The following is a 53891-nucleotide window of genomic DNA, read 5'->3' as shown; positions in this document are numbered from 1 at the left end:
GGCACCGTCGCCATGCGAATGGGTGTGGAAGTGCACGCGGTCGCTCCACAGCCGCCACCAGACATGGGCGCCGAGGCCGACCAGCATGATGCCGACCGCGGTCTCGATCGGCGCCGCGACCGTTTCCGGAATCGCGCGCCCGAGCAGAATCGCCGCACCGGCAAAGATGAACAGCGTGAGCGTGTGGCCGAGACCCCAGGTCAGGCCGTGCTTGACGATGTCACCGACATGGGTGCGGCGCGCGGCGATGCTGGACACGGCTGCGATGTGATCCGGCTCCAGCGCATGCTGCATGCCGAGCAGAAAACCAAGACTCAAGATTCCGAACATCAACCCTCCGCGCCGGCGCGTGACGACAGATCAAACACCAGATCGCTGATCTTGTCAGGCCAGCGCATCCTCAGACAAGCACCTCGTCAAACAGGCCCTGCATCGCCGCCCAGGAGCGGCGATCGGCCCGCGCATCGTAGAGCGCCGACTTCATGATCGAGCCGTCCGCGGTCGGATTGGTGAAGCCATGCAGCGTGTTGCCGTAGCTGATCACCTGCCAGTCGGCAACCTTGCCGGCGCGCATCTCGCTCTCGAACGCGGTGACCTGATCGGGCGGCGCCAACGGATCGTCGGCGCCGGTCAATACCAGCACGCTCGCTTTCACCCGACCTTCCGCCGCAGGCTGCGTGGTCGAGAGCACGCCGTGGAAGCTGACGACGGCCTTGAGCTCGGCGCCATCGCGCGCGAGCTCGAGCGCAACGGTGCCGCCGAAGCAGAAGCCGATCGCCGCACATCTGGTGGCATCGACCTCGGGCAGTGCGGTAAGTGTCGCAAGCGCGGCGCGCGCCCGGGCGCGGAGTTTCGCCGCATCGGTGCGCAACTCGCCGATCAGCGCCATCGCCTGCGGCAGATCGGCAGCCTGTCGCCGATCGCCGAACATGTCGGCCGCGAACGCGACATAGCCGTGCGCGGCAAGCCTGCGCGCCCGCTCCATCGCGAAATCGCCGAGCCCGAGTCCCTCGTGGAACACCAGCACGCCCGGACGCTTTGCGCCGCGGTCGTTGAATGCGAGATAGCCGCGCAGATTGGCGTCGCCGCCGGCGTAGTCGATGTCACCTGTGTGCATGCAATTCTCGTCAAAAGCAGCATGATCCGGAAAAATGGGCACCGGTTTTCCGATACGGATCATGCTCAAACAAAATCGACCGTGATCCGGAACGCATCATGCGCGCGCGACCGGAACTTCACACTGGTTTGAACGCGGGGCAAGGCTGCGCCGGAACAGGCGCGGCACAGCGAGATTAGCTCACCACGATGACGAGAGGAGATCTTGCATGACACAACTGAAAATTCTTGGTGCGGCAGCCCTGCTCGCGACAGCCATGGCCGGCCCCGCGATGGCGCAACAGGCCATCGGCACCGCCGTGCGCTGCTCCAATGCCACACCGGACGCCCGATGCCAGACAATGACACCGGGCACCACCGCGACCGCGTATCATCACCGCGCCTACCGGCGCGATCGCGACTGGCAGAACCCGAGCTGGCAAGACAGCTACAATCGTTATGATCCCGGCCCGGCCGACGTCGCCGCCGGCGTGGTCGGCGGCGCGGTCGGCACCGCGGCTGCGATCGCCACCGCCCCGTTCGGCGGTCCCGACTATTATCGCGGCGCCCCGATGGGCAGCGAGGAATATGCGCGGCAGAACGGCCTTGCCTGCACCCCCGGCACCTGGTTCCGCGGCAGCGACGGCCTCCGGCACCCCTGCCAATAGCTCAGGCGAACGTGCAGCGATGCAAGGGGCGGCCTTCGGGCCGCCTTTTTGCCGTCCGGCCGGAGGCGAAATGCTCTGGCCGAGCCGAGCGGGCGCCACGCCTGAGCCAGCATCGAAAGCTGGTGCCGGCTGAGGGGATTGAACCCCCGACCTTCAGTTTACAAAACTGCTGCTCTACCGCTGAGCTAAGCCGGCGAAATGGCGTGATTTGCGCGCTCGCATAGCAGACTTGGTGCGGCAGAGCCAGAACCAAGGCCAAGCCTCGCCCCAAGCTTTGAGGCTTGCACTCACCGCAAAGGTTCCGCAAGATTGGGAACCGGGAGCCACAAACAGATTCGGGCGAACACCTGATGACGGAACAGCAGCTGCGGGCACGGACGTCTTTGCTGAAGGCAACGCTGTTGGTCTGCGCCCTGCTGATGGGTTACTCGGATCTCATCACCACCAATGAGATATTGCAGCGCGGAATGGGTGAGCTCAACCCGTTCATGCGGTTCACCCAGGAGTGGCTGGGCGAATGGTGGCTGATCGCCAAGCTGGGCCTGACCTATCTCGTGATGTGGATGCTTTGGCGCGGCAAGAGCGAACGCCAGATGGCCTATGTGGTCGCCTTCATCGCGACGCCGGTCTACAACAATCTGATCATCCTCGCGGGCACCCATTGAGCTGCCGCTAGCGCTGACCAGCGCGCTTCGCGTCGCATCGTTGTCACATCCCGTTGATGTTTCGAAACAATGTTCGGCAGGCGTGGCCGAGGATGGCGTTGGACAAGGCGCCGCAAACCGCCCTAAGCTTGCTTGATCCCGGCAACGAGGCCGCCAAGGCACGGTTCTGACGACGATGGACTGGTCCTACTATCTCGTGGGTGGTGCTGTTGTCCTGCTGCTGCTCGCCTATCGGCTGCACGGCGGGCTGTTCAGGAAGGACACGCTGCAGGACGAGCGGCTGAATCGACAGATCGACGAACGCATCGCGCGCATGGACTTCAAGCGCGAGAAGAAGCACGAGCCGTCCCAGCCATAAGACCGGCCAGCCGCGCCGCGCGGATTGTCAGTCAGCCGAGATCGACCGCCGGCCGCGGCAGCCGCGCCAGCTCGCAGGCGAATACGGCAGCTCCGAATCCGCCGAAGTGTGCTTTGACGCCGGCGCGACCTCCGGCACCAGATTCTTCGATGCCGCTGCCGACGCAGTCCGCTGCTGCAAATCCCCTGATGATCCCGTGAACGCCGACCGTCCTGCGGTCGATGTTGCCTTCAAACCGAAGTGCCTGGGCATCGAGTCCTCCATCCAGCTTCTTGTGGCTCACGCCGTGCGTCGTCCCCAGGTCCAATCCGAACACGTCGTTGCGATTCAATCAAAGCGCTTCGCTTGATTGCCCACAAGGACGGAGAGAGCCGTATTATTCCGGTCTTCAGCCGACGTTTCACGTCATCGATCGCGCGTGCCCGCAGTGCAGACTGTGCCACCTCGAGCGCGCAATCGATCACGGTCTGCGCCATGGTGAACTGTCCCGTTGCGCAACCTCCGGTCCAGGGTCGCGCCCGCCGCCCTCCCTTGGCAGGAATCGTGGGATCCTTCCCGTAGCATCACCCATGCCGTGCCTTGTTTCTGTTCTTGCAGCCCGAAACGCGGTATGCAGAATGTCGGATGGGACATCAGCCAATGACCTATTTGATCCTTGCCCGGGACGGCACCAGCCAGATCGTGCTGAAGCGCGACAGCGAAGACGCGGCCGAGAAGAAGGCGCGCGAGCTGAAGGAGATGGGATGGTTCGAGGTCGAGGTCCGCGAGGACCGGGCGGGCGCGGTCGGCGCCACGCCGACCGATCGGTCCCAGACCCTGCAATGAACCGCTTCCTCTGGTGAACCTTTTGCCGGACGGCCCTTACACATGTGTGAGGAGCCGACGATGTCCGACACAGCACATTACCGCTTCCAGTCCGATCAGGCGCGGCGGCTGGCCCGCCAGGTCACCGACGCCGCGGTGCGCGAGAAGCTGCTGGAAATGGCCGAGGAGTACGGCCGCTACGCCGACCTGATCGAGGCGCGCAGCACTGAACGCGCGCCCGCCGAGGCGACTGCTCACTAGGCGGCTCGCCGCTCCGACCCACTACTTTAGCGCGGGACCAAATCTGCGCGAAAATGCCTGAGGATTTGTTCGGAACATTATGCCCTCTCACGCGATTTTCTGCGCATGAGGGTCCGCGAAGCCAACCGCAATCTGCTGCTTCTGGGCAGTTTCACGCTGCTCAGCATGGCCGCGGCCGGCATCGTCGCCCTGCTCGATCCAGCGCCCGCGCCGGCAAACGCGGCACCACCGCCGGCGGCGAATCAGGCATCGGCTAGCGGGCAGACCCCAGTCCGGATCGTCGGTACCCCGTTCGTCCCGAACACCAATCCCCGCCAGCGCTGACTGCCCGACGTACCGCGCGATTGTCACAAATATGTCACCGCACCTGTGAAACAGGCGTCTTCGTCAACCATCACGATGGCGAGTGCTTGATTCCGCGCGGTTGCTTTGCTGGAATCCGCGCGCTCAAGGTGCGCCATGAAGTGGATGAAGGAACGCGATCTCCTGATCGCGCAGACAATGGCTTTCGTACAGTCGGTGAAGGGCAAGCTGCCCGACGCCGGGCTGCCGACGCCTGCCCCACGGACGGCCACGCCAGTGGCGCCTGCCCCGCCGCCCGCCGCCGCGGCGGCCACGGCCGAGGCCAAGCCCAGCCTGGATCACAAGCCGGCCGTGGACGAGACGACCCTTCTGGAGATGAAGGCCGCCCTGGAGATCAAGCCGGCGGCCGAGACCCGGATGGTGACGCCGTCCCCGCTTCCGGTGCCGACCGTGCTCGAGGGGCTGCCCGCTGCGCCGCCGCCTTTGGCAGTGACGGTCGTCGAGGTCCCGCCGCCCCCGGCGCAGCCGCCGCAATTCGCAAGACTCGACATCAGCGGCGACTTCGGATCCGAGGTGCGGGAGCGGGTTGCGAATTTCCGCGCCCAGCAGCAGCGCTTCCTCAGGGAGCGCGAGGAATATTGCACCACGACCATGGCCAAGGTCCGCGCTGCGATCCGCGACAACAGCGAGCTGCCGCGCTCCGGCAAGTAACCGGCATTCCTTCGTCCCTACCGTCTGCCGACCTCAGCCCTGCGCGCCCGATTTCACCGGCTCGGTCAGGAAGCGCCCGCTTGGTCGCGTCAGCGCCGGCTCCTCCAGGGCGTCGCCGGCAGGCTGCCTGCCTTCCGTCATCGATCGCAAGCTGGCGATCGCCTGGGTCATGCGTTCGGCGAATTTGGCCGCGGCGCCGTCGAGGAACGCCTTGTCCTTCGGCTTCGGCCTGGCGATCCGTAGCTCGAAACGCGACGTCCCGTCCGGGCGTTCCAGAACGGCCCGGGTCATGATGATGCGCGGCGCGCCGGGCACCGGCAGCGTGATCCCGACCGTGAAATAATCGACCGGACGCCAGTCGAGCGTTTCCTCGACATTGGTATGGTTGCCGTGGGCGCAATGATTTTTGGTGCCGACCCCGCGCCGCCCCTTGCCCGACTCCTCGACGATGTCGTCGGCGTCCCACCATTTCTGCCATTGCCCGGGCACGGTGATGAACTCCCACACCGTCTGCCGGGGCGCGGCGATGTCGAATTCGAGGATCGCGTAGGCATCGTCGCGCGTCACCTCCATCCGGACCTGCGCGTCGTCCTGCTGCCACGCCGCTTCGAGGTCGCGCGCCCACAGCGTCACGTCGCCGATGATGTCGATGGTCTCCTGATGCGGGATCAGCCCCTGCGCCGCCGGATCGACGCCCATGGCGCGGATCGCCGCATCGCTGTAGAGCACGTAGGCGCGGCCGCCGAGCTTCTCGCCGACGCTGTTCTTGAGCAGCCGGTGGACCAGGATGACGTCGCGGCCGGCAAGCTCCTCCCGGCCGCCCATCTTCTGCTTCACCATCTCGCCGTGATGGATCACGAATTTGAAATCGAGATCGCCCATCGCAACGCAGGCCTTGCACTCGCAGGTCGAGGCCTGGCGGACGTCGCGCAGGCGCCGGCGGAATTTGAAATAGGCGCCCTCGATCGCGTCCTGCAGCAGCGAGCCGTCGATGGTCCCGGTCGCGTAGACGAATGCGGCGTCGCCCTCGAACTTGGCGAGACGAAATGGCGGGCGCAGCCCCTTCACCACCACATCCATGAAATCGGCGATGATATCCTGCGCGTGGTCGAGCTCGACCGCTGCGAGGAAGTTGGTATAGCCGGAGATGTCGGCAATCGCGAAATATGCCGCTTCAGCTTTCGGAAGCATCGAGACCTCCAGCGCAATCGTTTCGTGACGATACGCAGTCTGTCATACCGAAGCGCCTGAGGTCGAGGGCGGTTTAGCGCCCGCCGATCTTCTCCAGCACCGGCAACAGGTATTTCAAGAACTCGCCGGGGTTTTCGCTCATCGGGAAATGGCCGAGGCCTTTCATGATCGTGGCCTCAGCTCCGGCGATGCTGTTCGCCACCGCCAGCGTCTCCTCCGGCGTGCAGGAATAATCGTATTCGCCCGACAGCAGGAACAGCGGGCAGCGTTTCGTGTCGATCTCGGCTATGCGGGCGCGGATGTCGCCGTCGATCTTGTAGAAATAGAGATCGCCCTTGAACACGCCGGGGCCGCCTTGCATGTAGTGCCACAGCGTCTCCCACCGCTCGCTGTCGGGCGCGTCGGGCCCGACCAGCCCAGAGACGATGGCAGCAGCCACCTCGCCGCCATGGACGTCCGGCCGGTGCAGGAAATTCAGATCGTAATAGGGATCGACATGCGCGCCGGCCTGCAGGCCGATGATGGCGCGGAAGCGCTCGGGATGCTCGAGCGCGAGATGCAGCGCGATCCGGCCGCCGATCGAGCAGCCGATCGCGATCGGCCTGTCGAGATCGAGCGCGTCGATCACGGCTAGGATCATCGCGGTGTATTGCGCCGAGGTCAGTTGGTACTCCTCGTCGTGCCAGCCTTGCGGCGGCGACGACTTGCCGTGCCAGGGCATGTCGAAGGCGATGACGCGATGATTGCGCGTCACGCGTGGGTCGTTCATCAGGCCGCGATATTGCCGCCCGTCGGCGCCCGCGGTGTGCAGGCAGAGCAGCGGCGTGCCTTCGCCCGCCTCCTCGACATAGACGCGGTGCAGACGGCCGGACAGCTCGAGCTGCATGTAGCGGCCGACGATCGGCTCGAATTTGGCGCTCATGCCGCCGCTCCCTCGCCGCGCAGCTTGCCGAGCGCCTCCTTGAAGTATCGCAGGTTCGCCATGAAGATCTGCAACTCGCCCTCGGCCCTCAGCACGCGGCGCTTGATCAGCGCCATCAGGTCGTTGGAGCCCGGCGGCGGCCGCTGTTCACAGAACTTGCCCCACTCCTCCTCCGAGGTGCGCAGCGCGAAGGACGACGACGGCATCACGAACGGCCCCTTGGTCACCGCGACGATCCGGCCCTCATGGATCGCGATCAGCCAGGCGGTCTTGCCGATCTCGAGCAGGAATGTCGTCGTGAGGAAGCGGCCCCGCCGCACCAGGCCGGCGTCGCCATTGACCCGTTGCTTCAGCGTTTCGATCATATCAGCTCCCTCCGACGGCCGCCGAGCGGGTCGTTCTCCGGCAATGATGGAAGGAATGCGGGAGCCGTCAATCGGCGCCGGCGTCGCGCGGCCACGGCATTTTCGCGCGGACCGCTACATACGGATTTTGGCTGGAGCCGGGAAAGCGAGAGTCAAAGCCACGACCAGACCAGCGCCACGTTCGCGGCGCAGGCTGCGAGCAGCACAACCGCAAGCGCGAGTTGCACGCGTTCGTAGGGGGGCTGGTGGATCGCTCTCATGGAAGGAAACATCCGGCGATTCTACCCGGAGAGTCCCGGGGATTCTTTTTTCCGGGGTTTACCGCTCATTAAGGACTCAGGGCCCTTCGCGAAAGGGCCGAAATGACTCAATATTTTCAGATGCTTGCCTGGAATCATCATTCACGGTTCCGTGATCGCAACGGCGAGCTCTGAGGAAACCCGGGGCCACCGGTGGCGTTGTCGTGGGTTGTTTGGGGAAACGACGAATGCCGTATGCGCTGTTCTATCAAGACGCCAAGCTGAGCAAGGCGTATCCGACCGAGGCCGACGTCTGGAAGCTTGCCAGGAAATCCGGGCTGGTGGTGGATACGGTCTCGGAAGAGGAAAAGTCCTCGCCCCGCCCGGTGCTGGATAATGACTACGAGATCCGGGCCTGCCAGCTCGAGCCGAACGAGGATCCGGTCAAGAACAAGGCCGATGCCGATCGCGAGGCGCGCCTGGAGCCGCGGTTGAACTGACGATGCTGCTCCGGCCGGTCCCGCATGGCGGGCCGGATGCCGAAAATGCGGTCCGCTTGCCTACGGCGTCGCCGTCGCCAGCGAAGCCTGCTCGGCGGCGAGCGACACGCAAATCTTCCGCCGATGCAGACCCCGGATCGCGCCCGTCACCTTGAGCACCTTGCCCGCCGTGCAGGACGCATCCTGCACCAGCACGACCTCATAGGGCGCGAGCGACAAAGGTTCGGATTTAAGGACAGTCTGGGCAACGCACGGTACAGCGACCGCAGAGAGGATCAGCCCTAACGCAAAACTACGCATGTTTGTTTGTCCACCAGCCCCGGCGTTCCCATAATAACGCATCACGATGAAAGTTCCGTGCAATGCAGGAATTATTTTTTGCATTGCACGATCAGGCGTGAATAGCGGCTGAACAAGCAAGCGTCAGGCCAAAAAAAATGCCAGGCCAACGAAAAAGGCCGGCCCGAAGGCCGGCCTTTCGATCTCGATGAGATACGATCAGTAGCGGGAACCCACCGGGCCGCCCCAGCCGAAGCGGTAGTTGACCCCGAGCTTGACGGTATGTTCGTCGTTCCGGAAGCTCGCGCCGACGATGTCGGCCGGACCGCTGGTGAAGGTGGTTTTGCCGAAATTGTAGTACTGGTACTCGGCCTTCGCCGACCAGTTCGGGGCGAACATGTATTCCAGGCCGGCACCGACCGTGTAGCCATCCTTGTGGCCGCCGTCGGTCGTGAAGGCCGTCGGCACGCCGCCGACCGAGGCCGTGATGTTGTTGTTGTCGCGCCAGGCGTAGCCGCCCTTAGCGTAGAGCAGCGCCGGACCCCAGGTATAGCCGAGCCGGCCGGTCACCGAACCGAGCTGGTCGGTGTTGCCGGTCACCACGGTTCCGGCGGGGAATGTCAGGCCGTTGTTCGAGGAGCTCGGCAGCCAGGAGTACTGCGCCTCGATGCCCATCACCCAGTTGGGGGCGAACTGATAGTCGAAGCCGCCCTGCACGCCACCCATGAAGCGCGCGTCGCTGCCCATCAGATTGTTGCCGTCGGTGAACGCGCCGCCGACATGGCCGCCGATGTAGAAGCCGGTCCAGTTGTAGACGAGCGCCGGTGCGGTATACGGCGGCGGTGCCTTGGTATAGGTGCGGGCCGGCATGTCAGCCGCAAACGCCGGGCCCGCAAGGGCGGCCAGCGCGACTGTGCCGAGCAAAAACTTCTTCATCTCTGATCCCCGTTACGAACGCTGCGCTGTTAAGCCAAACAACGTGACGCCAATTAGGTTGCTTTGGGGCAATGCCGGACCTGTGATGTTTCCAAGCTGTGACGGGGTCGCAACAACGCCCGTTTGTTCCCTGGCACAGAAGGTTTTTTCACCGGTTAAGCAGCCGCATTTCGGCTGCATGTAAGTCGCAAACGGCTAAGTTGAAGTTCAACGCTCCGCGAAAAGTGATCGGAGTTCGCTAACGTTTCGATCAGGCCGCCGGTCAGGGTTGCGACCAGCCACCGCGGTTTTAGCGCGCCATCTTCTCCAGTTCCGGAAATGCCGCGTAGGACGCGCCGGCGCACTGTTCGGCGGCATTGTCGAGGATGCGGTCGAGCCGGCCGTCGACGAACATGACGCCGTGCTCCCGGGCCGGCCGGTAATTGCCGTCGGCGTCCTTCGCGCTGTAGCGCAGGCACACCACGTAGCGCAGCCGGCCGCCGACCGTGCGCTGCGCCGGATCGGCAATCGCGGCCTCGCGGACTCCGACCGGGTTGTTCAGGTAGGTCCGCATGAAGGCGAGGATCTGCTCGCGGTAACGGTCCGGGAACGGCTGGTTGGCGACGCCGCGGTCATCGGTGAAGGTGGTCGGCCCGCCGCCATCGTCGCTGGTGAGGCAGCCGGCCAGCGGGATCGAGAGCAGCAGGATTGCCGCCAGTCGTGATGCAGTCCGCAAAGTCAGCTGTTTCATGTTGCCCCGGCCGCGTCTCATAGACCGGCGGGTGACGAAAGGGAATTCGCAACTCGGTTATTCCTGAACAGAAACGACCGGCGTCCGGGTCTCAGCCAATACCGAAACGCACTCCGGCCCGCCGCCATTGGGGAAGCAATGGACAAGCGGGCCGGTTCTGCATCCAAAGGAAGCAGCGGGGCAATGTGGATCGAACTACGTCCCTCGGATCAGGTTCAGTCGCGCTGATCAGCCGCGCTTGGCCGGCACGACGTGCTTGGTGGCGACCTTGGCCGGAATGTGCTTGGAGGCGTGCTTGGTCGCGTGCTTCGGCGACTTCACCTTCAGCATGCCCATGTGCTTGTGGTGGCGGTGATGGCGATAGTGCTTGTGGTGCATCCGGGCGTTGGCGTTGCGCACCTTCGCGGGCAGCTGCTCGCTCTTGACGACGGGGGCAGCCTTGGTCGCCGGGGCGGTCGTGGTCGCCGGCGCGGGGGTTGCGGTCTTGCCGGTCTCGGCGGCCAGCGCGGGCGCTGCGATCACGGACATGGCGAGCAGCGCGGCGGAAATCGTCTTCAACATGGTGGTCCTCCTCTGCGGGATCGAGAGGTCTCCGGCCGGATGGTCGGCCTCACCGATCAATGCATGCGAACTTAGGGGTCACGCACTGAACCCGTTCTGAAGGGCATGGACGGAATTCATTCATGTGAATGACATCTTGGTCATGTTGCCGCTGCGGCCGGCCGCTCGCCGACATCACGCAATCGTGGATTCGGCCGGGAATGTTCTGCACCCCTGGGTGTTCAAGTCATCAGGCTTCGGTGTAGGATTGCCGAGCACGATCAGGAACGATCAGGAGCAACCAGGAATGAGCAAGACGCCGCAGTTTCGTTGGAAAATTTTGGGCCTCGCAGTGCTCTCGATGACCCTCGCCGCCGCGCCGGTCGTCTCGGCCTATGCCGCGGGCAGCGACAATCCCTCGCCGCCGGCTTCCGACAGCGGCAGCAAGGGCAAGAAGGCGAAGAAGGACAAGAGCTCCGCGATCGACGATCAGAAGTTCCTGGCCGGCTATCGCGCAGCCTATACCACGATCTACGACAAGCACGATTACACCGCCGCGATCGAGCAGCTGAAGGCGCTCGGCCAGGACGACCGTGCCGACGTCGCCAACCTGATCGGCTACTCCTATCGCAAGCTCGGCGACTACAAGGTCTCGCAGATCTGGTACGAGCGCGCGCTGAAGGCCGACCCGGCCCATGTTCGCACCTGGCAGTATTACGGCCTCTGGCAGGTCGAACAGGGCAACCGCGACCAGGCGCAGTATCACCTGAACCGCATCGCCCAGCTCGCCGGCACCAACAGCGACGAATACCGCTCGCTCGCCGCAGCGCTGGAGAAGCCCCCGGGCACCGGCCTGGTTTACTGAACGGTCGACCGTCTCCCCAATCGAGCCGGCGTGGTCACAACGACCACGCCGGTTTTTTTGCAGCCGTTGCAGCGTAGGTGGAGCGACTTGTCCGCCGTAGCTCGAAGAGCGAAGGCGGAAGCGATACCCATCATGCCTCCGCGCTGATCGAAGGTGATGGGTTTCGCTGCGCTCTAGCCATCTTGGGAGCTAGTGGCCGCTCGCGCAGCATAGGCATCGAGCACATCGTCGGCGCTGTAAGACGGACGCGCCGCGAAATCGTCGCGCAGGCCGAGCCGCGCCGATGTCCTGAGCCGCGCGGCAGTCGCTTCGGTCATGATCGGTAGCAGGCCGATTTCCCGCAGCCCCTCCGCGACGCCGTCCATCTCCACGGCACGGCGCTCGGCGTGCAGCACATCGGTGCGCACGCACATGTCGACGAATTTGCTGTAGCGCGTCGCGTCCATCGGTTCGCAAATGCCGCGCAGCGCTTCGCTGCGAACCCCCGCGAGCGAGGCTGCGGTCAGCGCTTCCACGATCAGCGCCTCCATGCCCTTCGTCACGACGCTGCGCAGCATCTTCACCGCTGCCGCGGTGCCGGCCTCCGGGCCGGCAAGCTCGATCGTAAAGCCCAGCGGCGCGAACGCCTCGGCAAAGCGCGCGGCGCCGTTGCCCGAGCAGTACAGCGGCACTGCCGCGCCATAGATGCTGACCGCGCCCATCAGATTGGCATCGACATAGGCGCCACCATTCGCCGCCACGGCCTCGCCGACTGATCGCTTGATCCTCGGCGTGGACGCGTTGACGTCGACCACCAGCATGTCAGGCCGAACCAGGCTGGCGATGGCTTGGCCCACTGGCGCGGCCGTCGCGACCACGACCGCCGAGAACACGATGTCGGCGCGCGCCATCAGCGCTGGCAGGCTGTCGACCAGTTCGACCCCGCAGGCGGACGCCATGCCCCGGAACGCATCCGAATACGGCGGACGATTGGTGTTGCCCTCGCAAAACACCAACGGCGCCGCACCGTCCTTGCTTGCGAGGTGGGCGGCGAAGCACTGCGCTGCCTCGCCGAAGCCGACAAAGCCGATGCGCATGCGGGTCATCACAACCTCTTGCGTCATGCAACTCTCACGAAGCAAGAACCGTGCCCGGATGCGACGGTTTCTCACGATCCGGCGGCGATCCCGACCTCGCGCCGGCGGCCGAGAATGGCGACCATGACCAGCGCGCCGACCGAACAGGCGAAGGCGAGCTCCAGCACGGCGTTGCTGCCGAACCGGGTCAGCAGATAGGCGAGCGCCGGCGGCGAGGCCGCCGAGATCAGGTTGAGCGGCAACGCGATATGCGAGGTCGTCTTGGCGAACGCACTCTTGTCGTAGAACACCAGCGGGATCGTCGCCCGCGCCACTGCGCACCGATCGCACTCTTCGCGTTCCGCCCGGCCACTCGTTCAGCATGATGTAGGCGGCCGTGCTCAGCGCCGCGCTTCCGGCCATCCCAAGTATCGTCCAGGCGATGAAGTAACCCGCCGCGTCATGCGCGCAGGCGAGAGCGATGAACCCGAGCGCGGCGACCGCGCTGCCGGTCATCATCACCCGCCGCGCGCCGACCCGCCGGAACGGTTCCACCAGCAGCGGGCCGCACAGGCCCATGGTTACGTAGAGCGTCGAGGTGCCGCCGAACACCAGCGGCAGCGAAAGGTGGAGATCGGCCGCAATCCGGTGGCCGGCAATCGCCGGCAGGCCAAGCGTGCCCCAGCCGACGATCTGCGCAACCGCTAGGACGACCAGCACGCGGCCGATCTGCCGATCCATCCCAAGGAGCTGTCCAAGAACCTGTCCAAGAACCTGCGCCCGGCTCGCCCCGGCCATGACCAGCCCATCGCATTCAATCAGAACGCTGGGCTAACCGACCTGGCGTGACAGGATCAAGACAGTGGCGCGTCGCACCGCTTCGGGAGGTGTTTAATCAAGAAGAGTTCCAAAGAATACGAACGATTGCAGATAGTTACGGGTAGTGCTCGAGGCGCCGGTCCGGCTTCTGCGGAAGGCTCGTGCCGACCGTGCCGCCATCGGCGGTGTCCGCCGGCCTTGCCGGGCGCGCGGCCCGCTCGATCGGCGGCGCGCCCTCGCCCGTCTTCCCTGTGTCGTTCAGCGCCTGGCCGGTGGTGGTCAATTTGGTGGCCTGCCCGGTCCCGGCCGAAGGGCCGGAGCTCTGCGCCAACACGGTTCCCGACAGCACCAGAGCCGCCATCAGTATCGCCGCGTTGACTGTCATGGGGAGCCTTCTGCACATCGACAATGCACAGCAACGCGCCACGACCGATCGCGTTCCAACGCCGGCGCATCGCCGGCGCGGCAGAGTTAATATCAATCACCGGCGGCGGATCGCCCCGGCGGGGACGGCTCAACCGGAGTCCACGAAGCCAACATGCAACTGCTCTCCACCCTGACCTGCCCGGCCTGCGGCTTCGCCAAGGCCGAGACCATGCCGACCGACGCCTGCCAGTTCTTCTACGACTGCGCGGACTGCGGCATTCGCCTCAAGCCCAAGGCCGGCGATTGCTGCGTGTTCTGCTCCTACGGCTCGGTGCCGTGCCCTCCGGTCCAGGCGAACGGACAATGCTGCGGCGATGCCGCGTGTGGCGGCCGATGATCGGCTTGCGAACAGTGCGACCGGCATCGCGCGCCGAACGCCGCGACCCCGGTCATCGCCTCACTTCGTCTTCTGGATCGCCGTGACGGTGTAGCCGCCGTCGCCTTCCTGGGCTTCGAACTTGACCTTGTCGCCGACCTTCACCTGCTTGAGCAGCGCGGGATCCTTGACCCGGTAGACCATGGTCATCGGCTCATCCATGCCGAGGCTCCTGGCCGGGCCGTGCTTGAGCGTGATCTTGCCCGCGCCCTCGTCGATCTTCTTGACCTCGCCGTTGATCGCTGCGGCCTGCGCGAACGTCGCGCCCAGCGTCAGCGCCAGCGCGGCGGCGCCAGCGCCTGCAATCCGGATCATCCTGTTCATCATTGTCGTCCTTCTCGTTGCTGGTTTCATTTCACGATGACGCGGCCGGTCATCCCGTACTCGCGGTGATCGGGGATCAGGCAGGCATATTCGAACGTCCCGGCCTTGGTGAACTTCCAGACGATCTCCGCGCTCTTCTTCGGCGCCACGCGAACGCCGTTCGGATCGTCGTGCTCCATGTGCGGATGCTTCTTCATCACCTCCGCATGCTTCAAATTCTCCGCGGTGGTCGCCAGCAGGAATTCGTGATCCTCGGTGCCGGCATTCCTGATCACGAATCGGATCTGCTCGCCGCGCTTGACCTCGACGCGGAACGGCGTGAACTCCATCTCCTTCATCTCGATCTCGACCGTGCGCGACGGCTTGCCGGGATCGCCGGGCTCGCCCGCCGAATAGGATTGGTGATCGTGCTTTTCGTGGCCGCGCGACGGCACGGCGGTGAGCGACAGCGCAGCGAGCGCGATGCCGATCGTGGTGATGTTCTTCACTGGAGTCTCCATTTTTGATTTGCTGCGTGTTGTTCGTGGGCGATGGGCGTGATCCGCTACATCTTCATTCCCCTCATCGATGGCTTGGCGTTTCGCTCGGGCGCGGCCGGTGGCTGCCGCGCGGGCTCGGCGGCCGGCGCGTCGACCTCGTAGGCAACGGTGCCCGGCGGATAATTGTAGGGACCGGGATCGCTGTAATCGTCGCGGCCGAGCCCCTCGCGGATCTTCATCACCGTGAACATGCCGCCCATCTCGATCGACCCGAACGGCCCGATGCCGGTCATCATCGGCAGCGTGTTGTCGGGCGCGGGCATCTCCATGTTGCCCATCGCCATCCCGGTCGATCCCATCACCATGGCGTCAGGCGCGAGCTTGCCGACCACCTTCGCGAGATCCTGCCGCGACACGCCGATGAAATTCCTGACGTCGTGACCCATCGCGTTCATGGTGTGGTGCGACTTGTGGCAGTGGAACGCCCAGTCGCCCGGATTGTCGGCGAGCATGTCGAAGGCCCTGACCGCACCGACCGGCACGTCGGTCGTGGTCTCCGGATATTGCGCACTCTCCGGCACCCAGCCGCCGTCGGTGCAGGTCACCCTGAAATTGTGCCCGTGCACATGGATCGGATGGTTGGTCATGGTCAGGTTGCCGATCCGCACCCGGATCCTGTCGCCGAGCCGGATCGGCATCGGATCGATGCCGGGATAGACCCGGCTGTTCCAGGTCCACATGTTGAAGTCGGTCATCTCGTTGACCTTCGGCAGGTACGTGCCAGGGTCGATCAGGTAGCTGCTCATGATGAAGACGAAGTCGCGGTCGACCGGGCGGAATGCCGGGTCGCGCGGGTGCACGATGAACATCCCCATCATGCCCATCGCCATCTGCACCATCTCGTCGGAATGGGGATGGTACATGAAGGTCCCGCTGTGCTTGAGCTCGAACTCGTAGACGAAGGTCTTGCCCGGCTTGATGTGCGGCTGGTTGAGACCGCCGACACCGTCCATGCCTGCCGGCACGATCATGCCGTGCCAGTGCACCGTGGTGTGCTCCGGCAATTTGTTGGTGACGAAGATGCGCACCTTGTCGCCCTCGACCGCCTCGATGGTCGGGCCCGGCGCCTGGCCGTTATAGCCCCAGAGATTGGCCTTCATGCCGTCGGCGAATTCGCGCACCACGGGCTCGGCGACGAGATGGAATTCCTTCCAGTCGCCGTTCATCCGCCACGGCAGCGTCCAGCCGTTGAGCGTGACCACGGGCCGGTAGTCGGGCCCGCTGGTCGGATGCAGCGGCGGCTGCGTCACCGCCTTGTCCATGGTTGGTGCTTCCGGGATGGCAGCGGCCTGCACCCGGCCGGTGACTGCGCTCGCCGTCACCAGCGCCGCGCTGCCGAGAAATCCACGCCGTGAGAACATCGTGTTGTCTCCATTCAATGATCGCTGGCGGCGGGTGCGGCCGAAGCGACGGACGATGGTGCCGATGCTGCGCCGGCCGAACCGCCGCCGTTGATCGCGGTTTGCAGATCGGATTGCGCCAGCCAGAAGTCACGCCTGGCGTCGATCGCCGCGCGCAGCGAGGCGAGCCGCTGCCGCGCTTCGGTCAGCAGCGCGAACACGTCGACCTGCATGCTGGAGAAGCGCAGCTGCATCTCCTCGGTGATGATCTGCCGCAGCGGCAGCACCTCGCGCTGGTAGTGGCGCGCGATGTCGTAGGTCGAGCGGTAGACGCGGTAGGCGTCGCGCGCCTCGGAGCGGACGTTGATCGCCTTCTCGGTCAGGCGGTTCATCGCCTGCCGGTAGGTCTCGGCCGCCTGCCGGACCCGCACCTCGCCGCCATCGAAAATCGGGATCTGGAACTGGACGTCGAAGCCGCGTTCCCTGAACGGTGGGCCTTCGGGATCCTGCGTCCGCCTGTCGATGCCGGCGACGTCGAGCAGCGTGACGAAGCGGGTCGCCTCGGTGAGATCGAGCGCCTTGGCGAGGGCTATGATTTCCATCCGCGCGATCTGCAGATCGACGCGGTGACCGACCGCGGCGACCTCGATCGACGGCTGTTGCAGTGGCCGCTTCGGCAGCAACGGCAGCCGGTCCGCAATCCGGAAGCCGAGATCGCCGTCCCACAATCCGAGCAGGCGCGCCAGCCGCTCGCGCGCGCTCGCCGCGTTCTGCCGCGCGCTGGCGAGGTCAGCCGTGATCTCGGCGTAGAACACCTGCTCGCGGGTCTGGTCGAGCTTGTTCATGCCGCCGGTCTCGCCGAGCTTTTTTGCAAGTTGCGCAGTCGACTCCGCGGTCGCCTTCGCATCCGTCAGCAGCGCGACCGTCTCGTTGGCGGCGACCGCGGCAACGTGGCTGCGCCGGACCTCGGCGGCGAGCCGCAGGGTGGCGAGCGCGGCCTTGAGCTGCGCCTGCCGGAAACGCTCGCGTGCGATCTCGGAGCGGACCGGCAGCGTCGCCAGCGCCAGGATGTCGCCGACCACCTGCCGCTCGACCTCGCTGGCGCCGTTGCCGGTGATGCGCTGTAACGAGAAGGTCGGGTTCGGCGGCAGGCTGTCGGCGACCAGGTCGGTCTCCGCCAGCGCCAGCTCGTTATAGGCCGCCTGCAAACCCTTGTTGTTCAACAGCGCGACCTGCACGGCGGCATCCGCCGTCAAATTGCGCGCCAGCAGCCGCTTCACTAGGGCATCGGTGGTCGCGGCCTCGTCCGCGGAACGCACGAAGGCGACGTCCTTGCCGATCGCCCTCTCCGTCACTTCGGAGACCACGCCCATGCCGGTGTCGGGCGAGAACGACGCGCAGCCCGCGAGCGCGGATGTCAGCAGCAGGATCGGCGCAATGGCCAGATGTCGCATGGCGCCCTCCTACCGGTCCGATTTGGCCGGCGGCGTCACGCCGTCATTGCGCTCGCGCCAGGGTAGCGGCGTCGCCGGACGCAGGCTTTCGTAAGGCGCAATCGTCGAGCGGTAGCCGACACCGGCCGTGCGCGCCGACGGATTTGCCGGATCGCCCGCGACGGCGACCGGCCGTCCATCGGCGATGCAGCCGGCGAGCGGCGCGGCCGCGAGCATGACGGCGGCGATCCGCGGCACGAATGTGGGTAGCGCGCGCCGGCCACGCTGCGTGGCTACGGCGGCGAGCCTCGCCCCGAGATGCGAAAACATGGGTCTGTCCCGATCATCAGTGAATCACAGGCATGCGCACGCGAGCCCGCGGCGCAGCCACGATGTCAGCTCAGGATCAGGCGATGGGGGGACGATAGAGTAGCGCCGGCGCCTCGCTGCGCAGGCTCTGAATGGCCTCGGCGAGACGGGTCGCGATCGGGTGCAAGGGACCGGCGACCAGGGGAAGATCGGCCGGCAGCGCCGATACGCACATCAAGGCGCAGCACGGGCCCGGCATGTTCTTGCCGTCGTGGCTGTGCGTTGCGGGTTGAGCACCATCGTCCGCGTGATGCATGTGCATGCCGCCATGATCGTGGGCGGCATGATCATGCGCGACATGCTCGGCATGTGCCATCGGCATCGCGGCATCATGCATGTGCACCGCGACGGCCGGCTGGACCTCGTCGGTCAGGCATGGAAACGGCGCCCCGAATGCCAGCGCAAATGGCGGCGCGATCACGCAGAACAGATAGGCCAGGATGATGGAACATCCCGCCCGCACCCGCCCTCGCCTGTTCAACCGCACCAACACCCGCCCGATCGCTCCGATTCATCCGCGCCGCAAGCTACCGCAAATCAATACATACCCCCTAAGGGTATCGTTCATCCAGCCCAAATCGCAAGCAGGCTTCGTGTTCCGATCACAACCGTGCTTGCTGTCGCACGGCGGCCACAGCGGCCTCTGGTTCGGGAACCTTGGCCCGGATCTCGATCCCCTTCACCACGGCGAAGATCGCGGGAATCACGATCAGCGTCAGCAGGGTCGACGAGATCATGCCGCCGATGACAGGCACCGCGATGCGCTGCATGATCTCGGAACCGGTGCCGGTGCTCCACATGATCGGCAACAGCCCGGCCATGATGGCGACCACCGTCATCATCTTCGGCCGCACCCGCTCGACCGCGCCTTCGATGATCGCGCGATTGAGATCGTCGCGATCGACTGGCCGTCCCTCGGCGGCGCGACGCGCCGTGATCTCGGCCAGCGCGTGGTTGAGGTAGATCAGCATCACGACGCCGGTCTCGGCGGCGACGCCGGCGAGCGCGATGAAGCCGACCGCGACGGCGACCGACAGGTTGAAGCCGAGCACCCACATCAGCCAGAACCCGCCGACCAGCGCGAACGGCAGCGACAGCATCACGATCATGGTCTCCGCCACCGAGCGGAAGTTGAGATAGAGCAACAGGAAGATGATCAGAAGCGTCACCGGCACCACGATCCTGAGCCGCGCCGTGGCGCGTTCGAGATATTCGTATTGCCCGCTCCAGACCAGATAGGTGCCGGGCGGAAACTGCACGCCGGCCTGCACCGCGCGCTGCGCATCCGCGACATAGCCGCCGAGATCGCGATCGCGGATGTCGACATAGATGTAGGTCGCGAGTTGCCCGTTCTCGGTCCGGATCAGGGTCGGCCCGCGCGCCGGTTTGATATCGGCGACCTCGCCGAGCGGCACCGCGCCGCCGGCCGGCATCGGCACCAGGATGTCGCTGGCGATCGCGGTGGGATTGTCGCGCAGGTCGCGCGGATAGCGCATGTTGACGGTGAAGCGCTGGCGTCCCTCGACCGTCGTGGTCACGCTCTGGCCGCCGAGCGCGGTCGCAATGGTGTCCTGCACGTCCTGCACCGCGATGCCGTAGCGCGCCAGCGCCTCGCGGTTCGGCGTGATCTCGAGATAGTAGCCGCCGAGGCTGCGCTCGGCATAGGCCGACGAGGTGCCGGGCACGCCCTTCACGACCTGCTCGACCTGGCGGGCGAGCTTGTCGATCACAGTGAGATCGGGACCGATCACCTTGACGCCGACGGGGGTGCGGATGCCAGTCGACAGCATGTCGATGCGCGCCTTGATCGGCATGGTCCAGGCATTGGAGACGCCGGGGAATTGCAGCGCCTTGTCCATCGCGGCGATCAGGCCGTCGAGCGTGAGGCCCTTGCGCCATTGCTCCTTCGGCTTGAGGTTGACGACGGTCTCGAACATCTCCGACGGCGCCGGATCGGTCGCAGTCGCCGCGCGGCCGGCCTTGCCGTAGACCGAGCCGACCTCCGGAAAGCTCCGGATGATCCGATCCTGCATCTGCAACAACTCCGCCGCCTTGGTCACCGAAATGCCCGGCAGCGTGGTCGGCATATAGAGCAGCGTGCCCTCGTTGAGGTCGGGCATGAACTCGGTGCCGAGTTGCCGCGCCGGCCAGACCGAGACGGCGATGGCACCGAGCGCGAGCAGGATCACCAAGCTCTTGGCCCGCAGCACGCCGTTGATGACGGGACGGTAGATCCAGATCAGGAAGCGGTTGATCGGATTCCTATGCTCGGGGATGATCCTGCCGCGGACGAAGATCACCATCAGCGCCGGCACCAGCGTCACCGACAGCAGCGCCGCCGCCGCCATCGCGAACGTCTTGGTGAAGGCGAGCGGCGCGAACAGCCGCCCCTCCTGCGATTCCAGCGTGAAGATCGGCATGAACGACACGGTGATGATCAGCAGGCTGAAGAACAGCGCCGGTCCGACTTCCGCCGCGGCCTCGATCAGGATCGCGACCCGCGACCGGCCCGGCTCGGCCCGCTCCAGATGCTTGTGCGCGTTCTCGATCATCACGATCGCCGCATCGATCATGGCGCCGATCGCGATCGCGATGCCGCCGAGGCTCATGATGTTGGAGCCGATGCCGAAAAACTTCATCGCGCCGAACGCCATCAGCACGCCGACCGGCAGCATCAGGATCGCGACTAGCGCGCTGCGGACATGCAGCAGGAATACGATGCAGACCAGCGCGACCACGACGCTCTCCTCGAGCAGTGTGCGCTTCAGCGTCTCGATCGCCGCATAGATCAAATTGGAGCGGTCATAGACCGGCACGATCTCGACCGATGTCGGCAGGCTGGTTGCGATCTCCTTGAAGCGCTTCTTGACGTTCTCGATCACGTCGAGCGCGTTGACGCCGAAGCGTTGCAGCACGATGCCGCTGGCGACCTCGCCCTCGCCGTTGAGCTCGGCGATGCCGCGCCGCTCGTCGGGGCCGAGCTCGACGCGCGCGACGTCGCGCAGCAGCACCGGCGTGCCGTTGTCGGCCTTCAGCACGATATTGCCGAGGTCGTTGATGTCCTTCAAATAGCCCTTGCCGCGGATGACATATTCGAACTCGGAGAGCTCGACGGTGCGGCCGCCGACATCGGCATTGCTGGCGCGGATCGCATCGCGCATCCGCTGCATGGTGATGCCGCGGTCGCGCATCCGCTGCGGATCGAGGATCACGTTGTACTGCTTGACGAAGCCGCCGACGCTCGCGACCTCGGCGACGCCTTCCGCCCTGGCCAGCGCGAATTTCAAATTCCAGTCCTGGATGGTGCGCGTATCGGCCAAATTGAGCTGCTTCGACATGACAGCATATTGGTAGACCCAGCCGACCCCGGTCGCGTCGGGACCGATGGTCGGCGACACACCGGCCGGCAGCCGCGCCGCGGCGCCGTTGAGGAATTCGAGCACGCGTGAGCGCGCCCAGTAGATATCGGTGCCGTCCTCGAAGATGACATAGACGAAAGAGACGCCGAAGAACGAGAAGCCGCGCACGACCTTCGACTTCGGCACCGTCAGCATCGCCGTGGTCAGGGGATAGGTGACCTGGTCCTCGATCACCTGCGGCGCCTGGCCGGGATATTCGGTGTAGACGATGACCTGGGTATCGGAGAGATCTGGGATCGCATCGAGCGGCAGATGCACCAGCGCATAGAGGCCGGCGGCCGCCGCAAAGCCAGTGCCGAACAGCACCAGCAGCAGATTGCGCGCCGACCAGGCGATAACGCGGGCGATCATGGCTTGCCTCCAGCCGTCATCCCGCCCTCGCTTGCCGCCTGCTTCGTGCCGGCTTCGGCAAAGCCCTTGATCGCCGCCTTCAAATTGCTTTCGGCATCGATCAGGAAGGTCGCCGACGTGACCACCGCGTCGCCCTCCGCGATCCCGTCGCGGATTTCGACATAGCCCTCGCCGCGCCGCCCGAGCTTGACTTCGCGCGGCTCGAAGCGGCCGTTGCCGCGGTCGAGCAGCACAGTCTGCCGGCTCCCGGTGTCGAGGATGGAGTTGTCGGCCACGGTGAGCACCGGCGCCGCACTGCCGGTGTCGATCTCGGCGTCGACATACATGTCCGGAAGCAGCGCGAGATCGGCATTCTGCAACTCGATCCGCACCCGCGCGGTGCGCGTCTCCTTGTTGACCAGCGGATAGATCACGCTGATCCGGCCGGTGTAGCTGCGGCCCGGATAGCTGCGCGCGCGGACTGTGACCTGCTGCCCGACCACGATGCTGCCGAGGTCGCGCTCGGCGACATCGACAAGCGCCCACACCACCGACACGTCGGCGATCCGGAACAGCACGTCGCCGGGCTGCGCCCGCATGCCCTCGACCGCCGCACGCTGCAACACGACGCCGTCGCGCGGCGACAGCCACTGGATCGCGAGCGGAACGGTGCGGTTCTTCTCCATCTCGGCGATGACAGGTTCGGGGACGTCGAGGTTGGTCAGCCGCTGCTTGGAGCCGCGCCCATAGGGCTCGACGCCGGCGGTCGCCTTCGAGCTGATGGTCGCGACATATTCGGCCGCGGCGGACGAGATCGCCGGGCTGTAGATCTCCATCAGCGGCTGGCCCTTCGCCACCCGACTGCCGGTGGTGACGTCGGCGACCTTCTGCACATAACTCTCGGCGCGCATCGCGATGACGGAGACGCGACGCTCGTCGAGCTGGATCGTGCCGGGCGCCCGGACCAGCGTGCGGATGCGGCGCATCTGCGCGGCTTCCGACGCGACGCCGGTGCGCTGGATCTTGCCCGGCGACAGCGTGATCGAACCATCGTCGCTGTCCTCGCCGTCGTAGGCGGGGATGTAGTCCATCCCCATGGAATCCTTCTTCGGCACCGGCGAGGTATCGGGAAGGCCCATCGGGTTACGGTAATATTTGACCTTGCGCTCGGCCTTCGCGGCCTTCACCTCCGCCGGCTGCGCAGGCTCACCGGCCTCGCTGTCGGCATCCGGATAGACCGGCAGATAGTCACGCCCGTCGGACGTCTGTTTTGGCGTCGCCGAATAAAACGGCTTGCCGTCGGGATCGCGGTAATAGCTCGGCGCGGCGCTCTCCGCCGCATGCGCGGCGGAGACGATGACAGCGGTCGCCGGCCGCGGCGGCAGGCCGTGGCCGACCCATGCGGCGCCTGCCGCTGCAACGATCGCAGCGGCAGCGCCGGACCAGATGAGGCGGCTCATTTCTCGGCCGTGACGACGAGCTTGTTCTCGACCGAGCCAGTCTCGCCCTGCACCTTGGCGCCGAGCGACAATTGCCAGCGGCCGGCCATGCCGAAGGTCGCCTTGAACCGGTAGGTGCCGGGCTCAGTGCCCGGCATCGGCGTCACCTTGGTGGCCATCTCCTGCATGCCGTCCGGCGCCATGTCGAGCCGGGTCGAGAAGATGACCGCGTCGGGCACGGCCTTCCCGGTGGTCTTGTCGACCAGCCGCACCGTCACGATGCGATCGGCGCCGGCCTTGACGGTCGGCTGCACGAGCTGGAATTCGTAGTTCTTGATCTCGGCGTGGGCAGGTGCGCCGGCCAGGGCAACGCCGATCAGCGCGGCCGCAGCGGCGCGCGCGAGCTGGAAAAACTTCATTGGTGTGATCCTCGATAGGTCTGATGAACCGCGTCGGCGGCATGCGACGCCACGCGCGCCATCGGCGCACGCGTCAGCGATCTGGCGCTTGCGCGCCCCTCAGACCAGGGTTCGAGGTGGATGATCGGGAGGCTTGGCGCCGAGATCGTCGAGCAAACGATCGTCACGCGCGGCGAACCGGCTCAGCTGCGGATCACGCTTGACCAGCGACGCCGTGCCGGCTGGCACAGGCAGCGGAACGCTCAGCATGCAGAGCGCGAGAAACGGACAATCTCCGCAGCCCTTGCTCCTGGTTTGGTCCGGACAGCACGGCATGTTGTCGGCCATTGCCGGCCCGGACATGTCATGATCTGACATGGCATGATCGGCCGGCATCGCGGCGGCCGAGGCATCCGGCATCATCCGGGCAAACGCTGGCGCCACGGGCGCGAGCAACAGCCCGGCCGCGACTAGCAACAGAATCCAGAGATTGGCGAGCCGCCTCAGATGCATGCCCGCTTGTCGCACGGATCAGCGGAACCTGCAAATCCGTGCGACTTCACGATCGCGCCACTGCTGCGCCTCAGGCCTGCTTCAACACCGCCGGATCGACCGGCATCTTGCGCAGCCGCTTGCCGGTGGCTGCGAAGATCGCGTTGCTGATGGCGGGCACGATGCCCGATGTCCCGGTCTCGCCCATGCCGCCGGGCGGCTCGGTGCTCGGCACGATATGGACCTCGATGGCCGGGGCCTGATCGATGCGCAGCATCTGGTAGCTGTCGAAATTGCTCTGCTCGACGCGACCGTCCTTCAGCGTGATGTCGCCATAGAGCGCGGCGGTGACGCCGAAATTGATGCCGCTCTGCAGCTGCGCCTGCACCGTGTCGGGATTGACCACGGTGCCGCAGTCCATCGCGCAGACGACGCGGTGGACGCGGACCGAGCCGTCCTTGGCCACCTCGACCTCGGCAACCTGCGCGAGGTAGCTGCCGAACACGAATTGCAGCGACACCCCGCGTCCCCGGCCGGCCGGCAGCGCGCCGCCCCAGCCGGCCTTGGCCGCCGCCAGTTCGAGTGCTGCCCTGGCGCGCGGCGACTTGCCGAGCAACGCCTTGCGGTAGTCGACCGGATCCTGCTTGGCCGCCGCCGCCATTTCGTCGATCACGCTCTCGGTGACGAACACGTTGTGCGACGGCCCGACGCTGCGCCAGAACGCAGTCGGAATGCCGGGTGGTTCGACCCGGACATATTCGACGTGGAAGTTCGGGATGTCGTAGACGAGATCGATCGCGCCTTCCGTCGTGTCGGGATCGAGACCGTTGCGGAACGCCGGCGGCGCCCAGCGCGCCAGCACGGACGAGCCGGCAAAGCGATTGTTCCACGCGACCGGCTTGCCGGATGCATCGAGCCCGACCGAAATCCGGTCACACCAGTACGGCCGGTACATGTCGTGCTGAATGTCCTCCTCGCGGGTCCACACCAGCTTGACCGGCGCATCGACCTGCTTGGCGACCTGCACGGCGCGAATGACGCCATCGACCTCGAGCCTGCGGCCAAAGCCGCCGCCCAGCAAATGATTGTGCACCACCACCTTCTCCGGCGGCAGGTCCAGCATCTTCGCGGCCACCGCCTGCACCCGCGAAAGCGCCTGGTTGCCGACCCAGATCTCGCACCCATCGGCACGAACATGCACGGTGCAGTTCATCGGCTCCATCGTGGCATGGGCGAGGAACGGCAGCTGATAGGTGGCCTCGACCTTGGTCGCGGCAGCTGCCATCGCCTTGTCGGCATCGCCGATATTTTGCGCGACCGCGCCCGGCTTCGTGGTGGCGGCTTCGAGCTCGCGCGCGATATCCGCCGTGGCGAGCCTGGCGTGGGGTCCCTCGTCCCACTCGACCGTGAGCGCCGCTAGACCTTTCTTCGCCGCGCCCATGTGATCGGCCACCACGGCGACTGCGTCATCGAGCTTCACGATCTGGCGCACGCCGTTGACGGCTTTTGCCGCCGCGTCGTCCACGCGCTTCACCCGTCCGCCGAACACCGGCGACTGTGCCAGCGTCGCGATCTTCACGCCGGGTGGACGCGCGTCGATGCCGTAGACCGCCGTGCCGTTGATCTTCGAGGGCGTATCGAGCCGCTTGGCCGGCGTGCCGATCAGCCTGAACTCGGCCGGGCGCTTCAGCGTCACGTTCTCCGGCACCGGCATCTGCGCCGCATCGGCCGCGAGCTCGCCATAACTCAACTTGCGTCCCGAGGCCGCGTGATGCACCTCGCCGTTCTCGGCGCGGCAGGAGGCGGGCTCGACGTTCCAGCGCTTCGCCGCGGCTGCGACCAGCATCGCCTTCGCGGTGGCGCCGGCTTTCCGCATCGGCTGCCAGGCGCCGCGCATCGCGTTGGAGTTGCCGGTAGCCTGCACGCCGAGCAACGGGTTGGCGTAGAGCTTGTCGCTCGGCGGCGCGTGCTCGAGCTGCACCTGCGTCAGTCCGATCTCGAGCTCCTCGGCGATCAGCATCGGGATCGAGGTGTAGGTGCCCTGCCCCATCTCGACATAGGGCATGGTCAACACGACCTTGCCGTCGCCGCCGATCCGAATGAAGGCGTTCGGCGCGAAGCCGTCGGCGGCCGCGGCCTCGCTCTCACGGCCCGCGAACGGCAGGCTCACGCTGAGCAGCAGGCCGCCGCCGGCGATCGCGCCGGCGCGAAGGAAGTTGCGCCGCGACAGGTCGGTGGCGCGCTCTGACAAATTGTCCATCAGCGTCATGGCTCAACCTCCCGACTGCGCGGCCTGCTTGATGGCTTCGCGAATGCGCACATAGGTGCCGCAGCGGCAGATGTTGCCCGACATCGCATCGTCGATATCCGCATCGGTCGGCTTCGGCTTGCCGGCCAGCAAGGCCGCCGCCGACATGATCTGCCCTGACTGGCAGTAGCCGCATTGCGGCACCTCATGCGCGAGCCATGCGTCCTGGATCTTCCTGCCGGCCGGCGTGCCGCCGACCGCCTCGATGGTCGTGATCTTGGAGTCGCCGATGCTGTCGATCGTCGTGATGCAGGAGCGCACCGCGGCGTCATCGAGATGCACCGTGCAGGCACCGCACAGCGCCATGCCGCAGCCGAACTTGGTGCCGGTCATGCCGAGCACGTCGCGCAGCACCCACAGCAGCGGCGTGTCGCCGTCGGCATCGACCTGATGACTGGTCCCGTTGATCGTGATCTGGAAAGGCATCCTGACACTCCTGTCCTGGTTCGAGCCCTCGCGCGGGATCGCGTCCCTCGGGGCGAATTCGGCGGTATTTCGAAGCAGTCGAATGCATCATCGCGCCGATTGCTCACTTATGGTAATAAATAGAAATCTTACGCCTCATAAGCGGCGCTTTGGTCCACAATGAAATAACCATTGGTTTATAATCATGGATCGACTGACCAGCATGTCCGTGTTCGCCCGCGTCGCGGATCTCGGCTCCTTCACCGCGGCTGCCAAGGAATTGCGGATGTCGCCGACCATGATCGGCAAGCATATCCGTTTTCTCGAGGACCGGCTCGGTTCGCAATTGATCAACCGGTCGACGCGACGACAGGGCCTCACCGAGCTCGGCCGCAGCTATCTCGATCATTGCAAGCAGCTGCTGGAGCAGGCCGAGGCCGGCGATGCGCTGGTCGAGGAGGCTCTGAGCGCGCCGCGCGGCAAGCTGCGCGTGGCGACCTCGGTCGCCTTCGGATCGTACAGCCTGGCGCCCGCGCTGGTCCGCTTCATGAAGCGATATCCGGAAGTGTCGGTCGACCTCATCCTCAGCGACAGGATGGTCGACCTGCTCGAGGAAGGGCTCGATGCCGCGATCCGCGTCGGCACGCTGACCGACTCCAGCATGATGTCGCGCTCGCTGTCGCCCTACACGGCCGTGGTGTGCGCCGCGCCCGGCTATCTCGCCGAACGCGGCACGCCGATCCATCCGGCTGACCTCGCGCACCATGAATGCCTGCGTTATCCCGGGTGGTCCGACGGGCAGCGATGGAGCTTCCTCGGGCCGCAAGGCGAAGTGCATGTCGATGTCACGAGCCGCCTGTTCATCAACAGCGCGTTCGGCATCCGCTACGCGGCGCTCGCCGGCGCCGGCATCGTGCTGATGCGCGACGAGCTGCTGGCCGACGACATCGCCGCGGGCCGGCTCCAGGTGCTGCTGCCGAACTACACGACACAGGCCCGCGCGCGCCAGATCCTGTGGCCGAAGCACCGCAAGATGACGCCAAAGCTGCGGGCACTGATCGACTTCATCGTGGAGACCTATGGCTAATCATGTCGCGAGAACGCGAAGCTGTCCTCGTCTTCAGCTGTCATCGCCCGGCTCGCCGCCTCCGCTGAAGCTTCGGCGAGCCCAAGACCGCAAGCCCGTCGAAGCCTTGGCGAAGACGGGACCGGGCGATCCAGTACGCCGCGGCCCCTCGGCTCAAGCACGACCTTTCGCGGGTGATGACACCGGCGGTGGTGGCCATGCAATCGAGAACCATCCTCGCTAACTCGCCAGACCCCTCTCACCGCATCAGCGCCTCGACCTCCTTGCGGAATGCCTGGCGGGAGCCGTCGCGGGAGTAGAACATGTGGCCTCCGGGATAGACCACGAGCCGGGTGCGGCTCGGACCCGCGAAGGCGGGCAATTGATCGAGGATGATCTTCGAGGCGAAGTATGGCGTTGCGAGATCGAACAGGCCGTGGCCGATCAAGAGTTTCAGCTTCGGATCTAGCGCCAGCATCTGGCGCAGCTGCGTCACCGACTCCGCCGGATTGATGCCATGGCCGAACTCCCATGCCTTGTTCACGCTTTCGCTGAGCAGCTGATAGGAGCCGTCCGGCCGCCAGTTCAGTTTGCGCGTGGTGAGGTCGACCGCGGCGCTGGTCAGCGGCGCCATCAGGGGATCGCCGGAGGGGTCGTTGAAATGGAAGTAGCTCGAATCCGGATAGGGATCGAAACCCTCGACCGAGGCGTCGTAGCGACCGGTCACCTTGCCGTTCTTGCGATCGAACTCGCGGCGGAATTCGCCGATGTCGAACCGGCCGGCGAGCCGGCGGCTCACCGCCTGATCGATCCCGGTCAAGCTTGCGACCTTGTCGGCGAGCCGCGTGGTGGCCTCGGTGTCGGCCTGCCCCTTGATGAGATCGAGCAGGAAATCGCCTTGCGCATAGCGTTCGACGTCGGCGAGATCCTCGCGCGTCACCGGTCCATTGGCCTGGCGTGCGACCGCCGTCATGGTCGGCAGGCTCGCGACATATTGCAGGATGCTCGATCCGGTGTATTCGCGGAAATCCAGCACCGGCGAGATCAACACCAGGCCGCGCGGGCCGACGCCCTGCTGCATTTGCAGATTGCGCACCACCTTGGGCCCGCGAATGCCGCCATAGCTCTCGCCGGTGACATATTTCGGCGAGGTCAGCCGGTCGTATTTCTCCAGCCAGCGGCGGATCACCAGCGCGACCGAATTGGCATCGCCATCGACGCTGAAGAAACGCTTGCGCGCCTCCTCGGACGTGGTGACGAAGCGGCTGTAGCCGGTGCCGACCGGATCGATGAAGACGAGATCGGTGAAATCGAGCCAGGTGTCGGCATTGGGTTGCAGATCGGGCGAGGCCGAGGACACCGCGCCATCGCCATCGAACGACAGCCGCCACGGCCCGACATTGCCGAATTGCAGCCAGGCCGACGCGGAGCCCGGACCGCCGTTGAACAGGAACGTCACCGGGCGGTTCGCCTTGTCGGCGCCGTCGAGCTGGTAGGAGGTGTAGGCGATGTCGGCGAGCGGTTCGCCCTTGTCGTCGAACACGCGGATCGAGCCCGCGGTCGCGCTGAAGGTCAGCGTACGACCAGGCAGCGCCACCGATTGCTTCGTGGTGGAATCCGGCGGCAGGCGGTGTTGCTCGGCGGTCGATGCGTTGGCCGGCGCGTTGGCGCCAGCCCCCGTCTCGCCGCGCCCGGCCCGCCCCTTCTGGCCGCCTGGGTTCTGGCTGCTCGGGTTCTGACCGTTTGGCATCTGCACACTCGGCGACGGCGATGGCTGCGGGGCCTCGTCCTCGGCCCTCACAGCGGTTGCGAGGCAGGCCACCAACAACGCCGCGGCGAGCCGTGTCGCAAAACTGTTAGCCATGCTGTTCACTCCCTGGGCCGGCGTTTACGCATTCCACCCTTAAACTGCGGTAGCTTGGCGACACCGGTATGGCATGTGGTTCGTTCCCGGACCATCTCGACAAGGTCGCCGGGGATGTATAGACGAGCGCGGCGTATTCCGGGCCAAACGAGTTCGTGAGCGATGGCTAGCCCCAAGCGGTATGACAAGATCGCCTTTGTCGCCAGTGCGAGCGCGGAAGCGCAGACCGCGCTGGTTGAGCTGACCGCAATGTACGGCAACCATCTCCCGGCCGATGCCGATGTCGTGGTTGCGCTCGGCGGCGACGGCTTGATGCTGCAGACGCTGCACGCCAACATGCGCAGCAACAAGCCGATCTACGGCATGCATCGCGGCACCGTCGGCTTCCTGATGAACGAATATTCGACGCATGATCTGCGCACCCGGCTTGCCGCCGCGCGGGAGTCGCTGATCAATCCGCTTCTGATGCGCGCGACCGACATCCACGGCGCCGTGCATCTGCATCACGCCATCAACGAGGTGGCGCTGTTCCGGCAGACCTACCAGGTCGCCAAGCTGCGCATCCTGATCGACGAGCACGAGCGGATGCCCGAGCTGATGGCCGACGGCATCCTGGTGGCGACGCCGGCCGGATCGACCGCCTATAACCTCTCGGCCCAGGGCCCGATCCTGCCGATCAATGCGGCGCTCCTGGCGATGACCCCGATCAGCGCGTTCCGGCCGCGGCGTTGGCGCGGCGCGCTGCTGCCGAACTCCGCCTTCGTGGTGATCGAGGTGATCGAGGGCGAGAAGCGCCCGGTCGCCGCGGTCGCCGACCATGACGAGGTGCGCGACGTCCGCCGGGTCGAGATCCTCTCCGACAAGACGATCGCGATGCGGATGCTGTTCGATCCCGGCCACTCGCTGGAAGAGCGCATCCTGCGCGAGCAGTTCGGCTACTGACGGTGCCGCGCGCCGCTCCTGCTCCCTTGCGGCAACCAATCATTAACTCCGGGCGGGATATGGTTAACGTCGGGTAATACCGCGTTTGGCCCGGTATGCCCCTTCGGGACCGGACCATGTATCGCATTGATTTCAACAAGCTGCGGTTCTTGATTTGCGACGACAATCCGCACATGCGCCGCATCCTGCGGACGCTCCTGCATTCGTTCGGCGCGCGCGAAGTCTATGAGGCCGAGGACGGCGCCACCGCGCTCGAGATGTACACGCACTATGTGCCCGACATCGTGATCACCGACTGGTCGATGCCGATCTTCGACGGGCTCGAGCTCGCGCAGATGATCCGGCAGCCGGAATCCAAGGGCAATCCCTACGCGCCGATCATCATGCTGACCGGCCATTCCGAGAAGCGCCGCGTCACCGTGGCGCGCGATGCCGGCGTCACCGAATTCCTGGCCAAGCCGATCTCGGCCAAGGGCCTCTACCAGCGCATCATGAACGTGGTCGCCAATCCGCGCCCGTTCATCAAGACCAAGACCTATTTCGGCCCCGACCGCCGCCGCAACACCACCAACACTTACATTGGCCCCGAGCGCCGCGGCAGCGGCGAGGTCGAGGTGCTGCAACAGCCGTCGCTGCTCGAAAAGGCGCGCTCGTCTATTTAGGATATCGCCATGGCGAAAGACAAACCTGGGACGATCGAGGTCAAGAGCTTCGGCACGCACCACGTGATCACGCAGCCGAACCCGCTGCGCAAGATGCTGCTGCGCGTCCCCGAAAGCGATCTCGACGATCCCGTGGGCCGCGCCGAAAAGGCGCTCGCCGGGCTGTCGGGCGAGTTCAAGGAATGGATGACGATCGAGGCCGACCGCCTCTCCGCCGCCCATGCCACCGTGCTGCGCGAGGGCTTCAACGACAAGACCCGCGAGGAACTGTTCCGCGCCGCGCACGACATCAAGGGCGATGCCGCGACGTTCGGCTATCCCTCCGCTGCGGCGGCGGCCGAGAGCCTGTGCCGCATCATCGAGCACGCGCCGGATCTTTCCGCGGTGCCGTCTCAATTGATTGCCCATCACATCAACGCCGTGCAGGCGATCGTGCGCAACCGCACCAAGCTCGACACTGCTGTTGTCGCCGGCGTGCTGAGCAAGCAGCTCCGCGGCATCGCCGATGAATTCCTGACCCACGCCAACCGCGACCGGCCCGAGCATCTCGAGGCCATCCTCGCGCCGAGCATCGTGCCCGGCGAATAGCGCTGCTGCCGGCTGCCCGCGTTACGGCAGCCTCTCAAACATCTATCATTTGCTGGAAACGCGGCCCTCTCAGGCCGCGATGAGATCGTCGTCGTGGGGCAGCACTGCGATCGCGTCTTCGGCGGCGAGCTCCTCGCAGAACATCCGCGCGTCCTCGCGAGCCGATTCCGTCGCGAAGCGGCGCAGCAGGATCAACAGCGGCTCGGCCGCCGAATGATCGGTCTCGCAACGGGTCAGCACGCGCTCGACCATGCGGCGATGCAGTCGCGCCGCGCCGTCGCCGCTGTCGACATAGCCGACCTCATGGCTGGCCTCGAGTGCGACGCGGAACGCGGCGTAAGTGGATTCCGGCAGGCCGGCGCGGCGCAGCAGCGCCTGCAAGCCGTTGCCGCCGCGGTCGTTCAGCAGCGCGGAGACGCGGCCATAGGGCAGCCCGGACAGTTCGGCGAGCGCAGCTCCGAACAGATCGAGATTGCCGGAGAGCAGCGCGCGCAGGATCAGCCCGGCGGTGAGTTGACCGGTGGCGCGCAGATGCGTGATCAGATTCTGCATGTCGTCGCCGAAGGCGCGCGCGGCGATGTTCACCGTCGAGCGCTCCTTGGCCTCGCCGGCAATGCGGTCGGCGCGATCGGCGCCGAGCCAGTTTCGCGCCACGACGAATTGCGCCAGCGTATCGGAGAGCTTTGCGACCAGCGCCAGCCGCGTCGCGGACGGCAGGTCTTCCAGCGCCAGCATCGATTCCCTGATGGCCGCGAGATGGCCGTGGCGTTCGACGATGCGGTCCCAGGAGAACGGCGCCAGGCCCGCATGGGGATTCTCGATCAGCTCGAGCGCGGCCGCGGCCGAACCGACCTCGGCGATCGCCGCTGCAACCGAGGCCGGCAGATTGATCCGGCGCGCGATCGCGCATTGCATCTCGTCGGAGCCAGTCGCGACGATGTCGACCAGGTCGGCATCGATCAGGAGCGGCGAATGCTCCAGCACCGGCAGCGCGATCGCCGGCTGATCGGCCGACAGCGCCTGCACGATCGCGGCCGGCGCCTCCGTGCTGTGGGCGAACACCTCGGCCATCGCCTGGCGCACCAGCGGCGACGGGTCGTCGAGCAGCATCAGCAGCGCGCCTTCGGCCGCGATGCGGTCGTCCTCGGTGAGATCTGAAATGAGCCAGGCCCGGGCCAACGCCCGCGTCGCCTCTGCCCGCTCGCCTGCCGGAGCGGTCCTAATCCAACTAATGAACTGCCGAACGATCATGGTCCTGCCGGCTTACGCAACGAAACGGCATCGACATACGACGCCACTACAAGGAAAAATAAACCATGACGCTTAACAAAGGGTTCACCATAAACGTTTGGGATTATTGACGTTTCGTTAAGACGGCTCGCCCCCGGGGCTCGGCGCCAACGGTAGGACGTTTGCACAATTTCGGAATAATGGAAGTGTGGCGCTGATTTGCCCGACATGTCAAGTCGTCATTCGGCCGACGACGACCCGCGCCGGCTCCTTTGCATGGGGTTGTTCTTCGGTATTTTGGAATCGGTTGATAGCGGGGCTGATCCGATCAGCTAACTGCTGCTGTAGCTGCCGCTGGGATCGCTGAACAGATCGAGCCGCCCGGGCGCGCGGACCTTTGGCGTCGCCGACGCCGTCAGCGAGCCGGAATTGCCCCACAGTTCCTGCACCGCGGGCGAGATCGGCTCCGAGCGGTCGCCGACCTGGTAGAGCGAGCGGAAGGCCGGCGCCGACTGCGTCGATGCGGAAGTCGCGCCCGCACCGGTCGGCGTGACCGTTCGGGCACTCGGGAAGCTCGAGAGGAACGACGCGGTGTCGGTGGCCGGCGCCTGTGTCGGCGCCGCGCTTGCGATCGCGTACGGGCTCATGGTATCGCCGCCGCCCGCCGCGGCGTAGGCGGTGCGGGTGTCGGTCGAATTCGCCGCCGCGGCGTAGCGCGTGGTCAGCACCGAATAGACCTGGCTGACGCTGCGCGCGCTGCCCGACTTGTCGTAGAAGATCGACTGGTTCGCCGCCGCCGCCTTCGGGAACATCGTCGCCGCATTGGCGCTCGGGCTGTCCTCGGCGCTCGAGATCAGCTTGCCGGCACCGCCGACGCCCATGAAATGCGCCATGTACAGCTCGGCATCGGTCGGACGACGGCCGAGCGTGCCGGTGAGCTTGAAGCTGTTGGATTGCGTCAGCACCGCCGCCATCGACGACGCCGCATCCGGATCGTCGCGCAGCTTCATCACCGCGCTCCGTGCGGAGGGATCGCTGACCGAATAACTGCCGTCGGAATTCCTGGTGATGGCGTCGGCATATTGGCCGTAGCCGAGCTGGCTCCCGGCTTCCTTGACGGTGCCGAGCCAGGTCTGGTCGATGAACTGATAAAGCCCATGCGCCGACGAGGTGGTGGCGCCGGCCCGCGGATTGAAATTGGATTCCATCTTCGCGGTGGTGAGCAGGTATTCGAAGCTCGTGCCGGTGGTCGCGGCCGCCTGCTTGATCGAGCTCGCGACCTTCAGGCGCGACGGATCGACACCTGCCGAAGCCGTCGCAATGGAGAGGTCGACCGCCATCTGTCCGGGTGCCTTGCCGGGTGCCGGCAATCGGCACCCACATCCCGTTAACCTGCCGTAATTATGGTTAACGCGGCGTTAAGAACGGCTATCCCGAGCAAGTCGGCGGCCGCTGTTACGTCCGATAGACCTGCGCCGGATCGAACAGCCGATCGGCATCGACAAAGGACAGGCTGATCTCGCCGCCCTCGCCCTTCACCGCGCGATAGAAGCAGGAGCGCCGTCCGGTGTGGCAGGCGGCGCCGATCTGCTCGACCTTGATCCACACCGCATCCTGATCGCAATCCATCCGGATCTCGACCACGCGCTGTGTCTGGCCCGAGCTTTCGCCCTTGCGCCACAGCGCATTGCGCGAACGGCTGAAGTACCAGCCTTCGCCGGTCGCGATGGTCTTGCGCAGGGCTTCGTCGTTCATGTGCGCGACCATCAGCACCTCGCCGGTCGCGGCATCGGTCGCGACGCAGGTCACAAGACCGGTCGCGTCGAATTTGGGCTGGAACGCCAGCCCCTCTTCGCGATCGTGATCGTGGGTCGATGCGGACACGGAGAACCTCGCTCAGGACAGTGCGAGGTTACCGGTTCGGTCCTCGCACCAGGGACAGGAAACGCTGCTGCTCCGCTGGATTGTCGCGAAACATGCCGGTGAACCGGCTGGTGAAGGTCGACGCGCCATGCTTGGCGACTCCGCGCACCGACATGCAGGTATGCTCCGCCTCGATCAGCACCGCAACGCCGCGCGGCTTCAGCACCTCGTCGATCACCGCGGCAATCTGCGCGGTGAGATGCTCCTGGGTCTGCAGACGACGCGCGAAGATGTCGGTCAGCCGCGCCAGCTTGGACAAGCCCACGACGCGCTCCACCGGCGTATAGGCGATATGCGCCTTGCCATAGAACGGCATCATGTGATGTTCGCATTGCGAGGTGAACTCGATGTCGCGCACCAGCACGAAATCGTCGTAGCCGGCGGTCTCGCCGAAGGTGCGGTTGAGCACCTCGGCCGGGCACTGATGGTAGCCCTGATAGAGCTCGTCATAGGCCTCGACGACGCGGCGGGGCGTGTCGAGCAGGCCCTCGCGGCCGGTGTTCTCGCCGATATAGGCGAGCAGCGTCTTGACGGCGTCCTCGGCTTCCGCCCGCGACGGGCGCGGCTGGTCGGCACGGACGGCCGCCGCCATGAATTCTGAAGGGTCGAGCTCGCTGGACTTAACGTCAGATGTCTTGGCGTCAGCCGGCTTGTTGGGGCGAATCGGTTTGATCAAGGCGTCCATGTCTTCTCCGTTCGACCGGCCCTGGCATCTGCCGCAGGTCCGGATGTGTCACCGGGCAGACGGGGCGGATCATTGAACCCGCCGGGCGCCTGAGTCCCATTCTTGTCGCACCATCGTGGCGTATGTGGGCCGCGGTGGTTGCATGGCCGGGCTATGTTTCCGGCGCTGCCGTCCATATATAGGACGGTGAAACCCAGCCGCCAAGAGCGCCCGGCTCGGCCGGAACCAGGCTTCTGTCCCCATGCTGAACGACATTTACAACAAGCGGATCATCGAGTTGGCCGGCAATATTCCGCGCCTCGGACGGCTCGCCGACCCCGACGCCAGCGCCACCGCGCACTCGAAATTGTGCGGTTCGACCGTCAAGGTCGACCTCAAGATGGACGGTCCAGTGGTGACCGACTTCGCCCATGACGTGAAGGCCTGCGCGCTCGGCCAGGCCTCCTCCTCGATCATGGCGAGCCACGTGGTGGGCTCCACCGCCGACGAGTTGCGCGACTTGCGCGAGACCGTTCGCAAGATGCTGAAGGAAAATGGCCAGCCCCCGCAGGGCGGCAAATGGGCCGACATCGCGCTGCTCGAGCCGGTACGCGACTACAAGGCTCGTCATGCCTCGACGCTGTTGACCTTCGATGCTGTGGTCGACGCGATCGGCCAGATCGAGGCCAAGGCAAAGCAGCCGGCGTAAGCCCGTCGCCAGACTGAATTTACTGAGACGGCTGGGCCGGCGCCGGCGCTGCGGTGCCGCCGGTCCGCGCGACGGCCTCCGCGGTCTTGGTCGCCTTTGCGGTCTGCGGCAACGCCTCACCCTCCATCGCGCTGCTCACGAAGCGATCGTTGTTCTTCGGCTTCGCTTCGGCAACGGGGGTTGCATTGTCCTGCCGCGGCAGCACGTCGGCAACCGCATCCGTGGTGACGAGATTGGTCAGCCGCAATTCGGCCGCCGACAATTCGTGCAGGTCTTCCCATGGCGGTACGCTGAGCGCGAGCGACAGCAGCTCGCCGGCTCCGCCCATGTCGAAGGTGTATTTGGCAAGGCGCCCGATATCGCGCTCGACGATCATCAGGTCCTGTGCGGTGTAGCTTGCGGCCTTGGCGTCGTCGGCGCGGTCGCCCATCCAGATCTGATGCACGCGGACATGGGCAGCCGGTGGCACGTAGCGGGTCTTGCCGGACAACAGCAGGAACACGCACATCGACTCGCAATAGGCATCCGGCAGCACGCTGGCGCGGTCGCCCTGCGCGGCCTGATTGACGACGCTGGTGCCGACGGTGGTCAGCGCACCGAGACCGCGGAAGCGGCGGCCGAGCGCGATCGCGTCGTTGACCGAGCCGCCGCTGGAGTCGAGCACGATGGTGGCGCCGTTGAGCTGGCGGCTGCGCGCGAACTCGTCGAAGTCCTTGGGGCTGTCGGCGGTGATGATACCGACCGCCGATACCCAGCCCCGGCAATTCGGCTGGCACGCGACCCAGCTGAACTTCATCGGCAGCTTGCGCTCTTCGAGGGTGGAGCTCGCCCGTGCGGAACTTCCCGCCGTCGTGACGGCGCCTGATACTGCGAAGCAAAGAGCTACGGCGCCGGTGAGCGCCCAACTGCGCAACGAGAGCGACTTAACGAGCCTCAATTTGGTTCCTTCCCCCGAGCCCTGGTGATGCGAGCGGTGGCAATGGCCCCATGGCACTGCGCCACGATTCCGTCATCGGCGCGTTATGGGAACGGTAGCGCTGCTGACCTGGACCGTCCATAGGCCCCTCGCTGCAGCGCCATTTGCGCTGTGCAATAATCACGAACTGTGGCGTAAATATCTGCAATTGAACAGTTCCTTCGCTTGGAACCCCCGCAAGATTACGTACATACTTGCGTATGCCGTCGACAGATCATTCAACTTCCCCCCATCCGCGAAGCATGGACTGTGCCACTAGCGCGCGCCGCTTGCCGCGCAATTTCGGCCGCGCCCTGATCTGGATTTACCGGCACACACTGTCGCCGCTGATCGGCTACAACTGCCGGCATCTGCCGACCTGCTCGGTCTATGCCGACGAGGCGATCGAGCGCTTCGGATTGTGGGGCGGCGGATGGATGACGCTGGCGCGGCTGCTGCGCTGCCAGCCGTGGGGCACGTCGGGGATCGATAACGTACCGGCGGCCAAGCCACCGGGCGCGCACTGGTATCTGCCCTGGCGCTACGGCCGCTGGCGTGGCGTCAACGACGCCTGATCGATTGCTGCGGCGCTTCCAAGCGCAGCGCGCATTGCTGGTCCGGCGGAACTGTGGCGATACCTTGCACATTGTTGCTCTGCCCTCGGGGTCCCCTTTGGGGAGGAAACAACAATGCGCTGGAAAATCAGCCACAATGGTCATGATCCTCGGCAGATCGATTTGCTGGCGGTGCTAGCCCTGCTCGTCTTGATCGTCGGTGCCTACGGCTACTTCACCCACAATTCGAGCAAGCCGAGCACGACTGCATTCATCGTGCCGAGCCAGAGCGTGAAGTGGTGAGGCACATGCTCACTCGGCCGCGGCAGTGCGCACCGCGCGCGGCCGTGTGATGACCACCACCACCAGGGCCGCCGCAACGAAGGCCGTGGCCACGTAGCCCGCCCCATACAGCCATTCGCGCGCGAACAGCAATCCGCCGATCGCAGATCCGATAGCCTGGCCGATATACAGCACCGAGGTATTGAGCGAGACCGATGCCGAGGCGAGCGACGGAGCGGCACCGACCAAGCGCACCTGCTGCATCGAATTGGTCGACGCGAAGCCGAGCCCCCACACCGCAACCGAGGCCGCCATCAGTGCATAGGCGCCGGCGCTCAGCGCCCAGCCGGCGACGCCGGCGAGCAGCATCGCGGTGAACAGCACCGACGTCTTCCATGCGCCCCAGGAATCCACGATGCGGGTTGCGATCGCGATGCCGACGAAGCCGAAGATGCCGTAGAGCGCGAACACGATGCTGATGGCGTCCGCATTGGCGCCGGTCAGCTTGGCGAGCAGCGGCCCCATGAAGGTGAACACCACGAACTGGCCGGACATCTGCAACGTCGTCACCGACAGCAGCAGGATGACGGTCGGATTGCGACCGAGCTCGGCCCAGGTCCGCAAGTCGACTGGCGCGCCTTGCAACTTGCCGGGCAGCCGCCACCACAGCAGCAGCGAGCTCACGAGCCCGGTCAATGCGATCGCGCCATAGGTCGTGCGAAAGCCGTAACGGCTGGCGATGAAGGTGATCAACGGCAGCCCGATCGCAGCCGCAAGCGACCAGCCGAGGAAGATGTAGGCGATCGTGCTGCCGCGCTTCTCCACCGGCACGATCAGCGCCGCAGTGCCGGCCGCCTGCGGCGTGTAGAGCACGCCGACCGCGAGCATGACCAGGCGAATGATCAGGAGACTATTGTAATCAGGCGCGAAGGCCGATGCCGCATTGGTCAGCATCAGCACCAAGAGCGTCGCCGTCAGCAACGCGCGCCGTTCGAGCCGGCTGGTCAGCCACGCGGTCACCGGCGAGCCCACGCACAGCACGATGGCGCCGAAGGTGATCAGAAGACCCGCGGTGTGGATCGTGACGCCGAGCCCGTCCGACAACTCCGCCAGCATGCCTGCCGGCGCCAGCACCGAGCAGCCGGTGACGATGTTGCCGAGCATCAATGCGGTGGGAGCGAAGCGTTTCACGCCGCGGTGTTAGCAGACTCCGAGATCAATGCAACTGCATCTAAATGCATGGCACGTGATCACTTGGCGCCTCTTGCGCCTATGGCGAGGGCGACGCGACCGGCGCCGCATTGACGCTCGGCGACACAACAACCGGCGGAAACGGGCCGGCAGGCTTCGGGCGGACGACCGCCGCCGGACACGACGCCAGCAGTTGCGTCCATCCTTGCTCCAGCCCGGTGGTGTCGATATCAAATTTCGCGAAGCTCGGCTGCGGGTCGGACTTGGTATCGGACTTAGCGTCCGACTTGCCGTCCGACTTGGCATCCGACACCAGCGTACTTTCGCCGACCTGCAGATGCGGGGCCGCCAGCATCGCCTTGACGGCGTCCGAGGATACCGAATCGCTCCACACCTCATATTTGCCAAACCGCGCCGGCACTCTGCCGAATGCCACGGTCTTGGCGGCGCCGGCCATCATCACCACCGTGCTCTTGCCCGCAGTGCCCTCGTCGAACTCGCGCACGAACATCAACCGCCCGCGATCCCCGTTCTCGCAGAACAGCCGCCACTCCATCATGCGGAATGCGCTGCCGTCGCCCTTCTTCTCCTGCGCGATCTTGCGGACATAGGGCCGCGCTTCCTTCTCCACCGCCCAGAGCGTTTCCGGCAGCGGCCGCGTATCGATGCCAAATCGATAGAGCTCCGGCCGCGTCAGCACGTGCAGGTTCTCGAACTTCACGCTCCGGATCAGTTCGCTGAGCTCATGACTGATTCCCATCGCAGCCAGGAACTGGTCGCGATCGCGATCGGCGCTCACCATCTCGCGCCGCCTGAAGTCCGCGACGACCTGCGCAGATGGATGCCCGTGGACGACGAACATCAGCTTGGAATTGTGGACGCCGACCACCGAATCTGGCGCCACCTCGCGGTTGGTCGCACCCAGGAACAGATAGGCGCAGGCTGACACGCACATCGCGTTGCGCGTGGTGAGTTCGGCCTCGACCTCGCCCTTCGCAGCCTTGATCTTCAGGCAGGCGGCATCGACCTGCGTGCCCTTGGAGCAGGCCGGCACGGTGGTCCGGCCGATCCGGGCGATCGCCTTGTGTGCGCGCAGAAACCGCGCGATCCCATAGGACTGCTCGACGTTTCCGCCCGGCGAATGCAGATAGATCGGAAGCTGCCTGTCCTTGATGGGAAAAAGGAAGCTGCGAATCCGCTGCGCGGCTTCCCGATCGATCTCGCCTTCGATCGCGATCCAGCGATCGCAACCGGCGCCGCAAGCATTCGGCGGTCCCTTGGCGAGATAGACGGTCAGCTTCTTCGCAAATCCGGCCTTCTCGACCGGGGTGTCTTCCGCCCGCAAGGTCCCCGGGATCAGAAGCAACGCCACGAAAAACAGGAGACGGGAAAACATGAACCTTGCGGATCGCGCGATGGCGGAAAATGGACGCCGGACGTTAGACGATGATCGGCAGCGTCGCAACGCTCGCCGGCCCCGGATGCAGGCGAGCCTGCCTCGATTCCGCGCGGCCGGCGGCCCATTTTCTTGATATTGCCGGATTGCAGGCGTCAAATCCCCTGCTATACCGCTGCTTTCCGCTTACCTGCGCTCGTTCGCAGGAGTGAGCTACAGGAGACATCATGGCCGATACGCCACCCAAATCCGAATCCGGATTCCAATACAGCCTCTCTAACCTCAAGCCCGCAGAACCTGTGAACAAGATCGCCCTCACCTTCCCTGATGGAGCGAGGCGCGATTTCCCGAAAGGGACCACCGGCCTCGACATCGCCAAGGGCATTTCGCCCTCGCTCGCCAAGCGCACCGTCGCGATGGCGCTCGACGGCACGCTCGCCGACCTCAACGACCCGATCGAAGCCGACGCCAAAATCGAACTGATCGGCCGCGAAGACCCGCGCGCGCTGGAACTGATCCGGCACGATGCCGCGCATGTGCTGGCGGAGGCCGTGCAGTCGCTGTGGCCGGGCACCCAGGTCACGATCGGTCCGGTGATCGAGAACGGCTTCTACTACGACTTCTACCGCAACGAGCCGTTCACTCCGGAAGATTTCGCCGCGATCGAGAAGCGGATGCGCGAGATCATCGCACGCGACAAGCCCTTTACGAAAGAGGTTTGGGATCGCGAAAAAACAAAACAGGTGTTCCGCGACAAGGGCGAGGCCTTCAAGGTCGAGCTGGTCGACGCGATTCCCGGCAACGAGCCGATCAAGATCTACTTCCAGGGAGACTGGTTCGATCTCTGCCGCGGGCCGCACATGACCTCGACCGGCAAGGTCGGCAACGCCTTCAAGCTGATGAAGGTGGCCGGCGCCTACTGGCGCGGCGATTCCAACAATCCGATGCTGACCCGCATCTACGGCACGGCGTTCGCCAAGCAGGAAGACCTCGACGCCTATCTCAGGCAGATCGAGGAGGCCGAGAAGCGCGACCACCGCAAGCTCGGCCGCGAGCTCGACCTGTTCCACTTCCAGGAGGAAGGCCCCGGCGTGGTGTTCTGGCATCCGAAGGGCTGGACCATCTTCCAGCAGCTGATCGCCTATATGCGGCGCCGGCTGCTCGGCGACTACAACGAGGTCAACGCCCCGCAGATCCTCGACAAGGTGCTGTGGGAGACCTCGGGCCACTGGGACTGGTACCGCGAGAACATGTTCGCGGCGCAATCCGCCGGCGACGAGGCCGAGGACAAGCGCTGGTTCGCGCTGAAACCGATGAACTGCCCGGGCCATGTCCAGATCTTCAAGCACGGGCTGAAAAGCTACCGCGATCTGCCGCTGCGGCTCGCCGAGTTCGGCGTCGTGCATCGCTACGAGCCGTCGGGCGCGATGCACGGTCTGATGCGGGTGCGCGGCTTCACCCAGGACGACGCCCATGTGTTCTGCACCGAACAGCAGCTCGCCGAGGAGTGTCTCAAGATCAACGATCTGATCCTGTCGACCTACGCCGATTTCGGCTTCGATGGCGAGCTCACGGTCAAGCTCTCGACGCGTCCGGAGAAGCGGGTCGGCACCGACGAGATGTGGGATCACGCCGAGCGAGTGATGGCCACCGTGCTGTCGGAGATCAAGGCCAAGGGCAGCAACCGGATCCGGACCGAGATCAATCCCGGCGAAGGCGCGTTCTACGGGCCGAAGTTCGAATATGTGCTGCGCGACGCGATCGGCCGCGACTGGCAGTGCGGCACCACCCAGGTCGACTTCAACCTGCCGGAGCGGTTCGGCGCGTTCTACATCGATCACGACGGCTCGAAGAAGGCACCGGTCATGGTGCATCGCGCGATTTGCGGCTCGATGGAGCGCTTCATCGGCATCCTGATCGAGCACTATGCCGGCAACTTCCCGCTCTGGCTGGCGCCGACGCAGGTCGTGGTCACGACCATCACCTCCGAAGGCGACGAGTACGCCAAGGTGGTGGCGGCGGCGGCGCGCCGCGCGGGCTTGCGGGTCGAGATCGACCTGCGCAACGAGAAGATCAACTACAAGGTCCGCGAGCATTCGCTGGCCAAGATCCCGGCCCTGCTCGTCGTCGGCAAGAAGGAAGCCGAGACCCATTCGGTCTCGGTCCGCCGCCTCGGCAGCGAGCGCCAGACCGTGATGCCGACCAGTGAGGCGATCGCCGCGCTGGTGGATGAAGCGACGCCGCCGGACGTGAAGCAGGCGCGATCCGCCGCCTGATCTTCATAATCGGTCTAAACTGGCTTTCGCAGGCTTGGTCGTGCCCCCATCTTGGGGGCACGACTCCCCTTGAAGGACATTTCCGTGCCCGATGCCATTGAACTCCTGAAGACACGCCGCTCGATGAAACCGCGCGAGATGACCGGCCCGGGCCCGTCCGCGGCCGAGCTCGAAACCATCCTGACGATCGGCGCGCGCGTGCCCGATCACGGCAAGCTCGCCCCCTGGCGCTTCATCGTGTTCGAGGGCGATGCCCGCGCACGCGCCGGCGACGTGATCGCAAGAGTCTTCGCCCGCAAGAACCCGGGCGCGCCGGCCTCCGATATCGAGGTCGAGAAGAAACGGCTGACCGACGCGCCGCTGGTGATCGGCGTGGTCTCCTTCACCAAGCCGCACCCCAAGGTGCCGCCGTGGGAGCAGGAATTGTCGGCCGGTGCGAGCGCGATGAACATCGTCACCGCAGCCACCGCGCTCGGCTACGGCGCCTGCTGGCTGACCGGCTGGTTCGCCTTCGACCGCGACGTGCTCGACGGCCTCGGCCTCAAGCCGGACGAGAAGCTCGCCGGGCTGATCCACATCGGCCGGCCGACCAAGCCGAGCGAGGACCGCCCGCGCCCGGCGCTGTCGGATATCGTGACGCGGTTTTAGACTGGGCGCGACCTTGTAGCGGGACCCTCGTTCCCGGGTGTCGCTTCGCTCACCCGGGCTACGAAGCCGTCATCGCGCAGCTATGCCGCCTTCGACGCGCGCTCCGCAAATCGGGTCAACAAGGCCGCGATCTCGTGTCCGGGCCTTGCGGCGCTGAACAGGAAGCCCTGCACCTCATTGCAGCCTTCGGCGCGCAGCCAGTCGAGCTGGTCGGTCGTCTCGACGCCTTCCGCGGTCGTGGTGATCTTGAGGCTGCGGCCGAGGCCGGAGATCGCGCGCACGATCGCGACGCAGTCGGAGCGCTGCGCCAGGTCCTTGACGAAGGAGCGGTCGATCTTGATCTTGTCGAACGGGAAGCTGCGCAGATAGCTCAGCGAGGAATAGCCGGTGCCGAAATCGTCCATCGAGATGCTGACGCCGAGCTCGCGCAGCTGATGCAGGATCGCGAGGTTGGCTTCGGTCTCGGCGAGAAAAACCGACTCGGTGATCTCGAGCTCGAGCCGGCGCGCCGGCAGACCGGAATGCGCCAGTGCCGAGATCACGGCCTGGACCAGATTGCGGCTGCGGAACTGGACCGGCGACAGGTTGACTGCGACCTTGACGTCGGCCGGCCACTTCATCGCCTCGGCGCAGGCCTCGCGCAGCACCCACTCGCCGAGGGCTACGATCAGGCCGATGTCTTCGGCAACCGGGATGAACTCCGCGGGCGAGACCATGCCCTTCTGCGGATGCCGCCAGCGCAGCAATGACTCGAAGCCCGAGATGCGGTCGGCTGCGATGTCCACCAGCGGCTGGTAGTGCAGCTCGAATTCGCCGTTGTTGAACGCCGCGCGCAGGTCGCGCTCCATGTCGCGGCGCTTCTGCGCCTGCTGATCCATCTCCGGCTCGAAGAAGTGGTGCACGCCGCCGCCCTCGGCCTTGGCGCGGTACAGTGCCATATCGGCATTGCGCATCAGTTCTTCCGAGCTCGTGCCGTCGCCCGGCGACAGTGCGATCCCGATGCTGGCGCCGACCACGACTTCGAGCCCGTCGATATTGTAGGGTGCGCTCAGGGCATCGATCAGCCGTTCGGCGAAGGCGCTGGCCTCGTTCGGCGAAACGTCGTCGGCCAGCACGATCGCGAACTCGTCGCCGCCGAGCCGCGCCGCCACATTGTCGTCGCGAACCGCCTCGCGCAGCCGCTCCGCCACCAGCTTGAGCAGCCGGTCGCCCATCGGATGCCCGAAGGAGTCGTTGACGTTCTTGAACAGGTCGAGGTCGACGCACATCACAGCGACGCGCTTGTTGCCGGAGCGGCCGCGCTCCAGCGCCTCGCCGAGGCGCTGCTGGTAGAAGTCGCGGTTCGGCAAATTGGTGAGGCCGTCATGGTGCGCCATATGCGCGATCCGCGCTTCGGCGGCGCGGCGCTCGGTGATGTCGACCACCGCGACCAGATAGCCGTCGCGCCCCTCGAACGCCACCTTGCGTCCGAAGGTCAGCACATGGATCTCGGTACCGTCGGCCCTGATGTGCCGCCAATCGCGGCTCGATTGATAGACGTCGCCGATTTCGCGCAGCGCGGCGCTGTGCACGCTCCACTCGTCCACGGGCCAAATCTCGCGCAGCGTCATGCCGAGAAATCTCTCCCGGCTGTAGCCATAGTGCTGGACGGCCGCGTCGTTGACGCTGAGGAATTCCATCGTGCCGGCGTCGAACACCCACATCGGCATCGGGTTGTTCTCGAACAGCAGGCGGAACGACACCTCGCGCTGCTTCAGCGCGGTGACGTCGGAGACCGTGAGCGACAGCATGTCGCCGAACGCCGTGACGCCGAGCCGCAGGCAGCGATCGCCGCTGTCGATCTCGAACTGCCCGCCGGGCCCGCTGCCGACAAATCCGCGCAGACGGTCCATCACCACAGGCGCCGCCAGCGGATTGCCGCCGGCGCTGAGTCTGCGCCACAGCAATTCGGTCGCCGGCTGCATCAGCAGCCTTGCGGCGCCCTGGTTGAGATGCACGACCTGAAAATCGGCCGGCTCGCCCTGCGCGTCGCGGACCGCGGCGAGCGACAGCACGCCTTCGTCGGTGGCCGAGAAGATCGTATCGAGAAGATTGTACTGCGCATTGCGCTCGTTGACGTAGACGCCGACCAGGATACCGCCCCAGCGCGACCGCGTCGGCAGCGCCAGCACGTCGAAGGTCCGCACCAGGCCATCGCGCACGCAATGCGCCGAGGCAAGATAGGGCCGGCAGTTCGCGCGCGCGTTTGCGGCGGCTTCGCTCAGCGCGGTGGCGCAGTCCGGCGGCAGCGCGCTGAGCGGAATGTCCCAGCGTTCGTCGTTCAGCCAGCTCTGGACGTAGCGGCCGGTATGGGACGCGCACAGCACGCCATCGACGTCGCGCAGCAACACGATGTGATCCGCGAGCCGGCCGAGGCTGCCGAGCATCACGTCCTCATAGTGCGGCAGCTTCTCGCCGGGACGAACCGCGGCCTGCCACTTGCGTTGCAGCACCGGAACGTCGGCGAACATCTCTGAATTGAACTTGGCCGATGTCTTTGATTTCTTGTTGGCCATGACCATGGCGCGCCCCACGCAAACGTAGTCCCCGTGGCATCCAAGTCATGCCGCCGCTTAATGCCATGTAAAAATAGTGCGGCCGCGCGTCATCGCGAGCGATTATGACGGCTCAACTTTGCGCGATGGTTAGTTGGCGTTAGAGACTATGACGGTTGCATGAAATGCAACCCGGCCGGACCTCAGCGCGCCACGACCTCGACTTCGCCATCGACGCCGTTGACGACGTTGAACGGACGCTCGAACACCTTGCCCTCGTTCTTGGCGATCGCACGATACTCGCCTTCGGACAGCACGACGCGCGGGAACGCGCCGATCGATTCCTTGATCACGTCGCCGCCCGGCGTGATCACCGACCACGCGGTGTTGGCGAGCGCCTCGCCGCCCTTCTCGCTGACCAGCTTGAGCGTGATGACCGCGGCGCGATGGGTGACGGTGACGTCGGTCAGCTTGCCCGCCGCGACGCGGATGTCGGAGCGCACCACCGAGTTGGCATCGCCATAGTTGGAGACGATGTAGTAGGTGCCCTCCGGCAGCAGCGCGACGTCGCCGGCGGACACGTTGGGCACCAATGGGCCGCGGTCCGAGCCGTCGAACTGGCTGCCCTTGTAGATCGCGAACGAAATCTGGTTGGCCGGGATCTTGCTCGAGCCGACCCGGCCTTCGATCCGCAGGCCTCCGGCCGGCAGCACAAAGGACTCGCGATCGGTCTCCGACTTCAGGCTGACGGCGCGCACCGCGCTGACGAGGCCGAGCGCGACATGGACCACGTAGTTGCCGGGCGGCAGCACGAGGTTGGGCGTCGCCCCGCGCTCCTCGCGGATCAGCTTGTAGGTGCCGTTGTCGTCAGGCTTGTCGGCGAACACCCGCCAGACCAACCCGGCATTGATGACCGGCAGGTCCTTGCCGTACCGCGCCGTCAGCGCCAGCACCGCCTGGCCTGCGGTCGGGGATCCGGCCGGCGAGGTCACCGGCGGCACGGTCGCAATCGAGGGCTGGACGATGGTCGGCTGGCTCAGCGGACCGGGCAGAACCGGCCCCGAACCGGCCCCGGACGGCGGCGCCAGGTTGAGCGCCGGGCCGGTCGGTACCTCCGGCACCGAAGCCGGCGGGATCGGGGGCGGCCGGTCGCTGAAGAACTGCGCCGATACGGAAGCAGGGATCATGGCGAGCAAAAATGCCGCAAGCGCCAATAGCGGACGAAGCCGCATGCCCCGCCCGCATCCGCCGATGCCGTTGCCCCTCGAAGTCATCACCATGCTTTTCAACGAAAACGCGGCAAATTCAAGCCTTCGTCCGGGGAGCGTCCAAGGGTTTGTCACGGTCCTGCCGGCGCACGCCCTGGTTTGGAACCGCCCGATCAAGCCAATGTTAGCCTTGGGCCAGCCTTGGCGTCGCGGTCCAGTCACATTCCCTGCCTACCGCGGACCACCGGGGCATGAATCATGCCTCTGGGGAATAACCATGAAGATGGACGACGCTGGCGCAGCCAAACCGCGCCGCCTAGTCTCGCGCTGGCAGGAGATTTGTCGTGTTGGATAGCTGGATGGGCCGAGGCCACAAGAGCTCCGACGGCCCCGACAAGGTCGGACTGGGATCGGTTCGCCGACCGGTGATTGGGCTCGCGCTCGGCGGCGGCGCCGCGCGCGGCTTTGCCCATATCGGTATCATCAAGACCCTGCTCGCCCATGGCATCGTCCCCAATGTGGTCGTCGGCACCTCGATCGGCTCGGTGGTCGGCGGCGCCTATGCGGCCGGCCATATCGAAACGCTGGAGAAATGGGCCCGCGGCCTGCAGCCGCGCAGCGTGCTCGGCTATCTCGACATCCGCCTCAACGGCTCCGGCCTGATCGGCGGCGCCAAGCTGGCCGCCGAGATCGAGGCGGCGCTGGGAAAATCCATGATCGAGGATCTCCCGGTCAAGTTCGCGAGCGTCGCGACCGAGGTGCGCACGGGCCACGAGATCTGGTTGACCCAAGGTCCCCTGGTCGATGCCATGCGCGCCTCCTACGCCCTGCCCGGCATCTTCGCGCCGGTGCTGATCGGTGATCGCTGGCTGGTCGACGGCGCGCTGGTCAACCCGGTGCCGGTCTCGGCCGCACGCGCACTCGGCGCAGAGATCGTCATTGCGGCGAACCTCTCCAGCGACGTGTTCGCGCATTCGACCACGATCTACAATCACGGCGCGGTGCCGACGCCGGAGGTCACGGTCGCGGTGACCGCCGAGGCAGAGCTGGAGGCGGAGCCGCCGAAGCGCCGCTTTGGCCGGTTCTTCTCGGCCGAACGCACCGTGAAGCGAGAGTTTTTCGGCAGCGCCACCCGGCCCGGCATCTCCAGCGTCATGGTCGACGCTTTCAACATCATGCAGGACCGCATCACCCGCGCGCGCCTCGCCGGCGATCCGCCTGACATGCTGATCTCGCCGCGGGTCGGGCAGATCGGCTGGTTCGACTTCCACCGCGCCGACGACCTGATCGCACACGGCATCCGCGCCGCCGAACGCGCCATCGGCGCGATCGAGGAAGCGATCGACATCCTGGCCCCGCCGTCGAGCGGCGCGGGCAGCACCGGGAAATAGTCTCAGGCGGTCTTGATGTAGTCGCGCAGTGCTTCCTGCTCGCGCTCATATTCCTGCACGCGGCTCTTGACGATGTCGCCGATCGAGATCAGCCCGACCACCTTGCCGTCCTCGACCACCGGGAGATGGCGGAACTTGCCTGTCGTCATCATCTCCATGATGCCGCTGACCGTATCGGACTGGCGGCAGCTCACGACCTTCCTGGTCATGACCGCGCTCACCGGCTCATCCAGCGCGCCCGCGCCCCGCTCCGCGAGCACGCGGACGATGTCGCGCTCGGATAGGATGCCTTCCATCCGGCCCTGCTCCATCACCAGCACCGCGCCGATCTTGCGCTCGCCGAGCAGCTTGACCGCGGCCGACAGCTTCGCGTCGGGCGCGACGCTCATGACCTGATGGCCCTTTGCATCGAGAATGGAACGTACCGTCATTGTCGCCTCCCTGAATCCGCTCGCGCCCCGCTTCGACGGGATCGCGCCTGTTCGCCAGAGTCTTCAATCAACAGTTCCGCGCCGATTTCGGTTCCGGGGGCGCGGCAGTAGCTGGGCTCGATGTGTCGGCCCGCTTTGTTTCTGCGTCGCAAAGATGATGGAGGAATTCGATCCGAGCCGCAAGCGGCGATCAGACGCGGCCGGAGTGATCCACCGACGACGCATCTGCAGCATCGTCTCGCGCGCGCGGGATCGGATCGAACAGCGAGAACAGCAACAGCCCGGCGAGGAAGCCGCCGATGTGGGCCTGCCAGGCGACGACCGTGTCCTCACCTCCGAGCGACAGCGACGTGGCGCCGAACAGGATGTTGACGCCGAACCAGATCGCCAGGAAGGCGAGCACCCGACCGTTGCGCAGCGCCCGCCACAGCGACAGCGCAGGCACCCTGGCCGCCGCCTCGGCATCGCCGCGGTTGAACGACAGGAAGCTGCCCTTGACGAAGGCGAAGCGCATCGCCGCCGCCATCGTCCCCGACACCGACGCCGATGCGCCGATCATCGGCGCGATCGCGTGCTCATGGGTCAACAGATGCGCGAGCGCGCCGGCCGCCGCCGTCACCGCCATGAAGACGAAGAAGCGCACCGCGCCGAAGCGCCGCGCCAGCGCGCTGCCGAACGGCAGCAGCCACAGCACATTGAAGCCGATATGGGTGAGGTTGGCATGCAGCAGCGAATAGGTGACGAAGCTCCAGACCTTGGCTCCGTCCCCGCCCGGGAAGGTGATGTCGAGCAGCGTCGAATCGTAGCGCTTCGGGATGAAGCCGAACACGTCGATGGTCCAGTTCTCCAGCTCCGGCGGCAGCAGCACCCGCAGATGGATCACCGCGATCAGCAGGATGTAGGCGGTGAGCGCCGGCGGCAGGGTCAGGATCGGCTCACGCGGCGCCTCCGGCGGCGGCGCGAGCGGGGATTCGGGATGGGAGTCCAAGGGGTCGGCGACCTCGAATGCGACTGTGAAGCCAGAGATAGGCGGCTTTCACGCCCCTGTGCAAGTGCACAATCCCGAAATCGGACACCGGCTGTCGCCGCGATACTGGAATAGAAACCAAAGAAAAGGGAGGGTGCTGAGAACACCCTCCCTGCTCGGCTGGCCTTGTCATGCCCCAGAGGGATCGGGAGACCATCCCCACCCCTCCCCGCACGGTGACCAAACTGTTTGACGCCGCCTGTGTACCAACCACGCCGGCGCTTGGGGCAGCCAGCGAACGGGAACGCGCGGACCCTACGCGCAGGTTCCGCCTACGCCAAGGACATAGTTAAATTTACGTTAACAACACAAAGCTGCCGATAAGCCGCCCAAACCGCGGCCACGGCATGGACGCTGCACAGCCTTCCCTGCACAACAGAGAAGGGAAGGCGTCTGAGCAAAACCGGGACAGATGTGTCCCGCCGAGACAGGTGCCGGGCAAGGTTCATTAGATGAAGCACAGCTCCAGCCGCGAATACTTCGCTTATTGGAATGCGAAGCGCGGTACCGCACGCGCACCTGACCGGAGTGAGTTCGAGCCGTCCGCGGTGCGCGAGCTGCTGTCCGACATCTTCGTGCTGTCCTATGACGGCGAGACCCGCTTCCCGTTCCGCGTTGCCGGCACCCGCACCTCCGCCCTGCTCGGCTGCGACCTCAAGAACCAGAGCTTTTCGGCGCTGTTCAGCGGCGAGAGCCGCGGCGAGATCGAGGACATCATCACCTGCGTCGTCGAAGAGACCCTGCCGGCCATCGCCGGCATCACCGCCACGACCGAGGCCGGCGCCAAGGCGCATCTTGAATTGCTGCTGCTGCCGTTCACTGCCCGCGTCCATATGCCGGCAAGCCTGACCGGCCTGCTCGCCCCGTTCGAGGAGGACGTCACGAGGCTGCACGATTTGGTACTGACCTCGTGGCGCTACCTGCATCCCCAGGAGCGGTTCGTGCCGCGGACCCTGCGCAAGCTCGCGATCGCGCGCGGCCTGATGGTCTACGAAGGGCTGCGCTAACCGCCCCCACCCACCCGCCGGCGGAATGGCGTGGACCGGTCGCTTGCGCCGCGCGCTGTGGAACTCTATTAGCTGTTGGGCCGCCACAGCGGGAGTGACCCGCTCATTGCAGCTGCGGCGGGGCTCGGCATGTTTCGGAATTCGATCAGGCAGAAGATCGTCGGCATCGCCGCGGGACTGATCGTCCTCGCGGTGATCACCTCGCTGCTGTCCATGGTGATGGCGGGCCAGGTCGGCCATCTCCTCGACGAGCTCACCAACCGCTACATCCCCGCCTACGGCCACCTCGCCCGCGTCAACATCCGCTCGCTGGAGCGGTCGCTGGCGATGCGCCGGATGATGATGGCGAAGATGCAGGCGCCGGGCGAGGACGGCGGCTACGCGGCGGCGCGCAGGACGTTCGACGAGATCGAGCCGACCATCAAGCGCGAGGCCGACGCCGCGCGCGTGCTGATCGATGCGATCATCGCCGATCCCTCGACGCCATCAGACAATGCTGCGCTCGGACGTCTCGATGACCGCATCGACAACGCCGTCAACGACCTGCTGATGCGCCTCAACGCAGAGAACAAGACGCTGCTCGAGCAACTCGATGCCCAGGAGTTCGCGGCCGCGAAAGCGACCACGCTCCGCGCCGACGCCCTGCGCGACGATTTCAACAACCGGATCGAGAGCATCCGCACCGACATGCTGGCGCAGGTCGCATCTGCCGCAGCCAAGGTGATGAGTGCCCAGCAGCGGGCGATCATCATCTCCGGCGTCGTCACCGCGATTGCCGCGATCCTCGGCTTCGTGTTCGCGATGCTGGTCGGCAGCGGCATCACCCGTCCGGTGATGCGCCTGCTCGAGAGCACCCGCGAGGTCGAGGCCGGGCGCCTCGATGGCGCCATCGCCATCACGACCCAGGACGAGATCGGCCAGCTCTCGGCCGCTTTCAACCGCATGATCGAGACGCTGCGCCACAACCAGCGCATCCGCGAGACCTTCGGCCGCTACATCAATCCGCGGATCGCCGAGGGCCTGCTCGAGCAGCCGGCGATCGCCGCCACCGAAGGCCAGCGCCGCGTCATGACGGTGATGTTCTGCGACATGAAGGGTTTCACCCACCTGAGCGAAGGCGTGACCCCGAGCGGCCTCGTCAAGATCATGAACCTCTATCTGTCGACGATGTCCGCGCCGGTCCATGCGCATCGCGGCATCATCGACAAATATATCGGCGACGCCATCATGGCATATTGGGGTGCCCCCTTCGTCGAGGAGGCCGAGCAGACCCATCTGGCGGCGCTTGCCGCCATCGACATGATCGGCCAGGTCAACAAGCTGCGCAAGGATCTGCCCGAATTGCTCGGCGTGCGCGCGATCCCCGCCGACTGCGACATCCGGATCGGGATCGCGACCGGCGAGGCGCTGGTTGGCAGCATCGGTTCCGAATTCATGATGAGTTACACCGTGCTGGGCGACACCGTGAACCTCGCCTCGCGGCTGGAAGGCGCCAACAAGTTCTACGGCAGCCGCAGCCTGATCTCGGACGCCACCGCCGCGGCCTGCACCGCGGCCATCGAGCTGCGCGAGATCGACCGCCTCGTCGTGGTCGGCCAGACCCAGCCGGTCGCCGTGTTCGAGATCATCGGCAAGAAGGACGAGCTGACGCCGGCGCAGGCCGAGTTGCGGCGGCATTACGCCGATGGTCTCGCCGCCTATCGCGCGCAGCGCTGGGACGATGCCGACCAAGCCTTCTCCGCCGCGCTGGCCGCCGTGCCGGGCGACGGACCGTCGCTGGCGATGCAGGCACGCGTCCGGGATTTCCGCCTCAATCCGCCGCCGGCCGATTGGGACGGCGCTTGGCATCTGGAACGCAAATAGCGGCAACCAAAGCCGGATATCGCCGCGCAATTCACGCAACCGTGCAATCTTAGAAATATTTTTCCGGCTTCCGCTACCGGAAAGCGAACGGTATCATCTCCGGACTTTCCACGGCGTCACGTGCAAATGAGCTATTTCCGGCGTGTCCTGAATTCCAGCGTGAACAAGTTTCTTGAAGTGCCGGCAGGTCTCGGTTGCCGCATCGTCGCGTTACCACAGGTCGCCTCCCGCCTCGACGCCAGCTACGAAAAGACAAAGCAGCAATACGCGCGACATGTCCCCGCGATCGGCGGGAACGACCAGGCAATTGTCGAGGGACTGAGGACCAGCGGCGTTTTCGTCACGTCACTGGAGCAATTGAACCTTCCGGGTACGGAGCATTTCCTGCAACAGGCCGACGCGCTTGAGCGACAACATTTGCCCCTCCGGCGATCCTTTCAGGCCGGAGCAGACGCCATCATGGCTCATCGCCAAATCTACCACTGGGGACTCCATGGTCGGCTGCTCGACATTGCCGAGAACTATCTCGGCGTGCCGGTCGGTTACGACGGCATCAACATCTTTTTCACGCTTGCC

61 protein-coding genes and 1 tRNA gene (2 of these 62 cut by a window edge) are annotated in these 53891 nt (G+C 65.6%); 24 read left to right on the top strand and 38 right to left on the bottom strand.

The window, feature by feature from the left end; all coding sequences use genetic code 11:
• Together ACVINW_RS27025 and ACVINW_RS27020 are read right to left on the bottom strand one after the other, a co-directional pair.
• On the bottom strand, window positions 1–330 hold the 5' end (the start) of the coding sequence (locus ACVINW_RS27025) for a HoxN/HupN/NixA family nickel/cobalt transporter (protein ID WP_456754115.1). The gene continues 366 nt to the left of window position 1, outside the view; the window shows 330 of its 696 coding nt (coding positions 1–330); the start codon lies at window positions 328–330; its stop codon lies off the left edge, out of view.
• A 70-nt stretch (window positions 331–400) separates the two neighbouring features.
• Complete coding sequence (locus tag ACVINW_RS27020) at window positions 401–1117, bottom strand: dienelactone hydrolase family protein (RefSeq protein ID WP_456754114.1); 717 nt, start codon at window positions 1115–1117, stop codon at window positions 401–403.
• Window positions 1118–1325: 208 nt separating this feature from the next.
• Here ACVINW_RS27020 and ACVINW_RS27015 point away from each other — a divergent pair, with 208 nt between their 5' ends.
• Window positions 1326–1763, top strand: a complete 438-nt coding sequence (locus ACVINW_RS27015) for a hypothetical protein (RefSeq protein WP_456754113.1) — start codon at window positions 1326–1328, stop codon at window positions 1761–1763.
• A gap of 120 nt (window positions 1764–1883) precedes the next feature.
• Here ACVINW_RS27015 and ACVINW_RS27010 read toward each other — a convergent pair.
• Window positions 1884–1958: transfer RNA gene (locus ACVINW_RS27010), tRNA-Thr, on the bottom strand.
• 155 nt (window positions 1959–2113) lie between these two features.
• Here ACVINW_RS27010 and ACVINW_RS27005 point away from each other — a divergent pair.
• Window positions 2114–2428: a DUF5658 family protein gene (locus ACVINW_RS27005; protein ID WP_456754112.1), complete on the top strand. Its 315-nt coding sequence runs from the start codon at window positions 2114–2116 to the stop codon at window positions 2426–2428.
• A gap of 175 nt (window positions 2429–2603) precedes the next feature.
• On the top strand, window positions 2604–2786 hold the full coding sequence (locus ACVINW_RS27000) for a hypothetical protein (protein WP_456754111.1): 183 nt from the start codon (window positions 2604–2606) through the stop codon (window positions 2784–2786).
• Between the two features lie 31 nt (window positions 2787–2817).
• Here the strand turns inward: ACVINW_RS27000 and ACVINW_RS26995 are convergent, their stop codons facing one another.
• Complete coding sequence (locus ACVINW_RS26995; RefSeq protein ID WP_456754110.1) at window positions 2818–3117, bottom strand: hypothetical protein; 300 nt, start codon at window positions 3115–3117, stop codon at window positions 2818–2820.
• Between the two features lie 308 nt (window positions 3118–3425).
• Between ACVINW_RS26995 and ACVINW_RS26990 the strand changes: the two genes are divergently transcribed.
• The 4 genes from ACVINW_RS26990 (at window position 3426) to ACVINW_RS26975 (ending at window position 4865) form a co-directional block, all read left to right on the top strand.
• Window positions 3426–3611 (top strand): hypothetical protein, encoded by a 186-nt coding sequence (locus tag ACVINW_RS26990; RefSeq protein ID WP_456754109.1) that lies wholly within the window; start codon window positions 3426–3428, stop codon window positions 3609–3611.
• 60 nt (window positions 3612–3671) lie between these two features.
• Window positions 3672–3851 carry a hypothetical protein gene (locus ACVINW_RS26985; RefSeq protein ID WP_456754108.1) on the top strand — a complete coding sequence of 60 codons (180 nt, stop codon included), beginning with the start codon at window positions 3672–3674 and terminating at the stop codon, window positions 3849–3851.
• A gap of 105 nt (window positions 3852–3956) precedes the next feature.
• Entirely contained in the window at window positions 3957–4175 is a 219-nt protein-coding gene (locus tag ACVINW_RS26980) for a hypothetical protein (protein ID WP_456754107.1), read from the top strand.
• A 135-nt stretch (window positions 4176–4310) separates the two neighbouring features.
• Window positions 4311–4865 (top strand): hypothetical protein, encoded by a 555-nt coding sequence (locus ACVINW_RS26975; RefSeq protein ID WP_456754106.1) that lies wholly within the window; start codon window positions 4311–4313, stop codon window positions 4863–4865.
• A 33-nt stretch (window positions 4866–4898) separates the two neighbouring features.
• Here the strand turns inward: ACVINW_RS26975 and ACVINW_RS26970 are convergent, their stop codons facing one another.
• The 3 genes from ACVINW_RS26970 to ACVINW_RS26960 form a co-directional block, all read right to left on the bottom strand.
• Entirely contained in the window at window positions 4899–6056 is a 1158-nt protein-coding gene (locus ACVINW_RS26970) for a DUF2652 domain-containing protein (protein WP_456754105.1), read from the bottom strand.
• Between the two features lie 73 nt (window positions 6057–6129).
• Window positions 6130–6978 (bottom strand): alpha/beta fold hydrolase, encoded by an 849-nt coding sequence (locus ACVINW_RS26965; RefSeq protein WP_456754104.1) that lies wholly within the window; start codon window positions 6976–6978, stop codon window positions 6130–6132.
• Window positions 6975–7343 (bottom strand): hypothetical protein, encoded by a 369-nt coding sequence (locus ACVINW_RS26960; protein WP_456754103.1) that lies wholly within the window; start codon window positions 7341–7343, stop codon window positions 6975–6977. The genes ACVINW_RS26965 and ACVINW_RS26960 overlap by 4 nt, the downstream gene beginning before the upstream one ends.
• A gap of 487 nt (window positions 7344–7830) precedes the next feature.
• On the opposite strand from ACVINW_RS26960, the gene ACVINW_RS26955 reads away from it, so the two are divergent.
• Window positions 7831–8082 (top strand): hypothetical protein, encoded by a 252-nt coding sequence (locus ACVINW_RS26955; protein ID WP_456754102.1) that lies wholly within the window; start codon window positions 7831–7833, stop codon window positions 8080–8082.
• 60 nt (window positions 8083–8142) lie between these two features.
• Here ACVINW_RS26955 and ACVINW_RS26950 read toward each other — a convergent pair whose 3' ends face one another.
• The 4 genes from ACVINW_RS26950 to ACVINW_RS26935 all read right to left on the bottom strand — a co-directional run bounded on the left by ACVINW_RS26950 (window position 8143) and on the right by ACVINW_RS26935 (window position 10588).
• Entirely contained in the window at window positions 8143–8466 is a 324-nt protein-coding gene (locus ACVINW_RS26950) for a hypothetical protein (RefSeq protein WP_456754101.1), read from the bottom strand.
• 114 nt (window positions 8467–8580) lie between these two features.
• Window positions 8581–9297, bottom strand: a complete 717-nt coding sequence (locus ACVINW_RS26945) for an outer membrane protein (protein ID WP_456754100.1) — start codon at window positions 9295–9297, stop codon at window positions 8581–8583.
• A 289-nt stretch (window positions 9298–9586) separates the two neighbouring features.
• Window positions 9587–10027, bottom strand: coding sequence for a hypothetical protein (locus ACVINW_RS26940; RefSeq protein ID WP_456754099.1), 441 nt, complete (start codon window positions 10025–10027; stop codon window positions 9587–9589).
• A 228-nt stretch (window positions 10028–10255) separates the two neighbouring features.
• Window positions 10256–10588: a His-rich protein BRANT gene (locus tag ACVINW_RS26935; protein ID WP_456754098.1), complete on the bottom strand. Its 333-nt coding sequence runs from the start codon at window positions 10586–10588 to the stop codon at window positions 10256–10258.
• Window positions 10589–10874: 286 nt separating this feature from the next.
• Between ACVINW_RS26935 and ACVINW_RS26930 the strand changes: the two genes are divergently transcribed.
• Entirely contained in the window at window positions 10875–11432 is a 558-nt protein-coding gene (locus ACVINW_RS26930; protein WP_456754097.1) for a tetratricopeptide repeat protein, read from the top strand.
• A gap of 173 nt (window positions 11433–11605) precedes the next feature.
• Here ACVINW_RS26930 and ACVINW_RS26925 read toward each other — a convergent pair whose 3' ends face one another.
• Together ACVINW_RS26925 and ACVINW_RS26920 are read right to left on the bottom strand one after the other, a co-directional pair.
• A complete protein-coding gene (locus tag ACVINW_RS26925; protein WP_456754096.1) occupies window positions 11606–12535 on the bottom strand; it encodes a DUF1932 domain-containing protein in 930 nt (309 codons plus the stop codon).
• Between the two features lie 44 nt (window positions 12536–12579).
• A complete protein-coding gene (locus tag ACVINW_RS26920; RefSeq protein WP_456754095.1) occupies window positions 12580–12822 on the bottom strand; it encodes a hypothetical protein in 243 nt (80 codons plus the stop codon).
• 127 nt (window positions 12823–12949) lie between these two features.
• On the opposite strand from ACVINW_RS26920, the gene ACVINW_RS26915 reads away from it, so the two are divergent.
• Window positions 12950–13195, top strand: a complete 246-nt coding sequence (locus ACVINW_RS26915; RefSeq protein ID WP_456754094.1) for a hypothetical protein — start codon at window positions 12950–12952, stop codon at window positions 13193–13195.
• Between the two features lie 226 nt (window positions 13196–13421).
• On the opposite strand, the gene ACVINW_RS26910 is transcribed toward ACVINW_RS26915, so the two are convergent.
• Window positions 13422–13691, bottom strand: coding sequence for a hypothetical protein (locus ACVINW_RS26910; RefSeq protein WP_456754093.1), 270 nt, complete (start codon window positions 13689–13691; stop codon window positions 13422–13424).
• 153 nt (window positions 13692–13844) lie between these two features.
• On the opposite strand from ACVINW_RS26910, the gene ACVINW_RS26905 reads away from it, so the two are divergent.
• Window positions 13845–14069, top strand: coding sequence for a GDCCVxC domain-containing (seleno)protein (locus ACVINW_RS26905; RefSeq protein WP_456754092.1), 225 nt, complete (start codon window positions 13845–13847; stop codon window positions 14067–14069).
• Between the two features lie 60 nt (window positions 14070–14129).
• On the opposite strand, the gene ACVINW_RS26900 is transcribed toward ACVINW_RS26905, so the two are convergent.
• The 12 genes from ACVINW_RS26900 to ACVINW_RS26845 all read right to left on the bottom strand — a co-directional run bounded on the left by ACVINW_RS26900 (window position 14130) and on the right by ACVINW_RS26845 (window position 26925).
• Window positions 14130–14432 carry a copper-binding protein gene (locus ACVINW_RS26900; protein ID WP_456754091.1) on the bottom strand — a complete coding sequence of 101 codons (303 nt, stop codon included), beginning with the start codon at window positions 14430–14432 and terminating at the stop codon, window positions 14130–14132.
• 26 nt (window positions 14433–14458) lie between these two features.
• Window positions 14459–14932, bottom strand: coding sequence for a cupredoxin domain-containing protein (locus tag ACVINW_RS26895; RefSeq protein WP_456754090.1), 474 nt, complete (start codon window positions 14930–14932; stop codon window positions 14459–14461).
• 44 nt (window positions 14933–14976) lie between these two features.
• Window positions 14977–16332 carry a multicopper oxidase family protein gene (locus tag ACVINW_RS26890; protein ID WP_456754089.1) on the bottom strand — a complete coding sequence of 452 codons (1356 nt, stop codon included), beginning with the start codon at window positions 16330–16332 and terminating at the stop codon, window positions 14977–14979.
• Between the two features lie 14 nt (window positions 16333–16346).
• Window positions 16347–17765, bottom strand: a complete 1419-nt coding sequence (locus ACVINW_RS26885) for a TolC family protein (protein WP_456754088.1) — start codon at window positions 17763–17765, stop codon at window positions 16347–16349.
• A 9-nt stretch (window positions 17766–17774) separates the two neighbouring features.
• On the bottom strand, window positions 17775–18074 hold the full coding sequence (locus tag ACVINW_RS26880; protein WP_456754087.1) for a hypothetical protein: 300 nt from the start codon (window positions 18072–18074) through the stop codon (window positions 17775–17777).
• Window positions 18075–18150: 76 nt separating this feature from the next.
• The gene (locus tag ACVINW_RS26875; protein WP_456754086.1) at window positions 18151–18600 is read right to left on the bottom strand and encodes a hypothetical protein; all 450 of its coding nucleotides are present in this window, start codon (window positions 18598–18600) and stop codon (window positions 18151–18153) included.
• Between the two features lie 115 nt (window positions 18601–18715).
• Window positions 18716–21883: an efflux RND transporter permease subunit gene (locus tag ACVINW_RS26870; RefSeq protein WP_456754085.1), complete on the bottom strand. Its 3168-nt coding sequence runs from the start codon at window positions 21881–21883 to the stop codon at window positions 18716–18718.
• Window positions 21880–23322, bottom strand: a complete 1443-nt coding sequence (locus ACVINW_RS26865) for an efflux RND transporter periplasmic adaptor subunit (RefSeq protein WP_456754084.1) — start codon at window positions 23320–23322, stop codon at window positions 21880–21882. The genes ACVINW_RS26870 and ACVINW_RS26865 overlap by 4 nt, the downstream gene beginning before the upstream one ends.
• Entirely contained in the window at window positions 23319–23720 is a 402-nt protein-coding gene (locus tag ACVINW_RS26860; RefSeq protein ID WP_456754083.1) for a FixH family protein, read from the bottom strand. The genes ACVINW_RS26865 and ACVINW_RS26860 overlap by 4 nt, the downstream gene beginning before the upstream one ends.
• 99 nt (window positions 23721–23819) lie before the next feature.
• Window positions 23820–24212, bottom strand: a complete 393-nt coding sequence (locus tag ACVINW_RS26855) for a hypothetical protein (protein ID WP_456754082.1) — start codon at window positions 24210–24212, stop codon at window positions 23820–23822.
• A 70-nt stretch (window positions 24213–24282) separates the two neighbouring features.
• Complete coding sequence (locus tag ACVINW_RS26850; RefSeq protein WP_456754081.1) at window positions 24283–26460, bottom strand: molybdopterin cofactor-binding domain-containing protein; 2178 nt, start codon at window positions 26458–26460, stop codon at window positions 24283–24285.
• A gap of 3 nt (window positions 26461–26463) precedes the next feature.
• Window positions 26464–26925, bottom strand: a complete 462-nt coding sequence (locus tag ACVINW_RS26845; RefSeq protein ID WP_456754080.1) for a (2Fe-2S)-binding protein — start codon at window positions 26923–26925, stop codon at window positions 26464–26466.
• Between the two features lie 184 nt (window positions 26926–27109).
• Here ACVINW_RS26845 and ACVINW_RS26840 point away from each other — a divergent pair, with 184 nt between their 5' ends.
• The gene (locus ACVINW_RS26840; protein WP_456754079.1) at window positions 27110–27991 is read left to right on the top strand and encodes a LysR substrate-binding domain-containing protein; all 882 of its coding nucleotides are present in this window, start codon (window positions 27110–27112) and stop codon (window positions 27989–27991) included.
• Window positions 27992–28229: 238 nt separating this feature from the next.
• Here ACVINW_RS26840 and ACVINW_RS26835 read toward each other — a convergent pair whose 3' ends face one another.
• Entirely contained in the window at window positions 28230–29834 is a 1605-nt protein-coding gene (locus tag ACVINW_RS26835; RefSeq protein ID WP_456754078.1) for a S10 family peptidase, read from the bottom strand.
• Window positions 29835–29996: 162 nt separating this feature from the next.
• On the opposite strand from ACVINW_RS26835, the gene ACVINW_RS26830 reads away from it, so the two are divergent.
• From ACVINW_RS26830 to ACVINW_RS26820, 3 genes are all read left to right on the top strand, one after another.
• Entirely contained in the window at window positions 29997–30776 is a 780-nt protein-coding gene (locus ACVINW_RS26830) for an NAD kinase (protein WP_456754077.1), read from the top strand.
• Between the two features lie 116 nt (window positions 30777–30892).
• Window positions 30893–31438, top strand: coding sequence for a response regulator (locus ACVINW_RS26825; RefSeq protein ID WP_279709728.1), 546 nt, complete (start codon window positions 30893–30895; stop codon window positions 31436–31438).
• A 9-nt stretch (window positions 31439–31447) separates the two neighbouring features.
• Window positions 31448–32026 (top strand): Hpt domain-containing protein, encoded by a 579-nt coding sequence (locus ACVINW_RS26820; RefSeq protein ID WP_456754076.1) that lies wholly within the window; start codon window positions 31448–31450, stop codon window positions 32024–32026.
• Between the two features lie 69 nt (window positions 32027–32095).
• Here ACVINW_RS26820 and ACVINW_RS26815 read toward each other — a convergent pair whose 3' ends face one another.
• From ACVINW_RS26815 to folE, 4 genes are all read right to left on the bottom strand, one after another.
• Entirely contained in the window at window positions 32096–33277 is a 1182-nt protein-coding gene (locus ACVINW_RS26815; protein WP_456754075.1) for a DUF2336 domain-containing protein, read from the bottom strand.
• A gap of 311 nt (window positions 33278–33588) precedes the next feature.
• The gene (locus ACVINW_RS26810) at window positions 33589–34596 is read right to left on the bottom strand and encodes a transglycosylase SLT domain-containing protein (protein WP_456756510.1); all 1008 of its coding nucleotides are present in this window, start codon (window positions 34594–34596) and stop codon (window positions 33589–33591) included.
• A 115-nt stretch (window positions 34597–34711) separates the two neighbouring features.
• Window positions 34712–35140: a phosphoribosyl-AMP cyclohydrolase gene (hisI, locus tag ACVINW_RS26805; protein ID WP_456754074.1), complete on the bottom strand. Its 429-nt coding sequence runs from the start codon at window positions 35138–35140 to the stop codon at window positions 34712–34714.
• A 28-nt stretch (window positions 35141–35168) separates the two neighbouring features.
• Complete coding sequence (folE, locus tag ACVINW_RS26800; RefSeq protein ID WP_456754073.1) at window positions 35169–35864, bottom strand: GTP cyclohydrolase I FolE; 696 nt, start codon at window positions 35862–35864, stop codon at window positions 35169–35171.
• Window positions 35865–36105: 241 nt separating this feature from the next.
• On the opposite strand from folE, the gene ACVINW_RS26795 reads away from it, so the two are divergent.
• Window positions 36106–36552, top strand: coding sequence for an iron-sulfur cluster assembly scaffold protein (locus tag ACVINW_RS26795; RefSeq protein WP_212015155.1), 447 nt, complete (start codon window positions 36106–36108; stop codon window positions 36550–36552).
• Between the two features lie 19 nt (window positions 36553–36571).
• Here ACVINW_RS26795 and ACVINW_RS26790 read toward each other — a convergent pair whose 3' ends face one another.
• Window positions 36572–37489 (bottom strand): hypothetical protein, encoded by a 918-nt coding sequence (locus tag ACVINW_RS26790; protein WP_456754072.1) that lies wholly within the window; start codon window positions 37487–37489, stop codon window positions 36572–36574.
• Window positions 37490–37770: 281 nt separating this feature from the next.
• Between ACVINW_RS26790 and yidD the strand changes: the two genes are divergently transcribed.
• Both yidD and ACVINW_RS26780 read left to right on the top strand, forming a co-directional pair.
• Window positions 37771–38082 carry a membrane protein insertion efficiency factor YidD gene (yidD, locus tag ACVINW_RS26785; RefSeq protein ID WP_456754071.1) on the top strand — a complete coding sequence of 104 codons (312 nt, stop codon included), beginning with the start codon at window positions 37771–37773 and terminating at the stop codon, window positions 38080–38082.
• Between the two features lie 114 nt (window positions 38083–38196).
• The gene (locus ACVINW_RS26780) at window positions 38197–38364 is read left to right on the top strand and encodes a hypothetical protein (protein ID WP_456754070.1); all 168 of its coding nucleotides are present in this window, start codon (window positions 38197–38199) and stop codon (window positions 38362–38364) included.
• 9 nt (window positions 38365–38373) lie between these two features.
• Here the strand turns inward: ACVINW_RS26780 and ACVINW_RS26775 are convergent, their stop codons facing one another.
• Together ACVINW_RS26775 and ACVINW_RS26770 are read right to left on the bottom strand one after the other, a co-directional pair.
• Window positions 38374–39507, bottom strand: coding sequence for an MFS transporter (locus ACVINW_RS26775; RefSeq protein WP_456756509.1), 1134 nt, complete (start codon window positions 39505–39507; stop codon window positions 38374–38376).
• A gap of 106 nt (window positions 39508–39613) precedes the next feature.
• Complete coding sequence (locus tag ACVINW_RS26770) at window positions 39614–40930, bottom strand: hypothetical protein (RefSeq protein WP_456754069.1); 1317 nt, start codon at window positions 40928–40930, stop codon at window positions 39614–39616.
• A 227-nt stretch (window positions 40931–41157) separates the two neighbouring features.
• On the opposite strand from ACVINW_RS26770, the gene thrS reads away from it, so the two are divergent.
• Window positions 41158–43206: a threonine--tRNA ligase gene (thrS, locus tag ACVINW_RS26765; protein WP_456754068.1), complete on the top strand. Its 2049-nt coding sequence runs from the start codon at window positions 41158–41160 to the stop codon at window positions 43204–43206.
• A gap of 84 nt (window positions 43207–43290) precedes the next feature.
• Window positions 43291–43854 carry a nitroreductase family protein gene (locus tag ACVINW_RS26760; RefSeq protein ID WP_456754067.1) on the top strand — a complete coding sequence of 188 codons (564 nt, stop codon included), beginning with the start codon at window positions 43291–43293 and terminating at the stop codon, window positions 43852–43854.
• Window positions 43855–43934: 80 nt separating this feature from the next.
• Here ACVINW_RS26760 and ACVINW_RS26755 read toward each other — a convergent pair whose 3' ends face one another.
• Together ACVINW_RS26755 and ACVINW_RS26750 are read right to left on the bottom strand one after the other, a co-directional pair.
• Window positions 43935–46415, bottom strand: coding sequence for a putative bifunctional diguanylate cyclase/phosphodiesterase (locus tag ACVINW_RS26755; protein WP_456754066.1), 2481 nt, complete (start codon window positions 46413–46415; stop codon window positions 43935–43937).
• Between the two features lie 176 nt (window positions 46416–46591).
• On the bottom strand, window positions 46592–47662 hold the full coding sequence (locus ACVINW_RS26750) for a hypothetical protein (RefSeq protein WP_456754065.1): 1071 nt from the start codon (window positions 47660–47662) through the stop codon (window positions 46592–46594).
• Between the two features lie 278 nt (window positions 47663–47940).
• On the opposite strand from ACVINW_RS26750, the gene ACVINW_RS26745 reads away from it, so the two are divergent.
• Complete coding sequence (locus ACVINW_RS26745; RefSeq protein WP_456754064.1) at window positions 47941–48987, top strand: patatin-like phospholipase family protein; 1047 nt, start codon at window positions 47941–47943, stop codon at window positions 48985–48987.
• Window positions 48988–48989: 2 nt separating this feature from the next.
• Here ACVINW_RS26745 and ACVINW_RS26740 read toward each other — a convergent pair whose 3' ends face one another.
• Both ACVINW_RS26740 and ACVINW_RS26735 read right to left on the bottom strand, forming a co-directional pair.
• Complete coding sequence (locus tag ACVINW_RS26740; RefSeq protein ID WP_456754063.1) at window positions 48990–49418, bottom strand: CBS domain-containing protein; 429 nt, start codon at window positions 49416–49418, stop codon at window positions 48990–48992.
• Between the two features lie 190 nt (window positions 49419–49608).
• Window positions 49609–50406 carry a rhomboid family intramembrane serine protease gene (locus ACVINW_RS26735; protein ID WP_456754062.1) on the bottom strand — a complete coding sequence of 266 codons (798 nt, stop codon included), beginning with the start codon at window positions 50404–50406 and terminating at the stop codon, window positions 49609–49611.
• Window positions 50407–50897: 491 nt separating this feature from the next.
• On the opposite strand from ACVINW_RS26735, the gene ACVINW_RS26730 reads away from it, so the two are divergent.
• From ACVINW_RS26730 to ACVINW_RS26720, 3 genes are all read left to right on the top strand, one after another.
• On the top strand, window positions 50898–51452 hold the full coding sequence (locus tag ACVINW_RS26730) for a PAS domain-containing protein (protein ID WP_456754061.1): 555 nt from the start codon (window positions 50898–50900) through the stop codon (window positions 51450–51452).
• A 129-nt stretch (window positions 51453–51581) separates the two neighbouring features.
• Window positions 51582–53315: an adenylate/guanylate cyclase domain-containing protein gene (locus ACVINW_RS26725; RefSeq protein WP_456754060.1), complete on the top strand. Its 1734-nt coding sequence runs from the start codon at window positions 51582–51584 to the stop codon at window positions 53313–53315.
• 126 nt (window positions 53316–53441) lie between these two features.
• Window positions 53442–53891 carry the beginning of a hypothetical protein gene (locus tag ACVINW_RS26720; RefSeq protein WP_456754059.1) on the top strand. Its footprint extends 513 nt past the window's final position, so only the first 450 of its 963 coding nucleotides appear in the window; it begins with the start codon at window positions 53442–53444; the stop codon falls past the right edge of the window.

Source organism: Bradyrhizobium sp. USDA 4461 (genome assembly GCF_054055655.1).
This window is presented reverse-complemented; position numbering and strand designations above follow the sequence as displayed.

Bases quoted from the DNA above. Each gene is read 5' to 3' on its own strand.
- ACVINW_RS27000 (WP_456754111.1), top strand. From the start codon at position 2,604: ATGGACTGGTCCTACTATCTCGTGGGTGGTGCTGTTGTCCTGCTGCTG.
- ACVINW_RS26725 (WP_456754060.1), top strand. From the start codon at position 51,582: ATGTTTCGGAATTCGATCAGGCAGAAGATCGTCGGCATCGCCGCGGGA.
- ACVINW_RS26950 (WP_456754101.1), bottom strand. From the start codon at position 8,466: ATGCAAAAAATAATTCCTGCATTGCACGGAACTTTCATCGTGATGCGT.
- ACVINW_RS26970 (WP_456754105.1), bottom strand. From the start codon at position 6,056: ATGCTTCCGAAAGCTGAAGCGGCATATTTCGCGATTGCCGACATCTCC.
- ACVINW_RS26750 (WP_456754065.1), bottom strand. From the start codon at position 47,662: ATGACTTCGAGGGGCAACGGCATCGGCGGATGCGGGCGGGGCATGCGG.
- ACVINW_RS26945 (WP_456754100.1), bottom strand. From the start codon at position 9,297: ATGAAGAAGTTTTTGCTCGGCACAGTCGCGCTGGCCGCCCTTGCGGGC.
- ACVINW_RS26885 (WP_456754088.1), bottom strand. From the start codon at position 17,765: ATGCGACATCTGGCCATTGCGCCGATCCTGCTGCTGACATCCGCGCTC.
- ACVINW_RS26855 (WP_456754082.1), bottom strand. From the start codon at position 24,212: ATGCATCTGAGGCGGCTCGCCAATCTCTGGATTCTGTTGCTAGTCGCG.
- ACVINW_RS26985 (WP_456754108.1), top strand. From the start codon at position 3,672: ATGTCCGACACAGCACATTACCGCTTCCAGTCCGATCAGGCGCGGCGG.
- yidD (WP_456754071.1), top strand. From the start codon at position 37,771: ATGGACTGTGCCACTAGCGCGCGCCGCTTGCCGCGCAATTTCGGCCGC.
- ACVINW_RS26900 (WP_456754091.1), bottom strand. From the start codon at position 14,432: ATGAACAGGATGATCCGGATTGCAGGCGCTGGCGCCGCCGCGCTGGCG.
- ACVINW_RS26910 (WP_456754093.1), bottom strand. From the start codon at position 13,691: ATGACAGTCAACGCGGCGATACTGATGGCGGCTCTGGTGCTGTCGGGA.
- thrS (WP_456754068.1), top strand. From the start codon at position 41,158: ATGGCCGATACGCCACCCAAATCCGAATCCGGATTCCAATACAGCCTC.
- ACVINW_RS27015 (WP_456754113.1), top strand. From the start codon at position 1,326: ATGACACAACTGAAAATTCTTGGTGCGGCAGCCCTGCTCGCGACAGCC.
- ACVINW_RS26730 (WP_456754061.1), top strand. From the start codon at position 50,898: ATGAAGCACAGCTCCAGCCGCGAATACTTCGCTTATTGGAATGCGAAG.
- ACVINW_RS26990 (WP_456754109.1), top strand. From the start codon at position 3,426: ATGACCTATTTGATCCTTGCCCGGGACGGCACCAGCCAGATCGTGCTG.
- ACVINW_RS26830 (WP_456754077.1), top strand. From the start codon at position 29,997: ATGGCTAGCCCCAAGCGGTATGACAAGATCGCCTTTGTCGCCAGTGCG.
- ACVINW_RS26865 (WP_456754084.1), bottom strand. From the start codon at position 23,322: ATGAGCCGCCTCATCTGGTCCGGCGCTGCCGCTGCGATCGTTGCAGCG.
- ACVINW_RS26925 (WP_456754096.1), bottom strand. From the start codon at position 12,535: ATGACGCAAGAGGTTGTGATGACCCGCATGCGCATCGGCTTTGTCGGC.
- ACVINW_RS26740 (WP_456754063.1), bottom strand. From the start codon at position 49,418: ATGACGGTACGTTCCATTCTCGATGCAAAGGGCCATCAGGTCATGAGC.
- ACVINW_RS26815 (WP_456754075.1), bottom strand. From the start codon at position 33,277: ATGATCGTTCGGCAGTTCATTAGTTGGATTAGGACCGCTCCGGCAGGC.
- ACVINW_RS26930 (WP_456754097.1), top strand. From the start codon at position 10,875: ATGAGCAAGACGCCGCAGTTTCGTTGGAAAATTTTGGGCCTCGCAGTG.
- ACVINW_RS26965 (WP_456754104.1), bottom strand. From the start codon at position 6,978: ATGAGCGCCAAATTCGAGCCGATCGTCGGCCGCTACATGCAGCTCGAG.
- ACVINW_RS26890 (WP_456754089.1), bottom strand. From the start codon at position 16,332: ATGTTCTCACGGCGTGGATTTCTCGGCAGCGCGGCGCTGGTGACGGCG.
- ACVINW_RS26975 (WP_456754106.1), top strand. From the start codon at position 4,311: ATGAAGTGGATGAAGGAACGCGATCTCCTGATCGCGCAGACAATGGCT.
- ACVINW_RS26780 (WP_456754070.1), top strand. From the start codon at position 38,197: ATGCGCTGGAAAATCAGCCACAATGGTCATGATCCTCGGCAGATCGAT.
- ACVINW_RS26955 (WP_456754102.1), top strand. From the start codon at position 7,831: ATGCCGTATGCGCTGTTCTATCAAGACGCCAAGCTGAGCAAGGCGTAT.
- ACVINW_RS26755 (WP_456754066.1), bottom strand. From the start codon at position 46,415: ATGGTCATGGCCAACAAGAAATCAAAGACATCGGCCAAGTTCAATTCA.
- ACVINW_RS26835 (WP_456754078.1), bottom strand. From the start codon at position 29,834: ATGGCTAACAGTTTTGCGACACGGCTCGCCGCGGCGTTGTTGGTGGCC.
- ACVINW_RS26825 (WP_279709728.1), top strand. From the start codon at position 30,893: ATGTATCGCATTGATTTCAACAAGCTGCGGTTCTTGATTTGCGACGAC.
- ACVINW_RS26895 (WP_456754090.1), bottom strand. From the start codon at position 14,932: ATGGAGACTCCAGTGAAGAACATCACCACGATCGGCATCGCGCTCGCT.
- ACVINW_RS26935 (WP_456754098.1), bottom strand. From the start codon at position 10,588: ATGTTGAAGACGATTTCCGCCGCGCTGCTCGCCATGTCCGTGATCGCA.
- ACVINW_RS26820 (WP_456754076.1), top strand. From the start codon at position 31,448: ATGGCGAAAGACAAACCTGGGACGATCGAGGTCAAGAGCTTCGGCACG.
- ACVINW_RS26980 (WP_456754107.1), top strand. From the start codon at position 3,957: ATGAGGGTCCGCGAAGCCAACCGCAATCTGCTGCTTCTGGGCAGTTTC.
- ACVINW_RS26810 (WP_456756510.1), bottom strand. From the start codon at position 34,596: ATGGCGGTCGACCTCTCCATTGCGACGGCTTCGGCAGGTGTCGATCCG.
- ACVINW_RS26880 (WP_456754087.1), bottom strand. From the start codon at position 18,074: ATGTTTTCGCATCTCGGGGCGAGGCTCGCCGCCGTAGCCACGCAGCGT.
- ACVINW_RS27020 (WP_456754114.1), bottom strand. From the start codon at position 1,117: ATGCACACAGGTGACATCGACTACGCCGGCGGCGACGCCAATCTGCGC.
- ACVINW_RS26860 (WP_456754083.1), bottom strand. From the start codon at position 23,720: ATGAAGTTTTTCCAGCTCGCGCGCGCCGCTGCGGCCGCGCTGATCGGC.
- ACVINW_RS26850 (WP_456754081.1), bottom strand. From the start codon at position 26,460: ATGACGCTGATGGACAATTTGTCAGAGCGCGCCACCGACCTGTCGCGG.
- ACVINW_RS26775 (WP_456756509.1), bottom strand. From the start codon at position 39,507: ATGCTCGGCAACATCGTCACCGGCTGCTCGGTGCTGGCGCCGGCAGGC.
- ACVINW_RS26905 (WP_456754092.1), top strand. From the start codon at position 13,845: ATGCAACTGCTCTCCACCCTGACCTGCCCGGCCTGCGGCTTCGCCAAG.
- folE (WP_456754073.1), bottom strand. From the start codon at position 35,864: ATGGACGCCTTGATCAAACCGATTCGCCCCAACAAGCCGGCTGACGCC.
- ACVINW_RS26915 (WP_456754094.1), top strand. From the start codon at position 12,950: ATGCGCGCAGGCGAGAGCGATGAACCCGAGCGCGGCGACCGCGCTGCC.
- ACVINW_RS26770 (WP_456754069.1), bottom strand. From the start codon at position 40,930: ATGTTTTCCCGTCTCCTGTTTTTCGTGGCGTTGCTTCTGATCCCGGGG.
- ACVINW_RS26940 (WP_456754099.1), bottom strand. From the start codon at position 10,027: ATGAAACAGCTGACTTTGCGGACTGCATCACGACTGGCGGCAATCCTG.
- ACVINW_RS26845 (WP_456754080.1), bottom strand. From the start codon at position 26,925: ATGCCTTTCCAGATCACGATCAACGGGACCAGTCATCAGGTCGATGCC.
- ACVINW_RS26840 (WP_456754079.1), top strand. From the start codon at position 27,110: ATGGATCGACTGACCAGCATGTCCGTGTTCGCCCGCGTCGCGGATCTC.
- ACVINW_RS26795 (WP_212015155.1), top strand. From the start codon at position 36,106: ATGCTGAACGACATTTACAACAAGCGGATCATCGAGTTGGCCGGCAAT.
- ACVINW_RS27005 (WP_456754112.1), top strand. From the start codon at position 2,114: ATGACGGAACAGCAGCTGCGGGCACGGACGTCTTTGCTGAAGGCAACG.
- ACVINW_RS26870 (WP_456754085.1), bottom strand. From the start codon at position 21,883: ATGATCGCCCGCGTTATCGCCTGGTCGGCGCGCAATCTGCTGCTGGTG.
- ACVINW_RS26960 (WP_456754103.1), bottom strand. From the start codon at position 7,343: ATGATCGAAACGCTGAAGCAACGGGTCAATGGCGACGCCGGCCTGGTG.